Source organism: Anaerovorax odorimutans (genome assembly GCF_024459955.1).
Lineage (GTDB): Bacteria > Bacillota > Clostridia > Peptostreptococcales > Anaerovoracaceae > Hominibacterium > Hominibacterium odorimutans_A.
This window is the reverse complement of the sequence record NZ_JANFXK010000016.1, coordinates 1-56,489: the sequence shown is the minus strand read 5'-3', so window position 1 is coordinate 56,489 and position 56,489 is coordinate 1. Positions and strand designations below refer to the sequence as shown.

General features: G+C 47.4%; 62 protein-coding genes (1 of these 62 running past the window's edge). 55 read left to right on the top strand and 7 right to left on the bottom strand.

What is annotated here, in order from left to right:
• From NE619_RS13600 to NE619_RS13455, 30 genes are all read left to right on the top strand, one after another.
• Positions 1-1,636 carry the final stretch of an RHS repeat-associated core domain-containing protein gene (locus NE619_RS13600; RefSeq protein ID WP_256132978.1) on the top strand. 7,721 nt of this gene lie to the left of the window's left edge, so only the last 1,636 of its 9,357 coding nucleotides appear in the window; its start codon lies beyond the left edge, outside the window; its stop codon occupies positions 1,634-1,636.
• 2 nt (positions 1,637-1,638) lie between these two features.
• Positions 1,639-2,181: a hypothetical protein gene (locus NE619_RS13595; RefSeq protein ID WP_256132977.1), complete on the top strand. Its 543-nt coding sequence runs from the start codon at positions 1,639-1,641 to the stop codon at positions 2,179-2,181.
• 82 nt (positions 2,182-2,263) lie between these two features.
• Positions 2,264-2,806 carry a hypothetical protein gene (locus tag NE619_RS13590; protein ID WP_256132976.1) on the top strand — a complete coding sequence of 181 codons (543 nt, stop codon included), beginning with the start codon at positions 2,264-2,266 and terminating at the stop codon, positions 2,804-2,806.
• A gap of 375 nt (positions 2,807-3,181) precedes the next feature.
• Entirely contained in the window at positions 3,182-4,024 is an 843-nt protein-coding gene (locus tag NE619_RS13585; protein WP_256132975.1) for a DUF7674 family protein, read from the top strand.
• Positions 4,025-4,039: 15 nt separating this feature from the next.
• Positions 4,040-4,588 carry a hypothetical protein gene (locus NE619_RS13580; RefSeq protein WP_256132974.1) on the top strand — a complete coding sequence of 183 codons (549 nt, stop codon included), beginning with the start codon at positions 4,040-4,042 and terminating at the stop codon, positions 4,586-4,588.
• A 166-nt stretch (positions 4,589-4,754) separates the two neighbouring features.
• Positions 4,755-5,018, top strand: coding sequence for a hypothetical protein (locus tag NE619_RS13575; RefSeq protein WP_256132973.1), 264 nt, complete (start codon positions 4,755-4,757; stop codon positions 5,016-5,018).
• Positions 5,019-5,020: 2 nt separating this feature from the next.
• Entirely contained in the window at positions 5,021-5,563 is a 543-nt protein-coding gene (locus NE619_RS13570; protein ID WP_256132972.1) for a hypothetical protein, read from the top strand.
• Positions 5,564-5,626: 63 nt separating this feature from the next.
• Entirely contained in the window at positions 5,627-6,067 is a 441-nt protein-coding gene (locus NE619_RS13565) for a hypothetical protein (RefSeq protein ID WP_256132971.1), read from the top strand.
• Positions 6,068-6,096: 29 nt separating this feature from the next.
• Complete coding sequence (locus NE619_RS13560; protein WP_256132970.1) at positions 6,097-6,537, top strand: hypothetical protein; 441 nt, start codon at positions 6,097-6,099, stop codon at positions 6,535-6,537.
• 29 nt (positions 6,538-6,566) lie between these two features.
• Positions 6,567-7,007: a hypothetical protein gene (locus tag NE619_RS13555; RefSeq protein ID WP_256132968.1), complete on the top strand. Its 441-nt coding sequence runs from the start codon at positions 6,567-6,569 to the stop codon at positions 7,005-7,007.
• 145 nt (positions 7,008-7,152) lie between these two features.
• The gene (locus tag NE619_RS13550; RefSeq protein ID WP_256132967.1) at positions 7,153-7,695 is read left to right on the top strand and encodes a hypothetical protein; all 543 of its coding nucleotides are present in this window, start codon (positions 7,153-7,155) and stop codon (positions 7,693-7,695) included.
• Between the two features lie 81 nt (positions 7,696-7,776).
• The gene (locus NE619_RS13545; RefSeq protein WP_256132966.1) at positions 7,777-8,319 is read left to right on the top strand and encodes a hypothetical protein; all 543 of its coding nucleotides are present in this window, start codon (positions 7,777-7,779) and stop codon (positions 8,317-8,319) included.
• Positions 8,316-8,555, top strand: a complete 240-nt coding sequence (locus NE619_RS13540; protein ID WP_256132965.1) for a DUF4926 domain-containing protein — start codon at positions 8,316-8,318, stop codon at positions 8,553-8,555. Before NE619_RS13545 ends, NE619_RS13540 begins: the two co-directional genes overlap by 4 nt.
• A 122-nt stretch (positions 8,556-8,677) precedes the next feature.
• Positions 8,678-9,079 carry a DUF4279 domain-containing protein gene (locus tag NE619_RS13535; protein ID WP_256132964.1) on the top strand — a complete coding sequence of 134 codons (402 nt, stop codon included), beginning with the start codon at positions 8,678-8,680 and terminating at the stop codon, positions 9,077-9,079.
• Positions 9,080-9,104: 25 nt separating this feature from the next.
• Complete coding sequence (locus NE619_RS13530) at positions 9,105-9,506, top strand: DUF4279 domain-containing protein (RefSeq protein ID WP_256132963.1); 402 nt, start codon at positions 9,105-9,107, stop codon at positions 9,504-9,506.
• Between the two features lie 81 nt (positions 9,507-9,587).
• Positions 9,588-10,100, top strand: a complete 513-nt coding sequence (locus NE619_RS13525; RefSeq protein ID WP_256132962.1) for a hypothetical protein — start codon at positions 9,588-9,590, stop codon at positions 10,098-10,100.
• A 187-nt stretch (positions 10,101-10,287) separates the two neighbouring features.
• Positions 10,288-11,049 carry a hypothetical protein gene (locus tag NE619_RS13520; protein WP_256132961.1) on the top strand — a complete coding sequence of 254 codons (762 nt, stop codon included), beginning with the start codon at positions 10,288-10,290 and terminating at the stop codon, positions 11,047-11,049.
• A gap of 770 nt (positions 11,050-11,819) precedes the next feature.
• Positions 11,820-12,101: a DUF503 domain-containing protein gene (locus tag NE619_RS13515; protein WP_256132960.1), complete on the top strand. Its 282-nt coding sequence runs from the start codon at positions 11,820-11,822 to the stop codon at positions 12,099-12,101.
• A gap of 548 nt (positions 12,102-12,649) precedes the next feature.
• Positions 12,650-13,504, top strand: a complete 855-nt coding sequence (locus tag NE619_RS13510; RefSeq protein ID WP_256132959.1) for an NAD(P)H-hydrate dehydratase — start codon at positions 12,650-12,652, stop codon at positions 13,502-13,504.
• 27 nt (positions 13,505-13,531) lie between these two features.
• Positions 13,532-13,894, top strand: a complete 363-nt coding sequence (locus tag NE619_RS13505; RefSeq protein ID WP_227755377.1) for a type II toxin-antitoxin system PemK/MazF family toxin — start codon at positions 13,532-13,534, stop codon at positions 13,892-13,894.
• 85 nt (positions 13,895-13,979) lie between these two features.
• Complete coding sequence (locus NE619_RS13500; RefSeq protein WP_256132958.1) at positions 13,980-14,798, top strand: transketolase; 819 nt, start codon at positions 13,980-13,982, stop codon at positions 14,796-14,798.
• The gene (locus NE619_RS13495; RefSeq protein WP_256132957.1) at positions 14,798-15,724 is read left to right on the top strand and encodes a transketolase family protein; all 927 of its coding nucleotides are present in this window, start codon (positions 14,798-14,800) and stop codon (positions 15,722-15,724) included. Before NE619_RS13500 ends, NE619_RS13495 begins: the two co-directional genes overlap by 1 nt.
• A gap of 24 nt (positions 15,725-15,748) precedes the next feature.
• Positions 15,749-16,327, top strand: a complete 579-nt coding sequence (locus NE619_RS13490; RefSeq protein ID WP_256132956.1) for a hypothetical protein — start codon at positions 15,749-15,751, stop codon at positions 16,325-16,327.
• Positions 16,328-16,484: 157 nt separating this feature from the next.
• A complete protein-coding gene (locus NE619_RS13485; protein WP_256132955.1) occupies positions 16,485-16,964 on the top strand; it encodes a protease complex subunit PrcB family protein in 480 nt (159 codons plus the stop codon).
• Between the two features lie 421 nt (positions 16,965-17,385).
• Positions 17,386-18,120 carry a hypothetical protein gene (locus tag NE619_RS13480; protein WP_256132954.1) on the top strand — a complete coding sequence of 245 codons (735 nt, stop codon included), beginning with the start codon at positions 17,386-17,388 and terminating at the stop codon, positions 18,118-18,120.
• Positions 18,121-18,283: 163 nt separating this feature from the next.
• A complete protein-coding gene (gene ftsE, locus NE619_RS13475) occupies positions 18,284-19,045 on the top strand; it encodes a cell division ATP-binding protein FtsE (RefSeq protein WP_256132953.1) in 762 nt (253 codons plus the stop codon).
• Between the two features lie 2 nt (positions 19,046-19,047).
• Entirely contained in the window at positions 19,048-19,941 is an 894-nt protein-coding gene (gene ftsX / locus NE619_RS13470) for a permease-like cell division protein FtsX (RefSeq protein WP_256132952.1), read from the top strand.
• An 11-nt stretch (positions 19,942-19,952) separates the two neighbouring features.
• Positions 19,953-21,161 (top strand): murein hydrolase activator EnvC family protein, encoded by a 1,209-nt coding sequence (locus tag NE619_RS13465; RefSeq protein ID WP_256132951.1) that lies wholly within the window; start codon positions 19,953-19,955, stop codon positions 21,159-21,161.
• A 30-nt stretch (positions 21,162-21,191) separates the two neighbouring features.
• A complete protein-coding gene (gene recJ, locus NE619_RS13460; RefSeq protein ID WP_256132950.1) occupies positions 21,192-22,829 on the top strand; it encodes a single-stranded-DNA-specific exonuclease RecJ in 1,638 nt (545 codons plus the stop codon).
• Positions 22,830-23,217: 388 nt separating this feature from the next.
• A complete protein-coding gene (locus tag NE619_RS13455) occupies positions 23,218-24,402 on the top strand; it encodes a S41 family peptidase (protein WP_256132949.1) in 1,185 nt (394 codons plus the stop codon).
• Between the two features lie 846 nt (positions 24,403-25,248).
• On the opposite strand, the gene NE619_RS13450 is transcribed toward NE619_RS13455, so the two are convergent.
• The gene (locus tag NE619_RS13450; protein WP_256132948.1) at positions 25,249-26,193 is read right to left on the bottom strand and encodes a calcium/sodium antiporter; all 945 of its coding nucleotides are present in this window, start codon (positions 26,191-26,193) and stop codon (positions 25,249-25,251) included.
• Positions 26,194-26,389: 196 nt separating this feature from the next.
• Between NE619_RS13450 and NE619_RS13445 the strand changes: the two genes are divergently transcribed.
• The 13 genes from NE619_RS13445 to NE619_RS13385 all read left to right on the top strand — a co-directional run bounded on the left by NE619_RS13445 (position 26,390) and on the right by NE619_RS13385 (position 35,917).
• The gene (locus NE619_RS13445; RefSeq protein ID WP_256132947.1) at positions 26,390-26,689 is read left to right on the top strand and encodes a YerC/YecD family TrpR-related protein; all 300 of its coding nucleotides are present in this window, start codon (positions 26,390-26,392) and stop codon (positions 26,687-26,689) included.
• A gap of 70 nt (positions 26,690-26,759) precedes the next feature.
• On the top strand, positions 26,760-27,296 hold the full coding sequence (locus NE619_RS13440) for a 4'-phosphopantetheinyl transferase family protein (RefSeq protein WP_256132946.1): 537 nt from the start codon (positions 26,760-26,762) through the stop codon (positions 27,294-27,296).
• Positions 27,275-28,195, top strand: a complete 921-nt coding sequence (locus NE619_RS13435) for a DMT family transporter (RefSeq protein ID WP_256132945.1) — start codon at positions 27,275-27,277, stop codon at positions 28,193-28,195. Before NE619_RS13440 ends, NE619_RS13435 begins: the two co-directional genes overlap by 22 nt.
• Complete coding sequence (locus NE619_RS13430) at positions 28,185-29,012, top strand: MBL fold metallo-hydrolase (RefSeq protein WP_256132944.1); 828 nt, start codon at positions 28,185-28,187, stop codon at positions 29,010-29,012. Before NE619_RS13435 ends, NE619_RS13430 begins: the two co-directional genes overlap by 11 nt.
• Positions 29,002-29,454 carry a regulatory protein RecX gene (locus NE619_RS13425; protein WP_256132943.1) on the top strand — a complete coding sequence of 151 codons (453 nt, stop codon included), beginning with the start codon at positions 29,002-29,004 and terminating at the stop codon, positions 29,452-29,454. The genes NE619_RS13430 and NE619_RS13425 overlap by 11 nt, the downstream gene beginning before the upstream one ends.
• Positions 29,447-30,127 carry a tRNA threonylcarbamoyladenosine dehydratase gene (locus NE619_RS13420; protein ID WP_256132942.1) on the top strand — a complete coding sequence of 227 codons (681 nt, stop codon included), beginning with the start codon at positions 29,447-29,449 and terminating at the stop codon, positions 30,125-30,127. The genes NE619_RS13425 and NE619_RS13420 overlap by 8 nt, the downstream gene beginning before the upstream one ends.
• Positions 30,121-30,465, top strand: a complete 345-nt coding sequence (locus NE619_RS13415; protein ID WP_256132941.1) for a Smr/MutS family protein — start codon at positions 30,121-30,123, stop codon at positions 30,463-30,465. The genes NE619_RS13420 and NE619_RS13415 overlap by 7 nt, the downstream gene beginning before the upstream one ends.
• A gap of 304 nt (positions 30,466-30,769) precedes the next feature.
• A complete protein-coding gene (locus NE619_RS13410; RefSeq protein WP_256132940.1) occupies positions 30,770-31,279 on the top strand; it encodes an O-acetyl-ADP-ribose deacetylase in 510 nt (169 codons plus the stop codon).
• 15 nt (positions 31,280-31,294) lie between these two features.
• Positions 31,295-31,774 (top strand): hypothetical protein, encoded by a 480-nt coding sequence (locus tag NE619_RS13405; RefSeq protein ID WP_256132939.1) that lies wholly within the window; start codon positions 31,295-31,297, stop codon positions 31,772-31,774.
• On the top strand, positions 31,749-32,753 hold the full coding sequence (locus tag NE619_RS13400) for a helix-turn-helix transcriptional regulator (protein WP_256132938.1): 1,005 nt from the start codon (positions 31,749-31,751) through the stop codon (positions 32,751-32,753). Before NE619_RS13405 ends, NE619_RS13400 begins: the two co-directional genes overlap by 26 nt.
• A 4-nt stretch (positions 32,754-32,757) precedes the next feature.
• On the top strand, positions 32,758-34,023 hold the full coding sequence (locus tag NE619_RS13395; protein ID WP_256132937.1) for a DNA recombination protein RmuC: 1,266 nt from the start codon (positions 32,758-32,760) through the stop codon (positions 34,021-34,023).
• Between the two features lie 14 nt (positions 34,024-34,037).
• The gene (locus NE619_RS13390) at positions 34,038-34,739 is read left to right on the top strand and encodes a metallophosphoesterase (RefSeq protein ID WP_256132936.1); all 702 of its coding nucleotides are present in this window, start codon (positions 34,038-34,040) and stop codon (positions 34,737-34,739) included.
• Between the two features lie 5 nt (positions 34,740-34,744).
• The gene (locus NE619_RS13385; RefSeq protein ID WP_256132935.1) at positions 34,745-35,917 is read left to right on the top strand and encodes a phosphopentomutase; all 1,173 of its coding nucleotides are present in this window, start codon (positions 34,745-34,747) and stop codon (positions 35,915-35,917) included.
• An 84-nt stretch (positions 35,918-36,001) separates the two neighbouring features.
• Here the strand turns inward: NE619_RS13385 and NE619_RS13380 are convergent, their stop codons facing one another.
• Positions 36,002-36,535 (bottom strand): methylated-DNA--[protein]-cysteine S-methyltransferase, encoded by a 534-nt coding sequence (locus NE619_RS13380; protein WP_256132934.1) that lies wholly within the window; start codon positions 36,533-36,535, stop codon positions 36,002-36,004.
• A 164-nt stretch (positions 36,536-36,699) separates the two neighbouring features.
• On the opposite strand from NE619_RS13380, the gene NE619_RS13375 reads away from it, so the two are divergent.
• The 9 genes from NE619_RS13375 (at position 36,700) to NE619_RS13335 (ending at position 46,131) form a co-directional block, all read left to right on the top strand.
• A complete protein-coding gene (locus NE619_RS13375; RefSeq protein ID WP_256132933.1) occupies positions 36,700-38,007 on the top strand; it encodes a pyrimidine-nucleoside phosphorylase in 1,308 nt (435 codons plus the stop codon).
• A gap of 12 nt (positions 38,008-38,019) precedes the next feature.
• Positions 38,020-38,661, top strand: a complete 642-nt coding sequence (locus NE619_RS13370) for a nucleotidyltransferase domain-containing protein (RefSeq protein WP_256132931.1) — start codon at positions 38,020-38,022, stop codon at positions 38,659-38,661.
• A 24-nt stretch (positions 38,662-38,685) separates the two neighbouring features.
• Positions 38,686-39,051 (top strand): DUF6054 family protein, encoded by a 366-nt coding sequence (locus tag NE619_RS13365; RefSeq protein WP_256132930.1) that lies wholly within the window; start codon positions 38,686-38,688, stop codon positions 39,049-39,051.
• Between the two features lie 142 nt (positions 39,052-39,193).
• Positions 39,194-40,237 (top strand): helix-turn-helix transcriptional regulator, encoded by a 1,044-nt coding sequence (locus tag NE619_RS13360; RefSeq protein WP_256132929.1) that lies wholly within the window; start codon positions 39,194-39,196, stop codon positions 40,235-40,237.
• A 67-nt stretch (positions 40,238-40,304) separates the two neighbouring features.
• Positions 40,305-40,991, top strand: a complete 687-nt coding sequence (locus NE619_RS13355) for a response regulator transcription factor (RefSeq protein WP_256132928.1) — start codon at positions 40,305-40,307, stop codon at positions 40,989-40,991.
• On the top strand, positions 40,978-41,967 hold the full coding sequence (locus NE619_RS13350) for a sensor histidine kinase (RefSeq protein ID WP_256132927.1): 990 nt from the start codon (positions 40,978-40,980) through the stop codon (positions 41,965-41,967). Before NE619_RS13355 ends, NE619_RS13350 begins: the two co-directional genes overlap by 14 nt.
• Before the next feature lie 83 nt (positions 41,968-42,050).
• The gene (locus NE619_RS13345) at positions 42,051-42,740 is read left to right on the top strand and encodes an ABC transporter ATP-binding protein (RefSeq protein ID WP_256132926.1); all 690 of its coding nucleotides are present in this window, start codon (positions 42,051-42,053) and stop codon (positions 42,738-42,740) included.
• Positions 42,737-45,331, top strand: coding sequence for an ABC transporter permease (locus tag NE619_RS13340; protein ID WP_256132925.1), 2,595 nt, complete (start codon positions 42,737-42,739; stop codon positions 45,329-45,331). Before NE619_RS13345 ends, NE619_RS13340 begins: the two co-directional genes overlap by 4 nt.
• A 95-nt stretch (positions 45,332-45,426) precedes the next feature.
• Positions 45,427-46,131, top strand: a complete 705-nt coding sequence (locus tag NE619_RS13335) for a YjjG family noncanonical pyrimidine nucleotidase (RefSeq protein WP_256132924.1) — start codon at positions 45,427-45,429, stop codon at positions 46,129-46,131.
• Positions 46,132-46,243: 112 nt separating this feature from the next.
• Here the strand turns inward: NE619_RS13335 and NE619_RS13330 are convergent, their stop codons facing one another.
• Together NE619_RS13330 and NE619_RS13325 are read right to left on the bottom strand one after the other, a co-directional pair.
• Positions 46,244-47,596, bottom strand: coding sequence for a radical SAM protein (locus NE619_RS13330; RefSeq protein ID WP_330640760.1), 1,353 nt, complete (start codon positions 47,594-47,596; stop codon positions 46,244-46,246).
• Positions 47,597-47,615: 19 nt separating this feature from the next.
• Positions 47,616-48,500, bottom strand: a complete 885-nt coding sequence (locus NE619_RS13325; protein ID WP_256132923.1) for a patatin-like phospholipase family protein — start codon at positions 48,498-48,500, stop codon at positions 47,616-47,618.
• Positions 48,501-48,659: 159 nt separating this feature from the next.
• Here NE619_RS13325 and NE619_RS13320 point away from each other — a divergent pair, with 159 nt between their 5' ends.
• Positions 48,660-49,250 (top strand): TetR/AcrR family transcriptional regulator, encoded by a 591-nt coding sequence (locus tag NE619_RS13320; RefSeq protein ID WP_256132922.1) that lies wholly within the window; start codon positions 48,660-48,662, stop codon positions 49,248-49,250.
• 363 nt (positions 49,251-49,613) lie between these two features.
• Here NE619_RS13320 and NE619_RS13315 read toward each other — a convergent pair whose 3' ends face one another.
• From NE619_RS13315 to NE619_RS13305, 3 genes are all read right to left on the bottom strand, one after another.
• Positions 49,614-50,366, bottom strand: a complete 753-nt coding sequence (locus NE619_RS13315) for an EFR1 family ferrodoxin (protein ID WP_256132921.1) — start codon at positions 50,364-50,366, stop codon at positions 49,614-49,616.
• Positions 50,367-51,233: 867 nt separating this feature from the next.
• Entirely contained in the window at positions 51,234-51,986 is a 753-nt protein-coding gene (locus NE619_RS13310) for an EFR1 family ferrodoxin (RefSeq protein WP_256132920.1), read from the bottom strand.
• Positions 51,987-52,011: 25 nt separating this feature from the next.
• Complete coding sequence (locus NE619_RS13305; protein ID WP_256132919.1) at positions 52,012-52,590, bottom strand: TetR/AcrR family transcriptional regulator; 579 nt, start codon at positions 52,588-52,590, stop codon at positions 52,012-52,014.
• A 198-nt stretch (positions 52,591-52,788) separates the two neighbouring features.
• Between NE619_RS13305 and NE619_RS13300 the strand changes: the two genes are divergently transcribed.
• Together NE619_RS13300 and NE619_RS13295 are read left to right on the top strand one after the other, a co-directional pair.
• Positions 52,789-54,156, top strand: coding sequence for an aldehyde dehydrogenase (locus tag NE619_RS13300; protein WP_256132918.1), 1,368 nt, complete (start codon positions 52,789-52,791; stop codon positions 54,154-54,156).
• Between the two features lie 133 nt (positions 54,157-54,289).
• Positions 54,290-56,404 carry an NAD(P)/FAD-dependent oxidoreductase gene (locus tag NE619_RS13295; protein WP_256132917.1) on the top strand — a complete coding sequence of 705 codons (2,115 nt, stop codon included), beginning with the start codon at positions 54,290-54,292 and terminating at the stop codon, positions 56,402-56,404.
• Positions 56,405-56,489 lie beyond the last annotated feature (85 nt).

The following is a 56,489-nucleotide window of genomic DNA, read 5'->3' as shown; positions in this document are numbered from 1 at the left end:
TCAGACCCTGATGGAATATGGCAAAGACGGAAAGGTGAAAGCGGCTTATACCTACGGAAACGAGCGGCTTACAGCCGACTTTACCGGAGAAGGCGCCGCTTATAGCGGAGAGCAGGCGGGACTTTCCACCTATCTGTATGATGGAAAGGGGAATGTGGCCCAGAATATGGATTCCGGGGCCGGAACCATCACTCGCAGCCTGAGATATGATGTCTTTGGCGAGATTACGGAAGGCGCTGAGGAGAACGATGTGCTCTACGGCTACAATGGCGAAGAACATATTCAGAATGTGAACCTGCAATACCTGCGTGACCGTTACTATGACCCGCAGACCGGCAGTTTTGTCAGTCAGGACGACTATCTGGGAGAAACCGATGATCCGATCACCCAGAACCGCTATGCCTATGGGGATAACGATCCGGTCAACAACTATGACCCCAGCGGAAACTGGTCGCTGAAAAAGCTTTTCAATAAAGGCAAGCGCAAAGCGAAACAGGTCGGGAGCGCAATCAAACGAGGCGCCGGAAATGCAGTAAATACGCTTAGAAGCGGATATACCAGCGTAAAGAAAAAAATCAGCTCCTATAACCGCAGATCCTCCAGCAAACCGCCAACGCCGCCAAAACCACCGGCAAGGACGTTCAAGGGCAGAAGCAAAAGCACTGTACCGAGCTATCGCAGCTATAACCGTAAGCTCACCAAGAGTTATCACGAGTATAAAAAAGACACCAAGAACGGCAAGAAATTCAAAAAGCCGAAGACTAGCAGCTCGGACGGCAGCGGGTCGAAAGGCGATAAGTCGAAAAAGGACAAAGGCAAAAAGGCGTCAGGTAAGAAGAAGTCGTATGGTTGCGGAGGAAGTGGTAAAAAAGGAGGCGCGGCAGCCAGCACTAAGGGATTTTTGACGGGATTTGTCAACTATCTAAAGACCAAGGGAAAGAACTGGTATAAGAATGCCGATGCCCGAGCCTACAAAGCCTTTAAAACAGGGGGCGTGGATAATTGGGCCGACTATCTGACCTTTGGAATCGTGGGCGCAGGGAAGAACTACTTCAAGAACAATGCAGCCAGATGGAAGGCGTTCAAGAAGAAACCAACCGTGTACAATGCGCTGAACTGGCTGAGTTTCGGAACGCTGGATCTGGGCAGAACCTATTTGACGTCCAAACCGGGAAGCTACGCCTGGTGGGATTCGTTCTTTGGCATCGCCGGGATTATAATCGGGGCCAAGTATGTTAAGGGGAAAGGCGGAAAGGTCAGAATCCGCTCACATAAGGCAAAGACTACAGTAAAAGTAAGTAAAAATAAACTGAAACATATTATTAATGAACATAAGCCAGGCAAATATGCGCAGACTCTAGCACACAAACCACGGCAAATGGTGGAAGACGAGCTAAACGGCGGAAACCATGGCAAATCCTTTTTTCCTCCAAAATGGTCGAACGAGACAATAGAAAAGGCTGTAAATTATGGTTACAAGAAGGCTATAAAAAAGGGCAAAGTAAATGGAGACTATAATTTTAAATATAAGGGGGAAATTATTACAATTCATTTCCGCAAAGGAGAAATTCAAACTGCTTATGGGCATTATCGATATACTTATGAAGATTTATTAAAGATGCAAGGAGGAAAATAAATATGGTCAAAATACAGTACAGATTATTTGAAGATATAGATTTATTAAAAACTGCAACTACAGAGGAATTCGAAAGAGAGTTGAATTCTTTTTGGGGATTTTTCGAATTGCGAATTAATGACGAGCCTATTGGGTTTTATCATTCCAATGAAATTGAAGAGTGGGAGACGGGTGGAGAGGTTATAAGTTTCTGGTTTTACATTTTAATGGACACCATTAAAGCGTTAAGGTGTTCAGATGTGGTAACAATGCACATTGTTGGTGGAATGTCTTTTTTAGAATTTCGAAGAAAAGGAGAAACGCTAAAAGTAAAACGTGCAGTGTCAGAGAAAATTTTCGAAAATGGGCCAGAAGTTAAACTGAAGGAGATAGAAGTAAAAGAAGAGGAGATTGTGTTTGATAACGAACATATAAGGTTTGCGGAGCTTGAAGAAGAGGTAAGAAAAAAATGCGGCATGTTCATTGAGGAAGTACGAAATCTGAACGAAGAGTTGGTGTACTCCAGCTGCGTACAGGGGTTGATTGATGAATTGGAAACCCTATGATCGCAGAAGTTGGAATTCTGCCGGAACCATGCTAAAAAGGGAAACCGATTAAGATGAATATGTTGCGGGAGGGGCAGTAGATATGGTCAGGATACAGTACAGACTGTTTGAAGATATGGATTTGTTAAAAACTGCAACCACAGAAGAATTTGAAAGAGAGTTGGATTCCTTTTGGGGATTTTTCGAATTGCAGATTAATGACAAAGTGATCGGCTTTTATCATCCCAATGAAATTGAAGAGTGGGAGACCGGTGGAGAAATCATAAATTTATGGTTTGAAAGTTTAATGGATACCATTAAACTGTTGAAATGTTCTGATGTGGTTACGATGACCATTGTTGGCGGAATGACGTTTTTAGAGTTTCGAAGAAAAGGAGAGAGGCATGAAATAAAACGTGGAGCTTCAGAGGAGGTTTTTAAAACCGGCCCTGTAGTCCAACAGCGGGAATTAAAGATAGGAAGAGAAGATGTTATATTCGATAATGAATATATCGAATTGGCGGAACTTGAAGAAGAGGTAAGAAAAAAATGCGGCATGTTTATTGAGGAAGTGCGAAACTTGAACGAAGAGTTAATATACGCTAGTTCCGTACAGGGTTTGATCGACGAATTGGAAACCCTGTAATTGCGGAAGTTGTACTTCTACTGGAGCGAGGTTAAAAGGGAACTCGATTAAAGTGAATATGCCGCAGGGAGGGCAGTAGATATGGTAAGGTAACCTACCTACACAGGTGATGTACATGTAGCATTAGCTGGTGCCACATTATTACCAATGGGACAAATTGCGAGAGCTGGGCAGTACTCTATTAAAATTGGGAAAGCTGGAGCTAAGGTAAAGAAAGGTGCCAAAGCTTCAAAGGTTAAGAAGGCTGGAGCGGTTACTAAGAAACATATGTTCCCTAGAAAAGGAAAGGATATTAAAAAAAGTGTTTGGCGTATCTGAGAATCAATTGCATAGAAAAATAAAACCAGAGATTATTAAATAATAGGAGGACAAGCAATGTCATATGATTTAAATATTCTGGTTTTGCGGCAGCAAGAACCAATTAAGGTCAACGGTGGTAAGATTGATATAGTCAATGAAAGACAACCCGATTGTTCTTTACGATATATGGACAGCTGGGATTATGTGAAAATGCAGGAAGGGATTTGGTATCAATTGGGAACGGACGATGATGGATTTTGGAGTGCTATGGGAATCATAGATGCAAATTTTTCGCAGGCTGTTTCATTAGAAAAACAAAAGGGAGTTGCTTTCCGTCACAAAGAATTAGAGCTATATCCGGTTATTGTAAACGATGAATATAAAACGGACGTGGAAGCTCTTTTATATAAGTTTGTGGAGGCGTCGCCCATAAAAATGGTTCTCTTTTTAGCCCGACTTCAAGGCCCGGAGGACGATCTTATCTACGGAACCGTTAAAACAGAGGAATTCACGAAAATGCTGGAAGCGGGGGAAGTCTATTTTAACACCGCTTATATAATCAAAAAGAATTGCAAAGCATATAATTCGCTGCTACTCAAAACTTTCCCGGAATTAATTAAAGCTTTTCATAAAGAGCCTTTAATTGACTGCGGATTGGAAACAGGCCCTTATATTGTTTACGGATGCCTCTTGGAACCCTTCATTGAGAGAAACATTCAATTGGGAAAAACAGAACGAGTTAAAAAAATTTTCGACTTTATAGAAAATCTTTTGAATTCCAATGACCAATACATAGAGGAGGCCATAGAACTCGGTGTATTGAATGATATGAAGGCCGCCTCTTTTAATGTGGAACTATGCAAGCCTTTTATGGGAAAGAAAACAAAACAACTGATGGGATATGCTGATATTGAATAAATTTGGAGACTGATAATGACAAGATATCGTATAACGAGATATGATCCTAAAAATAGGAACGAAAAAGGGTACTATGCTGTTGATACTTGGGTTTCCTATTGTGATATTGGGAAATATTACGAGGGAAAAGCATTGGAGGTGCAAGAGTATCTGTCAATAGAAAAAAGTTATGTCGATGCAATTTTAGATATTCTATTAAACATGAATGTAGAAGCTTTGGAAATAGTTGAGTTAGATTCATGTTTTACAATTGAAGAATTATATAAAGAGCTAAAAGAGTGGGGAATTTTGTTAACGAGTAAAGAGAAAAAACTTTTAAAGGATGTAGTTGGGAAAAAAGAAATTAGCTTGGATGAAACTCGAACAATTATACCACTTATCTTGCGGGAATGCTTATGGTGTAAATTAATATCCCGGCAGCCTGAATGTATTCTGGAATTCGGATATGATTTGTATACATATATTACCTGTAGCAGAATAGATAAGCCCTTAGTGAAAAAAGCGAAAAAAAGAGGGATTTATATAGAAGCTATGAAGGGCGAATATTGGATACCGCTAGGATGAAACCCTGGTGACAAAATTAGAAAATCATAAATTATAGCGGATATAGACCTTGAAAGCGTAGGTGATTGGGCCGACTATCTGACCTTTGGAATCGTGGGCGCAGGGGAGAATATGTTACTTCAAGAACAATGCGGCCAGATGGAAGGCGTTCAAGAAGAAATCAACCGTGTACAATGCGCTGAACTGGCTGAGTTTCGGAAGGCTGGATCTGGGCAGAACCTATTTGACGTCTAAACCGGGAAGCTACGCCCGGTGGGATTCGTTCTTTGGCATTGCCGGAATTATAATCGGGGCCAAGTATGTTAAGGGGAAAGGCGGGAAATTCAGAGCCGGTTCATATAAAGCAAAGTCGGCGATAAAGGTACGGACTGCCTACGGAAAGTATCGATATACTTATGAGGCACTATTAGAAATGCAAAGAGGAAAATAGATATGGTCAGGATACGGTATAGATTATTTGAAGATATGGATTGGTTGAGGACGACAACCACAAAAGAGTTTGAAAGGGAGATTGGCTCCTTTTGGGGATTCTTCGAATTGAAGATCAATAACAAGCGAATTGGAATTTATCATGACAACGAAATTGAAGAATGGGAGATGGGCAGAGAAATCATAAATATGTGGTTTATCACTTTAATGGATGCCATTAAAGCGTTGAGATGTTCCAATATAGTCACAATGCATATCATAGACGGGATTGGTTTTTTAGAGTTTCGAAGGGAAGGAGAAAGCCTTAGAATAAAATATGGAGCTTCTGAAGAAATGCGTGAAACCGGCTCAGCGGTTCGCCAGTGGGAAGTAAAGGCAGAAGCCGAGGATATTTTGTTTGATAACGAATATATAGGACTTGCGGAACTTGAAGAAGAGGTAAGAAAAAAATGCGGCATGTTTATTGAGGAGGTACGAAGCCTGAACGAAGAGTTGGTATACTCCAGCTGCGTACAGGGTTTGATCGACAAATTGGAAACCCTATGATCACAGAAGTTGAACTTCTAAGAAATTTGGATTTTAGAATAGCTACAGAAGAAAGGAAGCACGATGAACCCTAAAATCGACATAACGGCCCCCATCATACCATGGGAGGGCTTAGGCGGAGTCAAACTGTACAGCCACATACGAGAACTGAAAGAACTGGTGGAGAGTGAAAATACCAAGGCATTTATTCCTTTTGGATCTTCTTTGAGATATGAAATAGATGAAACAATCTCTTTGCACTTTAACATATACAATGGAAAATTATATAAAATTAGAGCGCTGGAAAAGTACAAAGGAAAATTGTTTGACCAGATTTACATAGGGCAAACTATCGAAGAAACCTTAAAATTAGAGCCAAGTTTCCGATATGATGATTTTGAAGAGGTATATGAGAGTAAAAAAGGCGTTTTTATAGAAACGGATCCGATTACCGATAGCGTGTTATGGATATCTGTATTTGTCAGGGAACTGTATTCAGATGAATTTGACGAGGGTTTGTGGTAGGAGAGAATGCTCACAGGGAAGGAGAACATATGGATCGGAAAATCGACATAACGGCCCCCATCATACCGTGGGAGGGCTTAGGAGGAATCAAGCTGTACAGCCACATACGAGAACTGAAAGAACTGGTGGAAAGTGAAAATACCAAGGCATCTATCCCTTTTGGCCTTTTCTTAAGATATGATATAGATGAAAAAATTTCGCTGCATTTCAACATATACAACGGGAAGTTATATAAAATTACAGCCCTGGAAAAATACAGAGGAAAACTATTTGATCAAATTTATATAGGACAAAGTATCAAAGAAACCTTAGAACTGGAGCCTAGTTTGATATATGATGATTTTGAAGAGGTGTACGAAAGTAAGAAAGGCGTTTTTATAGAAACGGATCCAATTACCGATAACGTGTTATGGATATCCGTATTTATCAGGGAACTGTACTCAGATGGGTTTGGCGAGGGCTTGTGGTAGGGGAGAATGCTCACAGGGAAGGAGAACATATGGAACGGAAAATCGACACAACAGCCCCCATCATACCGTGGGAGGGCTTAGGAGGGATCAAACTGTACAGCCATATACGTCAATGGATGGATTATGTGGAGGACGAAGAAAACCTGGCTTCCGTAGAATTCGGGACACTTTTGCGCTATGAAACAAAGGATAAAATTTGCCTGCACTTTGATCTGTGCAACGGAAAACTGTATAAGATCAGCGCATTGAAAAAATACAGAGGAAGACTATTTCGAAAAATCCATACCGGCCAGCGGATAGGGACCGTGCTAAGGCTGGAGCCGAGCTTCATCTATGATGAGGAAAAAAAGCTTTACAAAAGTGACAAGGGAGTGCTGCTTGAGGCGGATCCCCTTACAAAAAAGGTCGTGCGGATTTCAATTTATGTCAAAGAAATGGATTCCGATGAATTTAAAGACGGAACCTGGTAGAGTATAGAGCATGAAGATGGGAGATAGGCCGCCGGACCTTGTTTGGATCCTTGAAGTAAGGGTGGTTAAGGAAATGGATTTGTATCAAAATGTAGAAATGCATTGGTAAGAAAGAAGAAAGCAAAATATCCGGAGGAAAATAGACATGGTCAAAATACGATACAGGTTATTTGAAGACATGGATTTGTTAAAAACTGCAACCACGGAAGAATTTGAAAGAGAGCTGGATTCCTTTTGGGGATTTTTCGAATTGCGAATCAATGACGAGCCTATTGGGTTTTATCATTCCAATGAAATTGAGGAGTGGGAGACGGGTGGAGAGATTATAAATTTATGGTTTAGAATTTTGATGGATACCATTAAAGCATTGCGATGTTCCGAGGTGGTCACAATGCATATTGTTGGTGGAATATCGTTTTTAGAATTTCGAAGAACGGGAGAAACTCTAAAAGTAAAACGTGGAGTGTCAGAGAAGGTTCTTAAAACTGGGCCAGAAGTTAAGCAAAAGGAGATAAAAGTAAAAGCCGAGAATATTTTGTTTGATAACGAATACATAGGATTAGCAGAGTTTGAAGAAGAAGTAAGAAAAAAATGCGGCATGTTTATTGAGGAAGTGCGAAGCTTGAATGAAGAGTTGGTATATGCCAGGTCTATACAGCGCTTGATCGATGAATTGGAAAGCTTGTGATCATAAAAGCTGAAATTCTGCTGGAACGAAGTTAAAAGGGAAGTCGATTAAGGTAAATATCCTGCAGGGAGGGCAGTAGATATGGTCAGGATACAGTACAGACTATTTGAAGATATGGATTGGTTGAGGACGACAACCACAGAAGAGTTTGAAAGGGAGATAGACTCTTTTTGGGGATTTTTCGAATTGAAGATCAATAACAAGCGAATTGGAATTTATCATGACAACGAAATTGAAGAATGGGAGATGGGCAGAGAAATCATAGATATGTGGTTTATCACTTTAATGGATGCCATTAAAGCGTTGAGATGTTCCAATATAGTCACAATGCATATCATAGACGGGATCGGTTTTTTAGAGTTTCGAAGGGAAGGAGAAAGCCTTAGAATAAAATATGGAGCTTCTGAGGAAATGCGTGAAACCGGCTCAGCAGTTCGCCAGTGGGAAGTAAAGGCAGAAGCCGAGGATATTGTGTTTGACAACGAATATATAGGGCTTGCGGAATTTGAAGAAGAGGTAAGGAAAAAATGCGGTATGTTTATTGAGGAAGTACGAAGTCTGAACGAAGAGTTGGTGTACTCCAGTTGCGTACAGGGTTTGATCGCCGGATTGGAAACCCTATGATAGCAGAAATGGGGATTTATAAGGAGAGTATGATGCTGAGAGAGTTTGATATCATAATGGCTAAAAAAGATATAAATTCTAATATCAAAAGAGGGTGCAGAGGAGTTGTTTTAATAGTATATGAAAGGCCAGCGTTGGCGTATGAAGTGGAATTTATGGATGATAATAATGACACGATAGATGTTACGACAGTAGAACCTTCCGATATTAAATTATGTTGGAGGCAAGGTCAATAGATAGGCGGCATCGAGTGTATTTCAACATATTCTTCTTTACGGCAACTAGAGAAGAACGATTTGTTTTTAGGAAAAAAGGAAAAGGCGCAGGAATTTCTACAGGAGAATTCATTAAATAAAATATGGAAAAGACAACTGTCCGCATTGACCTAAGAATTATGGGGGATGAATACGATCCTCAGAAGGTTACTCAAAAATTGAATATTCAACCAACAGATACTTGGCGTATGGGTGATTACATTAGAAAAACGAATTTGAAATTCAATTATACAGGATGGTTATATAGCACGGGAGAAGAAGAGACTTTGCACATAAATACACAGCTCAGAAAAATTGAAAGTTTGTTTTTACCCAAAACAGATATGCTGTGCGAACTGAAGGAACGGTATCTTTTGGATTTTAGCTTTGATATTGTAATAAGCATTTGTAATCATAAAATCCCTGTTATATATTTTGAAAGCCCGTTTACGCAGCTTGTTGCCAAACTAGATGCCAGAATTGATTTTGATATATATGTAAACTGAGATAAATAGCCGAGGAGCGCATCAAATGAACATGAAAAATTCAACCATCCAAATTGACTTCAAAATCACAGGGGACGATTTTAGTATTGAAAAGATTAGCGAAAAGTTGGAACTTGAGCCAATATATACTTGTACCATGGATAAACAGCAGGTGGGCAAAAGGCGAGGGAATACGGTCTGGATATATGGAACAGGTAGTGAGGTCACGATCGATACAAGCATTCAGATTAAAAAAATTGAAAGAATACTTCTTCCCAAAGTAGCTGTACTGTGCGAATTAAAAGAGCGTTATAATTTGTATTTTACCTTTGATATTATAATTGGCATAGGCCATGATGCAGTGCCAGCAGTATATTTTGAAAGTCCCTTTACACAGCTTGTCGCCAAACTGGATGCGAAAATTGACCTGAACACATCGTTTATATGAACTATTGAAGCATTTCAAGTTGCTCGTCAGACGAAATGCTATAATATGCCCGGCGAATTAGAATCTCGATAGGAGAAAATCATGGATTATAAAATTGCTATTACGCTTCAGCAAGAATGTATAAATATATTACAAGAGATGAAACATTCAAAAATTGAAGGGGTATATACAGATCAATTTGCTGATAACATCTTAGGCGTTATCTTGCGTGGGAAAAATTGCATGTATAAAATCAGCAATAGAATCGTTGATTATTATGGGGATGAATATCCAAGCATATTCATCGAAAAATCCGAATGTGATACTTCAAAACATAAATGTTACGATATCGGGGAGCAGCAGGTAGAGTCGATTGAACTTATTAACGATAAAATTTATTGGAAATATGAATCGGATACTTGGAATGTCCAACTGGATATTGCTCTAAAAATCATATTTAAAAACAAAGAATTACTGATAGAGGTAGTGGATTCTTTGGCAGGCTTTATGAAAGTAAGCACAGGAAAAGTCCTATCGCCAACAGACATCCATGAATATTGGGATATGAAAACAACGAAAATAGACAGATTTGAACGTACAGCGCATGTTCTGTAAAAAATGCCGATCCTGGAGAACAATGATGACAAAATACCGTATAACGAGATATGATTCTAAAAATAGGAACTAAGAAGGATTCCATACAATTGATACCTGGATTTCTTACTGTGACATTGGAAAATGCCATGGGGGAACGTAAGGATAAAACGAGAAAAGAGGGATATCAATGCAAAAGCTGCGGGAAGTGAAGCTTGACAAAAACGATGTTTATTTTATCAAAATGGAAGAGGACTATATTCTCATCAATGATAATTACAGGGGGCTTATAAGATTTGATTTGAAATTGAACCTCATGGATAATATAGCTTTGGAAGAGGATGTTTTCATTTATTCAGGGTTTGTTTGTAAGCATCAGGCAGTTCTATACTGTGCAGAAAATGAGTGCATCATTTATGTGGACTTAAAAAAGAGAATACAAAAGAAGGTGTGCCTACCAGAAGAATTTAACGATCATTTTTGTGAGGATTTGCAATGGGATCAGGAAAGCGTTGATCTGATTTCGAGCAGAGAGCGATGGTATCGGATTTATTATTTTGAAAACCGAATTGAACGTCTGTCTGATCTGGAATCCAGATGTCCTTGCTATAAGCGGATTTTGGAGTCTATGGACCGGGGTGAGATGGATTTTGCCGCCAATTGGAAAGAAGGATATGGCTATAAGGAAAATCCGGATCAATTTGTAATTTCCTCGGTATTCAGCGATCGAACTGAAACCTTGCGGAAAGAAGCGTATCAGATATATGAGAAAGAGGGCCTATTGGCCGGAATAGGCGAAAAACAAATAGAAATCGTTTATGAAGGGCAGAAATATTTGATTAGAGCAAAACATGGATACTATTTTTCGGGGTTTGACAGCGCTTCATGTGGAGGCACAAGAAGGATAGTAGTAATGCAATCGGACAAAAAGAACTGTATGCGAAATTGGATCACGCTATATGGGATTTGATTTTGAAACAGATCCTTTATTAAAAACTGTCATATAGAGGCAAAAGTGACGCACGATTTTGATAGTTTCAGATTGGTCCGAAAAAATCCGGATTAGTTGCCATTTGGATGCGGGTTTGCCCAGATGGTTCCTGGAAACCGGGGAGTCGCACCCTTTTTTAACAATGTGCATATTCCTCAACAACTGGCTTATTTCAGCTTTGTTGTTGAAGTGTTTCCAAGGTTTGCAGCCTCTGATTCTGTACAAAACGGTATTTTGATCGAGTTTTGGTGCTTTCAGGCGCTGCATCCTTGAAAAAAGGTCAACAAAAATCTGGTTTTTCGCTACGTTGTTGAGGAAAATAGCAATTTGTCTTTTGAGCAGGTTTTCATATGAGCCGGTTTCTGCAGGGTAGCCCGCCGGACTCTTGCAATATCATAAAAGGACAATCATTATTGATCGTGGAAACAAAATTTTTATATGGAATAAAATTACATATAGCGATTTATGTTCCAAATGCGCGATTTTGATATGAGTGGCCACATAAAATAATCGTTAGTTTAAAAAAAACAGATATAGTTGTTATGAACAAATCATTAATTTGCGGAAAACGCCTTGAATTCCACTGTGGCATATGAAATTCATGATTTTCAGCGAGAATTTATGTGGCCATTCTAATAAAGATGACTTGTTTGGAACATAAATGGGCATTTACAGCTTATTTGTGCCCCCCGCTTCAATTGAAAAATATCGTATGCTTCCCAGCCCAAAACAACACAGGAGGTGCCCCAATGAACATTTTATATCTGACAGTCAGGCTTCATGCTCCCTGGGTTCATTCACTAAAGGAAAAGCGGATGATCGTCGAGAGCCTGACCGCAAGACTGCGAAACAAGTTCAATGTTTCGGTGGCAGAGGCCGCGGACCAGGATATCCATCAGACAATCATCATTGGAATTGCCGCCCTGGCGGCACATCAGGCCCAGGCGGACAGTATGGTGGAAAAAATCATCCATTTTATAGAAGACGCGGCGGATGCGGACATTCAGTCGATCGATTGTGAAATGCGGTAACTTTTCGAAAAAATGATGGAAAGTTACGCAAAGTTGTGGGTTTGCGGCTATTTGAAACCGTAAAAAATGACAATTTGTGCTTCCGACCGTTTTGAGGGCCGTCAAAACGTTGAAAAATGCGTAACTTTTGTCTGGAATCGGCCCATAGTTACCGGGCCGGCCTTCCAGGTTGCTTGCGGGGTTGTTGCCAAGCGGATTTTTCAAGCTATTTCCGGAGCTGGTACCGGAGTCACTTCATGGCCGGCTTCCTGAGCTGTTTCCCGAGCTGAAATCGGGCCAGCCTTCATGGTCGTTACCGGATCTATTTCCAGGCATGTTTTCAAATCTGCCCGAAGCTCCGTTTCTTATAAGAAAGCTTCTCTTTTTTCCCCAGACATCTTGCGCCGCTACTTCATTGTGATATAATTACGTAATATGGGGTTTTCCTCGTCTTTTCGAGAAAAAACGAGCTGCGGCCCCTAGAGGTGGTTGCGGGCGGAATGAAAAAGACAATCGAAAACAGTAAAGAATCCCCGCAATATCCGAATTCGTGCCAATAGGAAAATTTTATGGAGAAAACAGGTTTAATAAATTTAGAATATGTAAATACTGTAATTAAGGAACGTCCGAGGGACATACATAAAGGTGACTGCGGAAAGGTTCTTGTGATTGCAGGCTCTGTCGGCATGGCGGGCGCGGCCGTGCTCTGCGCACGGGGAGCATTGCGTTCAGGAGCGGGACTGGTACGGATATCCGCCCCAGGAGAACTTTATCCCATTCTGCAGGTGGGCGTACCCGAAGCCACTTGTGTCCCGAGAGAGCTTTCCCTACCGGATCTAATGGCCTGCGATGCCATTGCAGTAGGTCCGGGGTTAGGAGATGATGGGCAGAGCGCGAAGCTGATCCGTACAATATTAAAGAAATACGAAAAGACAGTCGTCCTGGATGCCGATGGGATCAACGCGGTCAGCAGGGAAGGGCTTCTGGATGAGCTGCGGGAAACCGGAGCAAAGGTGATCATGACGCCGCATCCGGGAGAAGCCGCAAGGCTCCTGAATTACTGCGGGATCGACATCTCAGAGCTGGACAGGCCTGCGACGGCCCAAACACTGGCCGAGAAGACGGGTGCGATCTGCGTGCTCAAGGGCAGCGGGACTCTGGTGGCAACAGAGGACGGCGAATCATATACTAATACTACAGGAAACCCGGGAATGGCCACCGGCGGCAGTGGAGACGTGCTGACAGGCATTATCGCAGCGCTGGCCGGGCAAAAGCTTTCTCCGGTTGACTGTGCGAAAGCGGGAGTATTCATCCATGGGATGGCAGGCGATCTTTGCGCTAAGTCCCTTGGAGAAACGGGAATGACATCCCTGGATCTGGCCAATATGGTCGCTCTGGCTTTCAAACAAATCGTAGGAAAGTAAAATTTGAATAGATAAGGAGTGAAGGACTTGCTGGTAAAGAAAGGCGATCTTTATTTTGCAGATTTAAGTCCGGTAATCGGCTCCGAGCAGGGCGGCGTAAGGCCCGTCCTGGTGGTTCAGAACGATGTAGGAAACAAATACAGCCCGACGATCATCGTGGCTGCAGTTACCTCACAGAAAAATAAAGCCAATCTGCCGACCCACGTGGAAATCGCAGCGGACGGCAATGGTCTCAGTAAGAATTCAGTAGTACTTTTAGAACAGCTCAGAACAATTGATAAAAAAAGGTTGAAGGAACGAATTGGCACACTTGACCATGATCGTTTACCGGATGTAGATGAAGCATTAGGCGTAAGCTTGGGAATTGCGAATCCCAATACGTTTGAATAGTTTTTAATAGCAGGAGGCGGAGCGGCCCGGTGCCGCTCTGTCCAAACGCTTTTAATAGATAGAAATAAACACAGGAGGAAAAAGAATGGATTACACACAGTTTGAAAAAACAGCGGCAAATATCCGTACCGGAATCGTCAAGGCAATACATAACGCGGGCTCCGGACATCCGGGAGGTTCCCTCTCCGCGGCGGATATCGTGACGGCGCTGTATTTTAAGGAAATGAACATTGACCCCAAAAACCCCAAAATGGAAGGAAGGGACAAGTTTATTTTATCCAAGGGACACGCCGGTCCGGTGCAGTACGCGGCCCTTGCGGAACGGGGCTATTTCCCGAAGGAAGACATCCTGCAGTTGAGAAAGCTGGGCTCCAAATTCCAGGGACACCCGGATATGAAAAAGGTGCCTGGAATCGAAATGTCTACGGGATCTCTGGGACAGGGATTTTCCGCTGCCGGCGGTATGGCTATGGCGGCCAAGGTGGATAAAAGCCCGGCAAGAGTTTACGTTCTCTTAGGCGACGGCGAGATCCAGGAGGGTCTTGTATGGGAAGCGGCCATGTCCGCGGCTCACAATAAGCTGGACAACCTCACTGCCATTCTGGACTGGAATGGTCTGCAGATCGACGGCAGAAATGAAGATGTAATGACTGTTGCTCCTGTTGATGAAAAGTTCCGCGCTTTCGGCTGGAACGTGATAAATATTGATGGCCACGATTTTGAACAGATCTTCGACGCTTTCGCTCAGGCAAGAGCCTGCAAGGGAAAGCCGACCATGATTATCGCCAAAACAATAAAAGGAAAAGGAGTTTCCTTCATGGAAGGCGAATATGGATGGCATGGCAAGGCCCCAAGCGAAGAGCAGACAAAGCAGGCAGTAGAAGAACTGGGAGGTGAATGGTAATGGCTGATAAGATGGCGACAAGACAGGCCTACGGTAAAAAACTGGTAGAGCTTGGAGAAAAATATGACAACCTGGTTGTAATGGACGCGGACCTTTCCAAATCCACCATGACGGCTGAATTTGGAAGCACCTATCCGCAGCGTTTTTTCAACATGGGCATCGCGGAGCAGAATCTCTATGGAAGCGCTGCGGGACTGGCCCTTTCCGGCAAGATCGTATGCGCCAGCACCTTTGCTATGTTCGCTTCCGGCAGGGCTTTTGAGATTATCCGCAACTCCATTGGTTACACAAAAGCCAACGTGAAAATCTGCGCTACTCACGCAGGAATCACAGTGGGAGAAGACGGCGCCAGCCACCAGACTTTTGAAGATATCGCACTGATGCGGACCATTCCGGGAATGACCGTTATCAATCCGTCGGACGGCGTTTCCGCAGGTAAGCTGCTGGAGCAGGCCGTAGCCATGGACGGACCGTGCTATGTAAGGCTGGGGAGAGCGGCAGTGCCGGTATTTTACGATGAAAACGCGCAGATTACACTGGGCAAGGGCAATCAGGTCCGCGAAGGAAAAGATGTTTCCATCATTGCTACGGGAATCATGGTTAACGAAGCGGTTATGGCAGCGGAAGAGCTGGCAGCGGATGGCATCGACGCCCGTGTCATTGATATCCATACCATCAAACCGATCGATGAGGAGATCATCGTCAAGGCGGCCAGGGAGACCGGCAAAATCGTAACGGCAGAGGAACATTCCGTGATCGGCGGACTGGGAAGCGCCGTAGCGGAAGTGGTAGTGAAAAACGCGCCGGTAAAGATGGCTTTCGTGGGTCAGAAGGATACTTACGGAGAATCGGGAAAACCGGAGGAGCTGAAGAAGAAATACGGCATGACAGCTGCCGACATTGTGGCGGCGGTCAAAAGCCTGTAAGTGTGAAAGAGGAGAGATCGCTTTATGAAAAAATCGTTTTTGTGTCTTAGCCTGATCCTGATGATGTGCCTGTCCTTTGCGGCCTGCGGCACTTCCCAATCCAAGGAAAAAGCTGACGAAACCGCGGCGCTGGAGACTACTCAGGCACCGGTGAAGGAAAAGGTATTTAAAACCAGTGATGAAAGATTCCAGATTACAGCCAATGAAGACTGGTCCGACGCAAAGGACGTTCTGGATATCGAAGACGCCACCTTGTCAATCGCCAAAAATGCAGAGGGATACATAGCTCTCATCAGCGAAAACAAATACAATTTTTCTGAAAAACTTTCCGGCTACAACAAGATGGTCGTCAAGAATATGGGGAAAAACATCGACGAGGAAAAGACAAGCAAATCCCAGGAGATGAAGCTGGGCAGCTACAATGCTTATAAAACTATGATCGCAGGCAAGATAGACGATGTAGATCAGGTATACCAGATTTACTGCGCTGAGATCAACGACCGCTACGTTCAGCTGGTATGCTGGAGTCTGGAAGGCAACCAGAAAAAACTGACTGAAGAATTTGATAAAATCGCGCAGACTTTGTCGCCGGTAAAAGATTAGAAAAACAAGTAATAACAAGCTCTCTTTCCGAATAGTCTTAAATATGACATGTTCATTTAAACGACAGCGGTTCCGCCGCAGAGATGAAGATGAAGATGTCCAGGTATGCGAAGGCACAGCCGGCATATTGCAGATTAGACGGAAGGGAGTTTTTGTTTTGGGAGAGAAAGAAAAGGAAAAGAAAAAAAATTGGAAGCCGGGGAAGAAAGGTCTTATCATAATCGCAATTATTATTATTGCTTTGGTAGCCGCCCTGGTAGCGGTGAATTTGTTTAAAGGTGACAAAAAAGTGGAATTCAAAACATTGAGCGAAAACAAAATACCTCAGGACATATCCAGTCAGGTTATCCCGGAATACAGAACTCTGGAACGGGCACTGGCGTGTGTGGTGGAGGACAAAATCTATGTAGTCGTGACCAGAGGCGAAAAACCGACCTCAGGTTTTGAAGTAGATATTGACAAAATGAGCCTGGAAGAAAAGGACGGTAAAACCAATCTGGTGGTTTATGCGGATTTCAAAGATCCTGAAAAAGACAAGGCTCTGGCCCAGGTCATCACCTATCCGGTCAAGGTAGCCAGTACGGATCTTTCCAAGCTTCCCGATGAAATCGAGCTGCGGATACAGTACGAAGAATAAACGCTGGCCGCCGGATTGATAGGCCCGGAAGGAAGCCGCGGAGTGACAGCGGCGGCTGCCTGCGGAGACGGGTGTGGCGGGAACTGTTGCGGATAGGGTGTGGCGAAAACCGGGGTGAAGAAGCTGCGGCGGAGCGGTTCAACCAGAAATATCATTAAATCTTTTTTATAATAAGATTATTGATATTATACGCTTAAAATTTCATAATATTATTGAGAAAATATCAAAACGATCATTAATAGATGGCTGTTTTGATATTTTTTTGGTGCGATCGCTCTCCAAACGGAAGAAAATATCAAAATCCATAGAAATAAGTTTCCTTGACGACATATTACATTATTTGACAAATCACTTTGTATGATGTAAAATTTTTACATAAAACAATTCAAAAAGAAAAAGCGGCGCTGCCGAAGGGGGAACGATGAATAAACAATATCAGCAGGAGATTCAGGAAATTCAGGCCGAACTGAAACAGCTTCCGAAGGGATATCTGGTGAAACGGCGCAGTTTCTATTATTGCCACGATGATGGAAAAGACAGGGGCATTACCAAAGACCCTCAGATGATTGCGCAGCTGGCAAGAAAGGCGTATTTGAAGGAACGGCTAAAACGGCTGACAATCAACGCCAAAGCGGCCATGATGTTTGACAAACGATACCGGGAACTGTCATCGGCAGAAATTATAAGGGAGCTGTCAAATCCATACAAGGATCTGCCCCAAAGCTATTTTTTTCGGGATTTCGCCAATTCCTGGGGCAGAGAAGACTATGAAAAGAACGACTTTTGCCCGGAAGACCGCCATTACCTGACCAATGGAGGTGTGTTGGTAAGATCCAAATCGGAGATGCTGATAGCAAATGCTCTGGAACGAAAGCACATTTCTTATCGCTATGAAGCGGCTCTGAAATTAGGCGAATCCGTCTACTATCCGGATTTTACAGCAAAACGTCATCGGGGCGGTAAATTGATATTTTGGGAACATTTCGGACTTTTAGACAGGCCCGATTATGCTGTGAAAACTGCCGAAAAACTGAATACATATGCAAAACATCATATATTTCCCGGCAGGGACTTGATCTGTACATGTGAAGCGGATATTGAGGACAGTCGGAAAATAGATGCGATTATCGATTTGTACTTTACCGACGGGCGATAATGGTAAATATGCAAATATCGAGCAGGTTTTCACATAATTTTCACCTGCCGATGATAATATTGTAACGTTTTGAGGAATAATGCCGATAATTGTTTGAAAATAACGGTCGGTTATAGTAAACTATATATTAGGTCTATCAAAAGGAAAGGGGCACGGACGCAGAATGATTGTTTTTGAAAATGTGACAAAGCATTACAAATCCAACATAGGTCTTGATGATGTCAGTGTGAGAATCAACAAGGGGGAATTCGTATTTCTCGTGGGACCCAGCGGAGCGGGAAAATCTACATTTGTAAAGCTTATCTTAAAGGAAATAGATGCCAATAAAGGCAAGATCAAAGTCAGAGGGGAAGACGTAACGAAGTTTTCCAACAGACAGATACCGAAACTGAGAAGGAACGTCGGTATCGTTTTTCAGGATTTCAGACTTCTGCCGAAGAAGACCGTATACGAAAACGTGGCTTTTGCGATGGAAATCATCCATCAGAGTCCAAGGACGATCAAACGGCAGGTCCCTCAGGTACTCAGCCTTGTGGGAGTCGGTACCAAAGCACAGAAATATCCCAACGAACTGTCCGCAGGCGAACAGCAGAGAGTTGCCATCGCACGGGCAATCGTCAACAACCCCAAAATTCTCATCGCTGATGAGCCTACGGGAAATCTTGATCCGGAGACCGCATGGGAAATCATGCAGCTTTTGGAACTGATTAACATGCGGGGAACGACCATCCTCATGGTTACCCATGCCAAGGACATCGTAGACAGAATGAACAAGCGGGTTATCGCCATTGAAAAAGGCCGAATCGTAAGAGACGACATAGGAACGTACGGATTCGAAGAAGCGCTTGCGAAAATGGAAGTGACGATGGATACTTTGCAGCATCGGCGCCAATTTAATGAAAAACTGAAAAAGGGAGACTTGTAATAATGTTCAGACGTTTTTTCTATACAATCAAGCAGGCATTTCTGCAGGTTTTCAGAAACAGGGCGATGAGCGTGGCCTCGATCTTTGCCATTACAGCCATGCTGCTGATTCTGGGATTGTTCTTTGTAATTGTGATTAATATCAATACCGCGGCCACGATGATCCGCCAGGACTACGACTCCATCGAAGTCTTTCTCCTGGATACGACACCTAAAGAGCAGGCGGATACGATGATTACATCTCTCAAAGGGGAAGCCGGTGTGGAAGATGTGACTTACCGCACCAAGGAAGAGGCTATGACGGAGCTGAAGACCAGATGGGGCGACAGCGGCTATCTGCTGGATTCTCTGGCTTCCAACCCTCTGCCCAACTCCATCGTCATTAAAATCAACAGTCTGGAGGCTGCCGACGACATAGCGGCTAAGGCCGCGGCTCTGGACGGCATTGAAGATGTAAAATACTATAAAGAGACAGTGGACAAGCTGATGAGCGCCACCCGTTTCGTGCAATTGGCCGCGATCGTGATTATGATATTCCTGATTATCGTATCGGTGGTGGTGGTATCCAACACCATCAAGCTAACGGTATTCAACCGGGCAAGAGAAATCAGCATTATGAAATACGTGGGAGCGACCAACTGGTTCATACGGGGGCCGTTCCTGGCTGAGGGGATTATTATCGGTCTTTTTTCGGCAGGAATCTCGGTGGGGATTTCCGCCTTTGTATATGAAAAAGTTGTGGATTTGATAGGGAAGGACGTATTTGCTGTACTTTCCACACCAATGGTGCCGGTCGATTTTCTGACCTATAACCTGGTATGGATATTCGCCGCTCTCGGTGTCAGCATCGGTGCCTGCGGCAGCATCATTTCAATGAGAAAGTTCTTAGACGCTTAGGAGGTCGTTTCATGCGAAAAAAGATTACAGTATTTACCGCTCTGCTGCTTATTTTCACCTTGTTATTTGGTACAGGCACGGTTTACGGTGCCAGTCTCGGCGATATTAAGAAGGATATTCAGGAAAAGCAGAAGCAGCTGGAAAACGGAAAAAGCCAGGAACAGGAACTGTCCAAAGAAATTCAGGACTTAGAGGTGGAGATCAGTTCAGCTGAAAACCAGCTGGAAAATCTGCGGGAAAAAATTGCCGGCACGGAGGACAAAGTCGTGGCCGCGGAAGCGGATTTGAAGAAAGCGGAAGAAGATGTCCAGACGCAGAATGAAAATCTCAATGTGCGTCTCAGGACTATGTACAAAAACGGAAGCATCGGCTTTATGGACGTACTCATGGGTTCGGGCAGCATTTCGGAATTTATCAGCAATATCGATATGGTAAAGAAAGTGTATTCCAGCGATAAAGATGTGCTTGCCGATCTTGAGAAAGATTATAAAAAGGTAGAAGATAAGAAAAAAGAGCTGGAATCTCTGGAAGGCCAGCTGGAATCCCAGAAACAGGAACAGCTGAACAAGCAGGCGGAGCTGACGGCTAACCGCAGCGAAGTCTCCAAGAAAAAGGCCAACGTGGTTGCCAGCAACGAAGCTCTCGAAGATAATATTGCCGATCTGAACGCGGAAGCGGACCGCATTGCTGCCATTATCGAGCAGGACAGTAAGAAAAACGATAACAGCGGAGGGAGCAGTAACAGCGGCGGCAAGGACGGCGGAAGCAGCAACAGTGGAGGAAGCAGTGGCGGCGGAAGCGGCGGCAGCTCCTACAATGACGGACAATTCGGATGGCCTGTTCCGGGGCATACTAGAGTTTCTTCCAATTATGGTTGGAGAATCTGTCCGTTCCACGGTAGAGAAAAGCATACCGGAATCGATATTCCGGCACCTTACGGTACTTCCGTATTAGCGGCGGCCAAGGGTACGGTAATCTTTTCAGGCTATCTGGGAAGCTACGGCAATGCGGTAATTATCAGTCACGGAGGAGGTCTCTATACGCTTTACGGCCACAACAGCAGTCTGGTAGCTCATTCCGGCGCAAAGGTTAAAAAGGGACAGAAAATAGCAAGAGTTGGAAGCACGGGCAGCTCTACCGGAAACCACTGCCATTTTGAGGTTCGGAAGGGCGGCAGCAGTTACGGAAACGATGTAAATCCGTGGAACTATCTGAAATAAAGTCCCTATAAATTAGAGGAGTTAGAACTGATGAATTACATAGATCCGATTATTTTAGAACTGCTGAAAAAGCGAGGTATTTCCGATGATGCGGAAATAAAAGAGTTCTTATCGGATAAACCGCAAAAGACTTACGATCCATTCCTGCTCTCCGATCTGGAGGCGGGAGTGGATTTGCTATTACGGGCTATCCATGATAAAAAAAGAATTTGCGTTTATGGCGATTATGATGCTGACGGAATTACCTCCGTCAGTATTCTTATGGAGTTTTTAGGAACACTGACAGATCGGCTGCAATATTATATTCCTTCCCGTTTTGATGAAGGCTACGGCCTCAACGCCGAAGCAGTGAGAAAAATCAGGGCCGGCGGCAGCGATGTGCTGGTGACCGTAGACTGCGGAAGCGTTTCCTACGAAGAGGTGGAGCTGGCAAAGGAGCTGGGTATGGAGGTACTGGTAACCGATCATCACAGTATTACCGATGTGAGGGCCGATTGTCTGCTGATTAATCCCAAACGGCCGGATTGTCTTTATCCCTTTCGCGAACTGGCAGGCTGCGGGGTAGCTTTCAAGCTGATACAGGGAATTCAGAAAAAAGCCGATATCCCCAGGAAGGTCCTCAACAGGGCCCTTGATCTGGTGGCTCTGGGAACCATCGCAGACGTGGTCCCTCTTTTGGACGAAAACAGAACCCTGGTCAAACATGGTATGCATATTATCAGCAGTGGGCTGAGGCCCGGGCTTGCGGCCTTGATCGAGGGTATTTCTCTAAAAAGGGACAGTCTGCGATCTGATCAGATTGCCTTTGGCGTGGCGCCCCATCTCAATGCGGCGGGAAGAATGGGCGACGCCAAGATAGCTGCCAGTCTGATGCTGGAAAAGGATAAGGACGCTGTGGGCCGTCAGGTATCGCAGCTGATTGATTTTAACAAGCAGCGCAAAAAGACCCAGGAGGAGGCCTATCAGCTCTGTACACAGATTATCGACCAGCATCTGGCAGACCGGAATTTTCTGGTGGTTTACGCGGAAGACGTGCATGAAGGTATTGCGGGAATTGTTGCCGGCAAGCTGAAAGACAAATACGAAAGACCGACGATTCTGGTAACGCCATCGGGCGATCACCTGAAAGGAACCGGACGCAGCGTAAGCGGAGTCAATCTTTATGAGGTTCTCAAATCCCACGAGGATTTGTTTTTGCGCTTCGGAGGACATGAAGGAGCCTGCGGATTTTCCATGGAACAGGATAAACTGGATACCTTGGAAGACCTGCTGGAGCAGGATATGAAGCGGATGCTTCAAGAGGATCCAGAGCTTTTTTCAAGACAGATCAACGCAGATCTCCCTCTGGCTGTAGGAGATATTACGCTGGAGCTGGCCCAGGGACTGGAGCTTCTGGCCCCCTTCGGAAGCAAAAACCCAAAACCGTTTTTCCTTCTGGAAAACGTCAGAGCCGCTCGCTTGCAGCCCATGGGCGCGGACGGCAAGCACATTCGTTTCTTTGCCATATCCGAGGACGGCCAGTCGCTGGAATGCGTACTCTTTAACCGCGCAAAGGATTTCGAATCCGCGCTTTATGGCGAAAAAAGCATAAACCTGATTGGCTCTGTCGATTTTCAGGAATGGAGGGGAAATAAAAGGGTGCAGTTTAATGTGGAAAGTGTGGTATAATGTTCGCATTGATTTATACGGCGTTGCCGTAAGGATGCGAACATTGAAATCTGCTGCGACGTGGCTTGCGGGTTATAATAACCGCATTGATTTATACGGCGTTGCCGTAAAGGTGCGAACATTGAAATCCGCTGCGACGTGGCTTGCGGTAACTTTGGGGTGTTTTTTTGTGAAAGTTACGCAATTTGCAACGGTTTGGCGAGCCTTTTGGGGAAAAAGGCGCGGGATTTTGGAATTTGGCGGTGGGAGGGCTGCGCAATCCCACAAAATTGCGTAAACAAAGCCCGATTTTCTGAAAAAGTTACCAAAATCATGGGATCTCTTGCTGTCAGGCGGGAGAGTGGAATGAGTTTACTGATAGATAAAATTTGGGATGGAGGCAGTTGGAATGACAATTAAAAAACGAAATCTGGTGCTTTTGCTGATCGTTACTTTCCTGCTGGGCGCTACGATCGCCGCAGGATCGGTGCTGTTGGTTGAAAACGGCGCAATGGGCGGAACGGTAAAAGTGTCGAAGAAAAACTATGAATATTATGAAAGGCTGAGCAAACGCTATGGAAAGCTGGATCAGCTTTATGATGAGGTGACGGGCAGCTTTTATAAAAAGCCGGATGAAGAGAAGCTGGCGACCGGAATGTACAAAGGGCTGATTGCTGGTTTGGGCGATCCGTATTCCGCATATATGACAAAGGAAGAATATACCTCCTGGACAGACAGTACGATGGGAGAGTTTGACGGTGTTGGCATTACTTTCTCTACCAATAAATCCGGTGATTACGTGGTTGTCAATACAATTCCCGACACACCGGCGGAAAAGGCCGGTCTCAAGGCAGGAGACCTTCTTGTGGCTGTTGATGGCAAAACCTACGGCACAATGGACACTTTCAGTGCGGCGCTGAAGGGCAAAGCCGGGACAAAGGTAACTCTTACCTATGAACGGGATGGAAAAGAAAAAGACGTGATTATGAAGCGGGCGACGATTATCAATAAAACAGTAGACAGCAAGGTTTTAGAGGATCAGATCGGATACATTAAGATTTCCGCCTTTGAAGAGCATACGGCCGATGATTTCAAAAGCGCGCTGGAAGGTCTGCAGAAGAAGAAAGTAAAAGGTCTGGTGATCGATCTGAGGCAAAATGGGGGCGGCATTGTCGATGCCGGGCTCGATGTGGCTGATAAACTGCTGGGCGAGGGTACAGTGACTTACCTGCAGGATCAGCACGGTAAAAAGCAGTATCTGAAATCCGATGCGGAAAAGATCGACATTCCGTACGTGCTGCTGGTAGATGAAAATACGGCCAGCACTTCGGAGATAATCGCAGCGGCCGTAAAAGATGACGGAACAAACCCCATCGTGGGAACAACCACTTTTGGTAAAGGGATCGTGCAGAGTACAGGAGAGCTGAAAGACGGCAGTGCGCTTAAGCTGACAACCATGCAGTATTTCTCACCGAAGGGAAATGTAATCAACGGAAAAGGGGTCAAACCCAACTATGAAGTGAAAAACAGCAAAAAGGACAAGGACGATAAGCAGCTTGCCAAAGGTTTGGAGCTGCTGAAAGCAAAACAGTAGGAGAACTGCGATTGATACGACGTTGCCGGAACAATCCGGCCAGAGTCGTATCATTTGCCATCTGCGGTAACTTTTCGAAAAAAAGATGGAAAGTTACGCAAAGTTGTGGGTTTGCGGGTGCTTGAAACCGTGGAAAGTGAAAATTTGTGCTGCAAGTCATTTTGAAGGCCGCAGGAACGTTGAAAAATGCGTAACTTTCCGAAAAAAAACGGGGAAAGTTACCGGAGCGGTTCCGCGGCCTTTTTGAGCAATGCGTATATTGTTCAACAACGGATTCATTTTGACCTTGTTGTTGAAGTGTTTTCAAGGTTTGCGGTCTCTGCCCCTGTTCAAATTTGCATATTGATCGAGTTTCTGTGCCCGCATAGCCCTGTATCCTTGAAAAAAGCTCAACAAATCCCTGGTTTTTACCTGCGTGTTGATAAAAATCGCAATTCGCCTTTTGGGAGGTTTTCGTTTGAGGTTCTGCCAAGGAGATCAAGCAGACGGCATCGTATCATTTGTTATCTGCGGTAACTTTTCGGAAAAATGATGGAAAGTTACGCAAAGCTGTGGGTTTGCGGGTGCTTGAAACCGTGGAAAGTGAAGATTTGTGCTGCAAGCCGTTTTGAAGGCCGCAGGAACGTTGAAAAATGCGTAACTTTCCGAAAAAAACGGGAAAAGTTACCGGAGCGGCCCAGCGGCCTTTTGATGAAGGAAACAGGGGCCGCAACTCATATCTCTTGATCAGTTGAAACGGGGTTGCCGCAAGGTACAAGAATAATAAAAGGAGCTCGGCGGGAGCTCCTTTTTGAGTCTTTTGCTTTTCAGGGCTGCAAGCGGGTATGGCTGCACTGAGAAAAAGCTTTATCGCACAATTATGTAATAGCTGTAAGCCAGATAAGCGAGGATGAACAGGATTCCCCAGCCTCTGCGGATCTCCTTTTTCGCAATCGCAGGGGCCATGACCAGCAGACTGGCGGCGACCAGAATCCAGGCATCGTATATGGATACAGATTCAATCCGAATGGGATGCACCGTAACGGAAGCTCCCAGAACAAACAGGATATTGAACAGATTGGAACCGATCACGTTTCCCACGGCAATATCCGTTTCGCCCTTTCTGGCGGCAGCGATACTGGTCACCAGTTCGGGAAGGGACGTACCGATAGCCACGATCGTGAGGCCGATAAGCGTCTGACTGATGCCAAAGGACGCGGCAATGGCGCTGGCCTTATCCACAACCAGCTGACCGCCGAAGATGACGGCAGCAAGGCCAACCACAGCAAACACAATCCCCTTAGGCAGAGAGGGCTTTTTCCCGTGGTCTGCCGAATCAGGCGCAGGATGCTTGATTGCTTTTCGGATTGTAGAAATAATGAAAAAGGCAAAGATTGCCAAAAGAATCAAACCGTCCGGCCTGGAAAGATACAGGCTTTCTCCGGAACCCAGAGTCGTCAGCGCCAGGACAATGAACAGCAGAGCGGCGATAATGGAAAGCGGATATTCACTTTTGAGAATATGCGGCTGTACCGGGCACGGTTTGATCAGCGCGCAGGCCCCCAGAACCATGAGCAGGTTGAACAGATTGGAGCCGATCACGTTTCCCACGGCAATGCCATTCTGTCCGGTGGTTGCTGCGGTGATACTGACCGCGGCTTCCGGAGCGCTGGTCCCGAAAGCGACAATGGTAAGCCCAATTATAAAGGAAGGAATGCTGAAATACCTTGCGATATCCGAACTTCCGTCAACAAAAATATCCGCGCCTTTCACTAGTAGGACGAATCCAACAATCAATAAAATATAATCCAATTTTTTTCCCCTTTACTCTACATACTAAAGAGAATTATATGACAGCATACCGAAGATTGTCAAACCTAAATTTTCGCCGGGCCGCAAATGAAGTCCGGCGCTTTAGGACGTGAAAGTAAAAAGAGTTGACGGTGATTTTACAGGGTGCTATAATTGTACTGTAATGTGTTGAAGTAAAGGTGAAAGGAGCTATATCATGGCTTACGAATCAAAATTCAAGCGCGCCGACATCGATGAACTGTTCAAAGCAATACTGCTGCTGGAGGATGAGGAAGATTGCTATCGTTTTTTTGAAGATATATGTACGATAAACGAGATTCATGCTATCGCACAGAGACTGCAGGTAGCAAAGCTGCTTTCAGAGAAAAAGACTTACAGCGAGATTGAGGATCTGACAAAGGCATCCACAGCGACCATCAGCAGGATCAATAAATGTCTGGTTTATGGCGCTGAAGGCTACCAGAGAATCCTGGATCGAATGGACAAAGCTGATTAGCGGACGTAAAAAGATGAGAAAGAAATACGCACAGCGGAACTGTCAGGTTCCGCTGTTTTTGGAGTAAGAAATGTATGTATATATATATGAAGGCTATCAGGGAGGCCGGGGCGGCCGGCAGCGAACAGAAGCGCTGGTCCGGCGGGCGGCAAAGCTTTACGCTGCGGAAGAAAGGCTGAACCTGGGAGCGTTTTCTGACGAAATTCTGCGGGCGGAAAGGGGAAAGCCTTATTTTGAGGAAATTCCCATTGAATTTTCCGTCAGCCACACCGGCAGCCTGTGGGTATGCTCCATGGGCGCAGAAGCGATGGGCATTGACGTGCAGGAGATACGTGGCTGCCGCCGGGAAAAAATAGCGGATCGCTATTATACGGCTGATGAAAGGGAATACGTCCGGGCAAATGGGGAAGCGGGTTTTTTCCAAATCTGGACCAGAAAAGAGGCTTATGCCAAATATACGGGCGACGGCTTTACGGAAAGCCTGCGTGTTTTTTCCACCCTTGCGGGTAAGGACGTTGAATTTATTGACTTTGATATTGGTGCGGGGGTCAAGGGCTCCTGCTGTGTGAGAGAGAAGTGTGAATTATGGATCAGAAAAATACTGTAAAGGGCTACGGAGCAGCTATCCTGTTTTCCGTTTTAGTCGGTTTTTCTTTTTTGGGCGTAAAGACCTGTGTGCCCCTGGCGAGCAGCCTGCAGATTTTAATGCACCGCTATAATTTTGCCTTGCTGGCGCTGGTCATCCTTATGGTCCTGCGGGTAGCCAAGATCGATCTTCGGGGAAAACCGAAAAAGAATCTGCTGCTGACAGCGGGATTCTATGTTGGTTTCATGGTTCTGCAGGTGATAGGACTCTTTTTTGCCACCTCGATCGAAGGATCCATCATTTTCGCCATCATCCCCATCATCGCCAAAATCATCGCCTCTCTGTTTCTGGGAGAAAAATCCACGGTTTTGCAAAATATATTCGTGTGCCTGACCGTAGCCGCGCTGATCGTTATGATTATTATGGGCAGCACCAGCGTTACCTTCAATGTTGGCGGAGCCATACTGCTGATTCTTTCCAGCATATCCATGGCCATCAGCAATGTCTTCATGCGCTATGTGCGCGATCAGTACAAACCCATTGAAATTTCTGCCGCCATTATCATCGGAGGCTGCGTAATATTCAATCTGGCTTTCCTGGTGCAGGGACTTTTCAACGGCACGCTCCACACGTATTTTCAGCCGTTTTCCCATCCCGAATTCATCATCGCCACCGCTTACCTGGGGATAGGGTGCATCCTGCTTTCCGCACAGCTGATGAGTTATTCGCTGAGCAAAATGGAGGCGGTAAAGGCTACGATCTTCGGTAACGTTTCCACAGCCATTTCCATCATCGCCGGAGTAGTCGTGCTGGGGGAACCGCTGCTGCCATATCATATCATCTGTACGATTTTAATTATCGTTGGGGTCGTGGGACTGAGCGTTTCAGGAAAGAAAAAGGAGGAAACCGATGAGATTTAAATTTCTGATGGAAAATAAGACGGAAGGTTCCGGCTGCGTGGCGGAACATGGACTGTCCATATACATAGAAGCACAGGGAAGAAAGCTGCTGTTTGATACGGGAGCATCTCCTTTGTTTGCGGAAAACGCAAAAAAAATGGGCGTGGATCTTTCGCAGGTGGAGACATTGATTATCAGCCACGGCCACTACGACCATACGGGCGGAGTGCCTCAGTTCTGTGAGATCAACAAGATCGCTCCCATCTACATCCACCAGGGTGCTTTCTACGAGACCTACGGAAAGAAAAACGGCAAATGGGAGGAGCAAACCTCCGGCATCCGCTGGAGCGATCATGAAAGAAGCCAGATCGATCCCAGAATCGTCCGCACCGATCAGGTGACCTGGCTTTCCGAGGACATCGCCATATCGGGAACGATCCCAAAGATTCCGGGATTTGAACCGACCGAAACCTTTTACCGCCGATATGAAGACGGCAGCTGTGAGCCGGACCCGATGGATCACGAACAGATTCTGGTTATAAAAGAGCCGGAAGGGCTGTATGTTTTTTCCGGGTGCAGCCACAGAGGCGTGGTGCCTGCTATCCGCTACGCAAGGGAAATCTTTGACGGTGAGCGGATTGCCGTGCTGGTGGCAGGTATGCATCTTTACAGCGCGGGGAAAGATATGCGCAGGAAGGTTGTGGAGCAGGTTTTGAAGGAGGAGATGGATCTGGTAATGCCGGTACACTGTACGGGTATCGACGCTATCTGCGATCTCAAGGCGGCTTTGGGTGATAAATGCGTTGTGGCTACGGCAGGGAGCAGCTATGGATATTAAAGACGCGGCGCTGAAATATCTGGGGCCGAGAGCCAGAACCTGCAGAGAGGTTAGCGATCATCTGCGGGCAAAGGGCTTTGACGGGCCGGAGATCGAGGAAATCATCGAAGAACTGAAAGAGCTGCACTACCTGGATGATCAGGATTACTGCGCTCAGTATTTCGAGTATGCCTTCGGAAAGGGAAAAGGCTCTTACCGGGCCAAGAGAGAGTTGGAAGAAAAGGGCGTGGATCGGGAGACGATCGAAATCGCCTTTGAGGAATATGAGAGCGAAGAGACGGAGCTTGCGCGGGCGAAAAAGCAGGCCGCCAAAATCGCGGATGGCAGGCAGATCGACGAAAAGCTCCTGGCAAGAATGGGGAGGCGTCTGACTTCCCTGGGATATCGCTCGGATATCGTATATCAGGTATTGGGAACTTATATGAGGCAGCAGGATGAATGACCGGTTTACAAGGACAAAATTAATATTGGGCGAGGAAGGAATCGCCAAACTCCGCAGCAGCAGAGTCGCGGTCTTCGGTATCGGCGGCGTAGGGGGCTACGCGGTGGAGGCTCTGGTACGGGCCGGCATCGGCGCCATTGATCTGATTGATAAGGATGTGGTGGATGTGACCAATATCAATCGGCAGATCATCGCTACCATGAGTACTGTGGGCAGGGATAAAGTAGAAGTTATGAAAGAGCGGATTTCGGACATTGCTCCCGATATCCGGGTCAATGCGCATAAGCGCTTTTTTCTGCCGGAGACAGAGTTTGATTTTTCAGGATTCGACTATGTGGTGGACGCCATCGACACGGTGACTGCCAAGCTGGACCTGATTGTAAGAGCCAGGGCGGCCGGAGTGCCTGTTATCTCCTCCATGGGGACGGGCAACAAGCTGGACCCGACCCGGTTCGAAGTGACGACCATTGACAAAACCTCTGTGTGCCCATTGGCCAAGGTCATGCGAAGAGAACTTCGCCGCAGAGGAATTTCAGACCTGAAAGTGGTTTATTCCAGAGAAGAGCCTGCGAAACAGGCGGAAAGGGGCGTGCCGGCCAGCGTTTCCTTCGTTCCCCCGGCAGCGGGGCTGATCCTCGCAGGAGAAGTGGTAAAGGATTTGATAAAATGGTAATGGTAAAAGTAAAAGAAATCAATCTGGAACGTGGATTCCCCACGGTTCCCCAGGCAATGCGCAACCTGATTAACGATTTGTCAACCGCCCAGCGAAGCGGCTGCAAGGCGGCGGTCATCGTCCACGGCTACGGCTCCACCGGCACCGGCGGGGCGATTAAGGAAGCTGTAAAAAGCAAACTGAAAGAGCCGCTGCTGCGGGGCGTGGTAAAGGAAACGATCCCTGGCGAAGAGTGGTACTCCAGGAAAAAGGAGTTCCTCAACTATTGCCCGCAGCTGAAAGATTTCAGCCGCTACGTGGACGGAAACCGGGGAGTAACGGTCGCTCTGCTGCGGTAAAAACGCGGCCTTTCCCGCCGCGGAAAAAATTTTTTAAAAAATTTTAAAGAAATTTCTCATATGCACCGAAAAACGGACATAGACTTTGGTATAGTTTAACCATCAAGAGAAAGGGTACAAACTATATTAAGTAGAACAGACGGAGGTGCATACGATATGTTGTTATTTTTACCTTGGATTTTCATGCTGGTGGCTATTGCTCTGATCATTCTCCTGTGGGATGATTATTTGAAAGAAACACGTTATAATGAATACCGAAAAGAACGGGACCGAACCAGAGAGGAAATAGAAAGGATGATGGTAAATGAGCCTGAAGACTTTAAAAGGAGACATCACAAAACTGGACGCGGACGCTATCGTCAATGCTGCTAACCGTACGCTTCTTGGAGGAGGCGGCGTGGACGGAGCGATCCACAGAGCCGCGGGAAAAGAGCTGCTGGCGGAATGCAGGACCCTGGGCGGCTGTGAAACGGGACAAGCTAAAATCACCAAAGGATACAATCTGCCTGCCAGATACGTGATCCATACCGTGGGACCGGTGTGGCACGGAGGCGCGCAGGGCGAGCCAGAGCTTTTGAAAAACGCCTATAAGAACAGTCTGGCGATTGCCCGGGAAAAACAGCTGAGTTCCATCGCTTTTCCCGCTATATCCACAGGCGTATACGGCTATCCGAAGGAAGAAGCGGCAGAGATCGCAGTGGAGGCCTGCCTGGAATTTCTTGAAGAGTACGATATGGAGATCGTTTTGGTCGCTTTCAGCGATGGGGACAGGAACCGCTATGAGAAATTGATTGAGGACAGAGCAGGGAAATAGGAGCGGAGGAAAAGAATGTCTGACTACAGAACACTGATAGAGAGAATTGAACATTTTTACATAGACGCAGTGGAAGAATTTAAAGAGGCTGAGCAGCAGATTATCAACGATTCTCAGTTCCGCAGCATTATCCGCAAAAAGGATTATGACGGAAACATCGCCAAGCTGAAAGAGTGTAAGAGAACGGCGCAGGATATCAATGTGAATGACATCGAAATCGATGCGGACGATGAAGAATCCAGGGAGGTGGCAGAACGCTTCAACCGGGCGCTGGCCATGTTCAACGGCCTGTGCGACGCCTATGTGCAGCTGCAGGTCTTTCTCAAAAAGAAGTCGATGAAGGAACCGGCAAAGTTTTCAACTTATAAGGAAATCTTCGCCAAAGTACAGCAGTACAAAGAGGCTGCCAATGGAGCGCTTCACGACCTGGATATGGTGTACACGGACTATACGGAGGAGTACGTCCTGGATGACAGGGAAGATTCCGATGAATAAAGGACAGGTTAAAAAGCTCTATATCCTCTATATTCTGGAGATCCTGCGGAAATATTCGGATTCCGACCATCCTCTCATGCAGAAGGAGATCATAGAAATCATGGAGCGGGATTTCGGGGTTACCTGTGAAAGAAAGGCCGTATCCAGAAATTTGGGCGATCTGCAGGATATGGGATACGAAATCCGCCACACTAAGAAGGGATGGTTTCTTGCTGGCCGCCAGTTTGCCGACGGCGAACTGCGCCTGCTGGTGGACAGCGTGATGGCTTCACGGCATATCCCGGAAAAGCAGGCCGGAGAGCTGATCGAAAAGCTGATCAGCCAGTCCAGCATTCATTTTAAAAAACAGATGCGCCATGTTCATAATATCGAGAGGATGGAGCATGACCCGGGAAATGAACTTTTTTACACGATTGAGCAGATCAGCAGGGCCATTGAAGAAAAACGGAAAATTTCTTTTTTCTATAATAAATACGGGCCGGATAAAAAGCTGCATCATACCACCCAGAGCAAGCATCTGGTCAATGCCTATCAGATCGTCGTCGCCAACGGCCGCTACTATTTGATTGGCAATGTGGATAAATATAGCAATGTCACCCATTTCCGCGTTGAAAAGATCACTGACACGGAAATTCTAGACCTGGAGGTAAAGCCCCAGGAAGAGGTGGAAGAGCTGAAAAACGGATTGGATCTTCCGACGCATATGGCGGAACATCTGTACATGTTTTCCGGAAAATCCTCTCTCATCACCCTGAAGGTGGAGGAATGGGGAATCAACGATGCCATAGACTGGCTGGGAAAAGATATCGATATTTCCCGGGAAACAGACGGCTACCTGGTTCGGGTAAGAGCCAACGAGCAGGCCATTGCCTACTGGGCCATTCAATTCGGCGGCAGCGTGGAGGTCCTTTCTCCCGAAAGCCTGCGGCAGCAGGTGGCCGAGCGGGTGAAAGCAATCAACGATAAATACGAAAGGTAATTTTATGGAATATATCACATTGGCGGCGGCACTGGCAGCTGTCGTACTGATGATCTTTGTTCTGCTGAAAATCGGCGCCATGGGGCGTTCCGGCGCGCAGGCACAGCTGATTAAGGAAACGAAGCGCGATCTGGAACAGCAGATTCATGCTTCCAGGCAGGAAACTCTGCAGCTGGTTCAAAGCAGCGTCAAAGCTCTGGGAGAGATGATCTCCGTCAACCAGCGGGGATCGGCGGAATCGCAGGATAAACGGCTGGCGGAGATGAACCGTCAGTTTGCCAATATGACCATGCAGAACGAACAGAAGATGGAGCACATCAGGCAGACCATGGAGGCGAGGCTCAACGCCCTCACCGCTGACAACAACCGGCAGCTGGAACAGATGCGGGACACAGTGGATGAAAAACTGCAGAAGACTTTGGAGGCACGCATCAGCCAGTCCTTCAAGCTGGTGAGCGAAAGGCTGGAGCAGGTGTACAAAGGTCTGGGAGAGATGCAGACTTTGGCTTCCGGGGTGGGCGATCTGAAAAAAGTGCTTTCCAATGTGAAGACGCGGGGCATTCTGGGAGAGATCCAGCTGGGCGCGATTCTGGAGGAGATACTGGCCCCTGATCAATATGAAGAAAACGTTCGCACCAGGCCTTTGGGAACGGAACGGGTAGAGTTTGCCATCCGCCTTCCCGGTGAGGGCGACAGACCCGTATATCTTCCCATCGATGCCAAATTTCCCGCCGATGTCTATGCCAATCTGATGGACGCTTATGACGGAGGGGATCCGCTGATGGTCCAGGAAGCAGGAAAGCTTCTGGAGCGGGCGGTGAAAAAGTCGGCCAGGGATATTCATGACAAATATGTGGAACCGCCGGCAACGACGGATTTCGCGATTCTCTTCCTTCCCTTTGAGGGACTTTACGCGGAAGTGGTGCGCAGGGGACTTGTGGAGACCCTGCAGCGGGACTACAAGATCAACATTGCGGGACCCACCACCATGGCCGCTCTTCTCAACAGTCTGCAGATGGGCTTTAAGACCCTGGCGATTCAGAAACATTCCAGCCAGGTATGGGATGTTCTGGGAGCGGTGAAAACGGAATTCGATAAATTCGGAGATGTGCTGGCGGCCACGCAGAATCGAATCAACCAGGCCAATGCGGAGCTGGACAAATTGATTGGGACAAGAACACGAAGCATCCAGCGCAAGTTGCGCGGCGTCTCCAATCTGGCGGAGGAAGACAGCAAGAAGCTTTTGGATCTTACCGATGACATTGACTGAAGGAGCTATTCGACATGAGCATTTATGCTATCGGCGATCTGCACCTGTCCTTTGCTCCGGGCGTTGAAAAGCCCATGGACATATACGGCAGCGTGTGGACCGATCACGCAAGAAAACTGAAAAACAACTGGTTGGAATTGATCAGGCCGGAGGATACCATCATCCTGGCCGGCGATATTTCCTGGGGGCTCAAGCTTTCCGAAGCCATTCCCGATCTGGAGTGGATCGATGGGCTGCCGGGGAAAAAGGTCATTTTCAAGGGGAATCACGATCTCTGGTGGAGCGGGATCGGCAAACTCAACAGCCTTTACGATTCGATAAGATTTGTACAGAATACGTCTTACGAAGCGGAAGGCTATTTCCTGTGCGGCAGCCGGGGCTGGATATGCCCGGGAAACGACGATTTTACAGGGCAGGATGAGAAGATCTATAAAAGGGAGCTTCTGAGGCTGGATATGTCCCTTGAGGATGCCAGATCAAAAGGAGCAAAGGACAACATCATCGGCGTCCTTCATTATCCTCCGTCCGCGGGGCCTTCCGCGGGCTCGGGATTCACAGAGGCTTTCGCGCAGGCAGGCGTCCGTCAGGTGGTGTACGGCCATCTTCATGGCCAGGATGCCTTTAAAAACGGCCTGCAGGGAACATATAACGGGGTAGCGTACAGGCTGGTCTCTTTGGATTATCTCAATTGCAGGCCTGTGCTGATAAAGGAGTGATTAATATGAAACGAGCGGCAATTATCGTATTGGACAGTCTGGGCGTGGGAGAGCTTCCTGACGCGCAGCTTTATGGAGATAAAGGCGCGGACACCCTGGGGCATATTGCCCGGGAATATCCGCAGCTTTCCATACCGAATCTGCAGGCTTTGGGTTTTGGCAATGTGCCCGGCGCAGCCGGAGAAAGGTTCGCGGTCGACAAGCCTGCGGGAGCTTTCGGAAAGCTCCGGGAAAAATCCAAGGGCAAGGACACCATTACCGGCCATTGGGAAATAGCAGGGCTTTATACAGAGGTGCCCTTTAAAACCTATCCGGACGGATTTCCCGGGGAATTCATCGAAAAATTCGAGAAAGCTATCGGGCGGAAGGTGCTGGGAAATTATTCGGCCTCCGGAACCGTTATCATAGAAGATCTGGGGCCTGAACACGAAGACACGGGGCGTCCCATCGTCTATACTTCCGCAGACAGCGTTTTTCAAATCGCGGCCAATACGGACGTGATCCCGCTGGAAGAGCTGTATCACATCTGCGAGACGGCCAGGGAGATGCTGCAGGGCGACTGGTCCTGCGGTCGGGTTATCGCCCGCCCCTATGTTCTGGAGAATGGCAAGCGGACCAGAACAGCGGACCGAAAAGATTACGCGGTTTCGCCTCCGTCGGCCACCATGCTGGACCATACGGCGGCGCTGGGAAAGGAGACCTATGCCATCGGCAAGATCCGCGATATCTTTGACGGCAGAGGAATTACAAAATCCGTCCATACGGTGAGCAATATGGACGGAGTGGATAAGACCATCGAAGCTTTAAATATGGATTTTGAAGGACTGATCTTCACCAATCTGGTGGATTTTGATTCCAAGTACGGCCACAGAAGAGATCCGGAAGGGTATGGAAAGGCCATCGAAGAATTTGACCGCCGGCTTCCTGAGATTCTCGCCGCTATGAAGGACAGCGATGTACTCTTCCTCTGCGCGGACCACGGCAACGATCCGGTGCACAGCGGCTGGGACCATACGAGGGAACACGTTCCGGTGGTGATTGCCGGAAAGGAAGTCCGGGAAAACGTTGATCTGGGAATCCGGGATTCCTTTGCCGATATCGGAGCAACGGTCTGTGAGCTGCTGGGTGCGGAGAAAACTGCCATCGGCGAGAGCTTTTTGAGTGAAATCAAAAGGTGAGCCATGGTTCAACGAAAATCGTAAAAATATCAAAAGAGGCGCTTTGGGCAGGAAGCGCCTCTTGCTGTTAAAAGCTTATTCCGTTTACAGAGCAGTACCCTTTTTGGGAACAAAAAACTGCGACATATTAACGCCTTCCAGAGTAAGCAGCCTCAGCTTTTTATCAATACCGCCGGCATAGCCGGTGAGACTTCCGTTTGTACCGACAACACGATGGCAGGGGACGATAATGGAAATTTCATTATGCCCGACCGCGCCGCCCACAGCCTGGGCCGACATTTGGGGCAACCCTTTCTGCTTTGCGATTATTCTAGCGATTTCGCCGTAGGTGGTGGTTTCTCCATATGGGATCTGCTGCAGAATCTTCCAGACTGCCAGCCTGAAAGGTGAACCGATCATATGTAAAGGCGGTGTGAAATCAGGTTCTTCGCCTGAGAAATAGGTATCGAGCCAGGTTTTTGTCTGCTTGAAAACAGGAAGATCCGCCTCTTTGTGCTCGGGGTCAAGGCTTTTCGCATAAAATTTTTCACCTTCAAACCAAAGTCCCATAAGGCCGATATTGTCAGCTGCCAGGAGAATACCGCCGAAGGGTGACTGATAAGTGGTCGTGTACTGCATAAATTCAACACCTCCAGAAATTTACTGTCAATGGCATAATCTGCCTTGACCTGTTTTTATGTCCATATTATGATATTATCATAGTTTTGAGCTTTATAGTATCGCAATATGCTGAAAAAGTATGATATGATAGAAAAGAAAATTCAAACAGGGGGAAAGCGAAGATGAATATGAACGATATTATTATAAAAAAGCGGGACGGCGGCGTACTGTCCAAAGAAGAAATCCAATATTTCGTGACCGGATATACCAAGGGAGAGATCCCCGATTATCAGGCGTCGGCTTTATTGATGGCCATATATTTTAAGGGCATGGATAAAGAAGAGACCTACGCGCTGACAACGGCTATGCGGGATTCGGGAGATATTGTGGATCTTTCGGCAATTAAAGGCGTGAAAGTAGATAAGCACAGCACCGGCGGCGTGGGGGACAAGACCACTCTGATCGTAGGACCGATGGCTGCGGCCTGCGGCGTGCCCATTGCCAAAATGAGCGGCAGGGGCCTGGGTTTCACCGGCGGTACAGTGGACAAGATGGAATCCATACCGGGATTCAAAACGACTCTCGAAGAACAGGAATTCATGGATCTGGTGAATAAAAACGGTATTTCCGTTATCGGACAGACCGGCAGCATCGCACCGGCAGATAAAAAAATCTATGCTTTGCGGGATGTGACGGGGACAGTGGAAAACCTCAGCCTGATCACCTCCAGCGTCATGAGCAAAAAGCTGGCTTCCGGCAGCGATGCCATCGTATTGGATGTGAAGTGCGGCGACGGAGCCTTCATGGAAAATCTGGAAGAAGCGAGACAGCTGGGACAGCTGATGGTTGAGATCGGCAATTCCGACGGAAAACGGACCATAGCGGTAATCACAGATATGGACCAGCCGCTGGGCCGGGCCGTGGGAAACAGCCTGGAGGTTATCGAAGCCATCGAGACTCTGAAAGGCAACGGACCTGCGGATATAACCCGGCTTTCGGAGACCCTGGCGGGGATCATGGTATATGCAGGAGGAAAAGCGGATTCGCCGGAGCAGGGCCATGAGATGGCAAAGGAAAGTCTGAGAAACGGCTCGGCTTTGGAAAAGATGCGCCTCTTTATCCAGGGACAGGGCGGCGATCCGGCTATCCTGGAAGATACGACTCTTTTCCCGCAGCATACCTTTGCTGTGGAAGTCACCAGCCCCTCCGATGGATTCATTGAGAAAATCAGGGCCCGTCAGGTGGGAGTCGCCTCTCAGCACGCAGGAGCGGGCCGGGCGACAAAGGACGATGTCATTGATATGGCGGCCGGCATCTATTTAAACAAGAAAGTGGGCGACGCGGTGCTGGAAGGCGAGCTTTTGGCGACGGTTTATGGAAACGACGAAGCCAAGGCGGCCGCGGCAGCCAAAGATTTGGAAGCTGCTTATGAGATCAGCGATACAAAGACTGAGCCCAGACCGCTGATAAAAGAAATAATCGGACTGTAAGGGAGTGGAGCCATGGACATTAAAACGTGGATTGAACAATTTCAAAAGGTGGTGCTGGGAGAATTCGGAGAACGGATTTTGTTCATCGGACTGCAGGGCAGTCAGGCCCGGGGCGAAGCGGGACCGGACAGCGATATTGACGTAGTGGTTATTTTCGATACCTTATCCTTTGAAGACATAAAGAGGTATCGCCAAACCGTCGAGGGTCTGCCCCAGCGGGACAGACTGTGCGGCTTTATTTCGGGGAAAAAGGAGATTCAAAACTGGGAGCAGAGTGAACTGTTCCAGTTTTATTACGATACAATCAGCGTATACGGCAGCTTGGATACGCTGATTTCTTTCGATGAAAAGACCAGCGCCGCCCAGGCCGTTCACATGGGCGCCTGCGCCATTTATCACGGCTGCGTGCATAATTTCCTCCATGGAAAAGATCCTGCAGCGCTGGAGATGCTCTGCAAATCAGCGATCTTTGTCATGCAGGCGGAGCATTTTTGCCGGACTGGACAGCATATCAGAAAGCACGCCGAGCTGCTGCCGCTGCTGGGGGAATCCGAGCAAAAGGTTTTAGAACTGAAAAAGGACTGCGGGGCTAATTTCGAAGTCCTTTCGGAATTGCTGATGGACTGGTCGGCAAAGAGGATCGGCGATTACTGAGCGGATGCGGGAAAGGGTACGTTTATGGCAAAATATATTGTGCAAATTCAGGGGAATATTGATGAATTCACACGTTATCTGGAAAACGCGGTTCTGAAACACAGGGCCTTTTCATCGCTGAAACATCAGTTCAGGACAAAGATCAACAATGTCAGGTGCTGTGTCCAGGTATTTGAGGGATATACGCTGAAAGGTGGCAACTGGCTGACGATGAATGTCACCACTCTGGAATACGGAGGCATGCTTAAAGTCGCTGTCATGACTTCCGGCGGAAGCAACAATTTGCTGTTCAAAAACCTTTCTTTTGGTGTGGAGGGCGAAGAGCGGATGCTGAAACAGGCAAAAGCCATCATTATGGGATACAGGCCGATCCGACTGAGCAAAGGATGAAACCGCTCCGGGCAGGTAAGGAGTGGATTTAACTGTTGGTTAAGTTTTTTGAGAAAATCTTAATAGACGCTCAATAACCTTTCGATAACTCCAATGCTACAATGGAAATAAGCTGATGCACAGAAAGGGAAAGGAGTTTTCGATGAAGCTGCAGGAAATTATAAAAGCCAAAAGGCTGGAACAGAATCTGACACAGGAGCAGGTGGCCCATTGTCTGGGCGTTTCCGCTCCGGCGGTCAACAAATGGGAAAAAGGGGTTTCCTATCCGGATATTTCCCTGCTTTCACCACTGGCCCGGCTGTTGGGGACAGACCTGAATACGCTGCTGTCCTTTCAGGAGAATCTGACAGAAAAAGAAATCCAAGCCTTTACGGCAGAGCTGACCGAACAAGTGATGAAGGGTGATTATGAAGCCGGTTTCCGCAGGGCCATGGAAAAGATTGCCCAGTATCCTGCCTGTACGCCGCTGCTGTTTTACACGGCTGTTACGCTGGAAGGCGCTTTGATCTGTCTGCCGGATGAGGAAAGACAGCCTTATAAGAACGAACTGGAACAGTTGTATGCGCGGGCAGCTCAGGGTACAGATCCGCAGATAAGCTATCAGGCGAAACTGATGCTGGCCGGACGCTGCATGGAACGGAAGGAATATGAACAGGCGGAAGCACTGCTTTCCCAGCTGCCGGATATGTCTATGGACGCGGATTATATGCGCGCCGGCCTGTATGTTGAGCAGCAGGAGTTTTCCAGGGCTGCGGAAATTCTGGAACTGAAAATCGCAGGTTCTGCTCAGGAGCTGGAAACTGCGATTCTGATGATGGTTAAGATTGCGGCGGCAGAGGAAGATAAAGGACTGCTTTCACGATTGACGGCATTGTCTGAAAAAACGGCGGAGTTCTATGACCTATGGGATATTTTCCCGAGGCTGACAGAGTTTCAGACTGCGGCAATCTTAAAGGATATTCCCCGCTGCATGGATGCGCTGAAAAATCTGCTTTTAGCTATGAGGCGGCCCTGGGGAATCAGCCAATCACCGCTGTACAAACACATCAAAAATAATGAAAAGGGCTATGCTTATTCGGAGCAGATGATTTCCGGGTTTGTCGCCGGCCTGCGTACGGACCCGGATTTGGAATTCCTCAGGAAAGAGCCGGAATTTCAGGGGATTATCAAGGCTTTTCAGCTTTAGGATTTTAAGTAAATCATAATTGACTAAAGGGAACGAATGCCGGAAAAAGAAAGGATGGCAAAAATAGATGAAACGGATATTTCTGGTTGAAGATGATAAAGAAATCGCTAAAAATCTTGTGCTTCTGCTGCGGGGAGAAGGGTTTATCGTTGACCATGCGTCTACCCAGGCAGAGGCCATTGCCATGCTTGCCGGAGATAAATTTGACCTGGCGCTGGTGGATATTTCCCTGCCTGACGGGAATGGATTCGCAGTCTGTACGGAGATTCGACAGACACAGAATATACCGGTGATCTTTCTTACGGCTTCCGGCGATGAAGCGAGCGTCGTTACCGGGCTGAACATGGGAGCGGATGATTACGTCACCAAGCCCTTTCGCCCGCGTGAATTGATCGCACGCATTGGAACGGCCCTGCGAAAATCGGGACGCGGCCCATCCGTTTTTCAAATATGCGGGCTTCAGGTCGATACGGCCAGCGGCCTTGTGGAGAAGGATGGGAAAGAAGTTTTTCTTTCCCCATTGGAATACCGCCTGCTGCTTATTTTTATCAATAATCCCAAAGCCATTGTCACCAGGGACCGGCTTCTGGATGAACTGTGGGACGCGTCCGGTGAGTTTGTTAACAATAACACCCTGACGGTGTACATAAAACGGCTGCGGGAGAAGATTGAGGATGACCCTGCGAATCCGCAGATTATATTGACCGTTCGCGGAACGGGATACCGATTGGGAGGCAGCTATGTTTCGAAATAAAGAGGTTCGGCAATTTGCTGCGGTGTTCGTTGGAATAACCGCTGTTACGGCGGCAATCGGATTTTCCATCCGCCCGGCGGCGGGCATACTGATGCTTCTTTCGGCCGCTGCCTTTTGGGCGGCATTTTTTGTGTTTACAAAAGCGAGGTACAAACGTATTGCGCAGATTTCAGACCAAATCGATCTGGTGCTTCATAATACTGACCGCCTGTATATCGGCGGCGGGGAGGAAGGGGAGCTCTCTATCCTGCAAAGCGAGATAACAAAGATGGTATTGCGTATCCGGGAGCAAAATGACGCCTTGAAAAAGGAAAAAGGTCATCTTGCGGATTCGCTGGCCGATATCGCCCACCAGCTTCGTACTCCGCTGACATCGGTAAATCTGATTCTATCGCTTTTGGGAAACGAGCCTGATGAGAATAAACGAAAAGCTTTGCTGCGGGAGGCGGAGGAATTGCTTGCGCAGATGGACAGGCTGCTCAATTCTCTGCTAAAGCTGTCCCGTCTGGATGCCGGTATCGTGGTTTTTCAAAGTGAGCCGATTGATGTAAAACGTCTGATTCATACTGCTCTTCGCCCGTTTCTCATTTCCATGGAGCTGCACAATATTGATCTGCAGGTAAGGGTTCCCGAGGGGACGGCCATTGAAGGCGATTCGGACTGGCTTTCCGAGGCGATTGAAAATCTCATGAAGAACTGTATACAGAGTGTGGGCGATCATGGAAAAATCGAGATTGTTTGCGAGGATACACTGCTGTTTACGGAGATCATGCTCCATGACAGCGGACCGGGGTTCAAAAAAGAAGACTTGCCCCATCTGTTTGAACGCTTTTACCGAGGTAAAAATTCCACTGCCGCAGGGTACGGAATCGGGCTGGCGCTCTGCAGGACCATCATAATGCGGCAGGGCGGGACCATTGCCGCGAAGAATCATCCCCAGGGCGGGGCCATATTTGTCATACGTTTCCCAAAGTGACGGATCTCTCACTTGAAAGTCACGGAGCTGTAAGCTGAAAGTTCTATTATATGGGTAAACCACAGGAAAAGGAGGCTCACATAATGGAGTTTTTAAAAGTTGAAAATCTATGTAAAGTCTATGGGAAAGGCGACAGTCAGGTTACTGCGCTTGACCGCGTTTCCCTCACCATCCAAAGGGGAGAGTTTACCGCGATCATCGGTTCCTCAGGCTCGGGAAAATCCACTCTGCTGCACGTTATTGCCGGCGTGGATAAACCCACTGACGGAAAAGTATTTTTGGAGGGGCAGGACGTATATGCCCAAAGCAACGAAAAACTGGCTATTTTCCGCCGGCGGCAGGTAGGACTCATCTACCAGTTCCACAACCTCATTCCTACTCTGAACGTGGAGGAAAACATTACCCTGCCGATTCTTATGGATAAACGGAAGGTCAATAAAGAACGGCTCGATGACCTGCTGAATCTCCTTGGGCTGCAGGACCGCAAAACACATCTGCCCAACCAGCTTTCCGGCGGCCAGCAGCAGCGGGTGGCCATTGGCCGCGCTTTGATGAACGCGCCGGCCGTTATGCTGGCCGATGAACCGACCGGCAGCCTGGACAGCCGCAACGGGCAGGAGATTATCCGTTTGCTGAAAGAAAGCCACAGGAAATACCATCAAACCCTGATTATTGTCACCCATGATGAAAACATCGCTTTGCAGGCGGACCGCATTATCAGCATCTCAGACGGCAAAGTGGTGCGGGATGAGAGGCAGGTGGCGCGGGTATGAACATTTTCAATAAGGTTACTGTGCAAAGCTTGAAAAAGAGCCGTGCGCGGACGATTGTGACAATTATCGGCGTGGTTCTGTCCGCCGCTATGATTACAGCTGTTGTTACCTTCGGCGTTTCTCTGTTGAATTATATGGAAAAGGGCGCAGCTCAAAAATACGGCGATTGGCATGTTGGTTTTCTGGATGCGGACAAATCTTTCGTACAGGAGCAGACAGCCAGCCATGATGTGGAGAAAACCATAACCTTTGAAAATATAGGCTATGGGGAACGTAATGACAGTAAAGATAAAAACAAACCGTATTTCTTCATCGCCGGATTCAGCGATGAAACCTTTCATGAACTTCCCGTTACGCTTTTATCAGGCAGAATGCCGAAAAACAGCAGGGAAATTCTTGTTCCGGGAGGCACTGCGGCAAAAGACGGCGGGGAAATCGCCATAGGCAGTAAACTTTCCCTTTCCGTAGGGAACCGCATGAAGGGCGGTGAGAAGCTCAGCCAAACGGACCCGTATGATGCCAATGGCGAAATGCTGGTGACAGAGGGCAAGCGGACCTACAAGGTTGTCGGTATCTGCAAAACCCCGGATTTTGAAAGAGAATCCGCACCGGGGCATACGCTGATTACAAAATCGGATACTGGGGATAAAGCAAATGATTTCAGCTTGTTTGTTAAACTGAAAAATCCGCGTGACGTCCATTCCTACGCAAGCGACGCGGCCGGGAACCATGGCTGTATCTTTAATGATAATGTGCTGCGTTTCATGGGGATTTCCGAATCTGCGGGCGACAAGCTGTTCAATGCGCTGCTGTATTCGGTGGGAGTCATTGTAGTGGCCATTATTATGATCGGCTCCGTTTTTCTGATCTATAATGCATTCAATATTTCTCTGAATGAACGCATACAGCAGTTCGGAATTCTCGCTTCTGTGGGGGCCACAGCAAAGCAGCTGCGGAATTCCGTGCTTTTCGAAGGCCTTTGCATCGGCGTGATCGGCACCCCGATCGGCATCGCCGTGGGCATAGGAAGTATCGGGCTTGTGATTTCCGTTGTTTCCAAGAATTTTGGAGACATTCTCTACAGCGGCGTACCTTTGACCCTGAACGTGTCTCTTCTGGCGATCCTCAGCGCAGCCATAGTCAGTATGGTTACCATCTTGATTTCAGCCTATATTCCGGCAAAGAAGGCGGCCAATACACCGGTGATGGAGTGTATCCGCCAGAGCAATGAGATTAAGGTGGAATCCCGGGCCATGAAAATATCCAAGCTGACGCAGCGCCTTTGCGGACTGGAAGGAACCCTTGCCCTGAAGAACTTTAAAAGAAACAAAAAACGTTACCGCAGTATTGTGCTGTCGCTTGTTTTAAGCATTGTGCTGTTTGTATCCACCAGCGCCTTTGTATCCAATTTAAAACAGATGGCGGAACATACAAAAGCTGTCACAGACTATGACATCGGCCTTGGCACGCGGGATATGGAGGACAGTGAAATGCTCCGGCTTTATAGCAAACTGAAAACCGCCGAGGGCGTTTACAAAAGTTCGTATCAGTCGATTAAAGAGTATTCCTGTACGGTCCGGGCGGACCAGCTTTCCGATGCTTACTGGGAAGCCGCGGGAGAGCGTCCGTCGGATAGAACGGTAAACCTGCCCATGGAAATCCAATTTCTTGATGACAGCAGCTATCTGAAAATCGTCAAGAGTCTGGAGCTGCCGGCGGAAGAATATACCGGAAAAGAGGGCAAACTGGTTGCTGTCGCCAAAATGGAAGATGAGACTGGTCAGGCCGAGGGTGTTCATCAGCTTAAGGATATGTTCAAAACACCTTCTCAGAAGGTTACCCTGATCCCCCAGGCAGAGGGCAAAGCGAATACGGCAGCAGCGAAAAAAGAAACTCTTACCTGCGTCGAATTCGTGCCGCCAGATAGTCCGCCGATTCCCGGAAGCGTCGAGCAGAGGACCTACACGTTAGCGATAATAGCGCCTTATTCGCTCATGGAAAAAATGCTTCCCTCCGACGAAGCGGCAGATACCAGAGTTAAGGGCCTGACCTTTCAGTCAGAGAATCCTTCCCGGTCGGCGGCTGAAATGAAGACAATGATCGAACGTACAGGCGTCACAGCAGCATACACCTTTATGAATACATCTGAAATGTTAAATGAGAATCGAAACTATATTTTCATTGCCAATGTGTTTGCTTATACGTTTATCATTATGATTTCCCTGATTGCGGTCGCCAACGTGTTCAATACGATTTCGACCAATATCAAGCTGCGCCGCAGAGAGCTTGCCATGCTCCGCTCTGTGGGGATGGCCGATCGGGATTTCAATAAAATGATGCGCTTTGAGTGTGCCTTTTACGGCATCAGGGCACTGCTTTTCGGAATCCCTATCGCATTCATTGCTTCTTGGCTGATCTACAAGGGAATGTTCGTCGGAGGAGCCGACAGTATCAGCTTTTCACTTCCATGGGCCAGCATGGGAATCAGCGTGCTCAGCGTATTTCTGGTAATCTTTGTTACGATGATGTATGCTGTCAGCAAAATTAAAAAGGAAAACATCATTGATTCGCTTCGGGATGACATGACTTGATTTGCCAGCTGGCCTGCGCTTATGCTATACTTGTGCCAATAGGCAACGATTGGGATGTGCCTGAACAGGAACGCAATTGACCGGATGGAGGAAATATGTCAGAGATTACTACGTTGTTATGGGATGTTGACGGCACACTGCTGGATTTTGAAACATCCGAAGAAATCTGTATGAACCAGTGCCTGGAAAACTATGGGATATCCATTGACCGGCAGCAGTTTGAGTGGTATAAAGCCTGTAACCGCTCTTACTGGGAGCGCTTTGAGAGAAAAGAAATTCCCAAGGAGCGGGTGTATATCGGCAGGTTTGAAGACTTTTTCGCATACTTAGAAATTGACGGTATCGATTATCGGAGTTTCAACGACGATTATCAGAAGGAGCTGGGAAACAGCGCGGTTTTGCAGGACTATGCGCTGGAATTATGTCAAAGGCTGTCGGCAAAGTACCGGCAGTATGTGGTAACCAACGGAAGCAGTATTGCCCAGAACGGAAAACTGCGGGACAGCCAGCTCTACGGCTTGATGGACGGTATCTTTATTTCCGAGGAAATGGGAACGGAAAAGCCCAGCAAAGAGTTTTTCGATTTGTGCGCTCAGAAGATCCCGGACTATGACCCGCAGGCGACAATGATTATCGGGGATTCCCTTACCAGCGATATGGCGGGAGGCGGCAATGCCGGAATCCGCTGCTGCTGGTACAATCCCGCCGGACTTCCAGTCCCGGAAGGCATGAAGATCGACTATGTTATTTCCTCACTGCGGGAGTTAGAAACCATTCTTTTGGTGGAGGAGGGCGCATAGTGTCAAAGGACGGATGCGGAGAAGCAAAGCTGAATTTGGACTTCCGGGCTACAGCCAGATGAAAAAGGGAGCCTGTCATTTCATATGACAGCTCCCTTTTCGTATAAGAAGGCTATTTTCCTGCTTTCTCTGCCAATCTTTCGGCCCACAGCTTTTCAGCCGCAGGCGTCCATTTTTCTGCGTAAGGCGCGGTCTTGGCGCATAGCTCCCCGGCAGCTTCCGGAGCCTGGGGATCTGTGGAATGCGCTCCGGTCTCTTTGACGATGCGGGGCAAAATGTCGGGGTTCTCCAGCATTGGACAAGGCCGGAACATGTTGCCGTTAAATGGCTGCTCATCGTGATAAGCCATGAAGATCGGCGACTGCAGGGCTTCCAACAGAGTGCAGTCGTGGATATTGGCGTTGGAATAATGGATGAAGACACAGGGGTCTACGTCGCCATTGGCATTGATGTGCAGGTAACGGCGTCCGCCGGCAATGCAGCCTCCCACGAATTCCGCGTCGTTTTGGAAATCCATGGAGAAAATGGGCTTGGTCTGCCGGTACGAGCGAATCCGATCGTATACGGTTATACGCTGCTCCGGTGTCGGCAGCAGGTCCGGTGACGCGTCCTTGCCGACCGGCATGTAGTGGAAGAACCAGATAAAGAACGCGCCCATCTCGATCAGTTTGTCGAAGAAGGCTTCGCTGCTGATGTCATCGTAATTCTGGCTGGTATAGCAGGTGGAAATTCCAAAGGGTAGCTTATATTCTTTCAAAAGCTCCATGGCGTGCATAACCTTGTTGTAGACACCTGAACCTCTGCGGCTGTCGTTGGCTTCTTCGAATCCTTCCAGACTGATGGCGGGGACAAAGTTCTTTACCCGCAGCATTTCCTTGCAAAAGGCCTCGTCGATCAGAGTCGCGTTGGTGAAGGAGAGGAAGATGCAGTCATCGTGCTTTTCGCATAGGCGGATCAGATCGTCTTTGCGAACCAGAGGTTCTCCGCCGGTGTAGATGTAAACGTATGTACCCAGCTCCTTGCCCTGTGTAATGATGGAGTCGATATCCTCAAAAGACAGGTTGAGATTTTGGCCGTACTCGGCAGCCCAGCAGCCGGTGCAGTGGAGATTGCAGGCCGAAGTGGGGTCCAGCAGAATGGCCCAGGGGATGTTGCACCCGTATTTCTCCCGGTTTTCATCCTGAGTCGGCCAGCTGAGCAGATTGCCGTTGAGCATAAAGTTGCGGAAGAAGGTGACTCTGGTTTCGGGGTCCAGATCGTAGACCCGCATAATCAGCTGGTACCAGTTGTTTTTCTCGTCAATGGCCTTATGGATCGCGGCTCTCTGGGAAGCAAACTCGTCTTTTGGAAATACATGGTCAACAAATTCCATCAGCTTTGGTATATTGGTTTCAGGATCTTTTTCAAGGTAGTGGAGCACCTTGTTAAATCCAAAGGTTTTCATTCTTTCGTTAAAATTCATCATAGTTCTCTCTCCTTTGCTTTCATACTTGCCGGCCTTTTAAAAATTCCTGCAGCCTGGACCAGCAGTTTTTTGCAGTCTCATATCCGTGCAAATAATAAGATTGCAAAGTGTCATAATCCGTTTCGAAACGCCTTACTTCCGGAGCTTCCGGGCGGATGACAAATACCTGTTTTTCCTCCTCCAGCCGTTCCAGCAGGCGGATCTGCTCCCTGTATGCGGCGGGGCAGGAAATAATCGCGTCCAGCAGCCGGGGATGTTTTTTGTAGTTCTTTTCATATATCCGCCGCTGCATGGATGTCATCAGGGGACCCTTTTCGCGGTTTCTTGTCAAAATGACCACGTTTCGCTTAAAGCCCTGATGAATCGCCCTTTCGATCGGGATGATCCCGGACAGTTCGCCGCTCAGGTAACGATTCCCGTCAAGCTTTACCATCTGGGAGAACAGAGGAATTCCACTGGAAGCCTTAACCAGTGTATTGAGTCTTGCTCTGTCGCGATCTTCGTGAAAATATTCAACCCGGCCGCTGCGGCAGCAGGTGGCTCCGAACTCGCTGTAAGTCTCGGAGGCAAAGAAGGCCTCGTAATCGAAGGAACCTTCATCCTGAGGGTATTCGCAGAAAAGCTGCTCCGGGCTGAAAGACTTTTGGGTACGGATCAGAGGCGCGATTCCCTGTCGGGAAGCAGCGGAATCCTTTTTTGGGAGCATGCGGTTTTTTATGTAGCCCATCTGCCGGGAAAGGTATCCAAGAAGATTACATGCTCCGGCGGAAACACCCACCGCATAAGGAAAGCTGAGACCCTTTTTCAGGAAATAATCCAGTACGCCTGCCGTAAAAACGCCTCGCAGTGCATCGCCCTCCAGCACCAGTCCCGTTCCCTGGGCGCAAATGCCTGTTTTCTCCATGGTCTCTCATCTCCCTTCCGCCTTAGCGCGCACCAACGATGTCCCAATTGTTGATTTTTCTACGTATGGGTATTATAATGTGAAGTGATGATTTTTTCAATTGCCAGAATATACAGATGTGGGTACTATTCCACAAATTTATAAAAAGTGGGGTCGAAAATGACAGATCGCAGAGTACAAAAAACAAAAAAAGCCATTCGGGAGGCATACCTTTCGCTGATCCTGGAAAAGGAAACACCAAAGATAACCATAACGGAAATCGCCCAGAGAGCGGATATTGACAGAAAAACGTTCTATTTACACTATGATTCTATCGAAGATATTATTCATGAATTCGGACGGCAGGAGACGGAAGCGCTGATCCTGCATCTGGAACAAAACGATTTCTTTGACGATACTGCGGATATGGCGGCGCTCTTTCGGGCACTGAACGCATTGATAGAAGCCAATCTGGAGCTGTATCAACATATTGCCAGGACACCGTCCTATGCTTTTTTATGGGGACAGATTAAGGATATACTTAAGGTCAGCCTGACCGAAACCATGGGAGAGCGCCTGGACATTCCGAGGGCGCAGCTGGAAATCTGTGCGGAATTCTACGCTTCCGGAACCATTTCTACTTATTTGGCGTGGCTGCGGGGCGATCTTCCCATGTCGGACGACCAGCTGGCGGAGATCGTAGGCGACATCGCATATTATGGTCTTCATAAACTGATTTCACCGCCGAAAGCAGAAGGGGATGAAGGATAATCTGCTTTGCCGGAGGAGAGGCGGCCTATACGTGAAGGATGGGAACCGCACTCTCACTTAACGCCTACATATCAATAGATGTAAAGGAAAAGCTCATTCAGGTCGCGGCCCTTTTCCTTGGACGGGCACCCCGAATGTCAATGGATGTAAAGAGGTAAGCGTAATTTTGATATTTTTACAGGAATTTAGGGAACCGAAAGCGGCTAAATATCAATCCAGCGGATTCGATTGCGTTATTTTGACACTTTCACAAAGGTCTTAGCGAATTTTTTGCTGAAAGTATCATAGGGGCTTTAAGTAGTTGGATATTTTGACATTATCCACTAATTACCAATATCGATTTGGATAGGGTTATTCTTTTTCCTATTCTTCCATAATATCATAGCGGCGCTTGCCTTTAGAGATGGATTTATACTCGATCGCTTCAGTAGGGCAGCCGCAGATGCAGGCCATGCAGTGGGTGCAGTTGCCTTTCCATGCAGGTTTTCCATCGACCATGTCGATGTTGTTTAAGGGGCATCGACGGGTGCATTTGCCGCAGGAAATGCAGGCATCGGAAACGGTGAAGCCTTTGTCCTTGATGAAAAAACGGTAATAGAGTACATTCACTGGACCGCTGATTAAGCGGTCTGCCAGGGACACCGAAGCCTCGGTGAAAGGCTCGCCTTGTCTGATTTGGCTTGCAAGCTGGGAAAAAACAGGCTTTGCCCGGGCAATGATGGACTCGCATTCGCTTTCGCTGGGGGCAGAGGAAAGGGCAATATAATTTTCCGGCATATGTACAGAAGCAAGGCCCTGATAAACCATACCGGTTTTGTCACAGAGTTTTTTTGCGTAGGCTGCTGCGTTTCCGCCGGTGCTGCCGCCGCGGGTCAGAACAAAATAAGCGTTTTTGTTACCCTCAAATTCCATATCGCAAATCCATTTCTCCACCACCTTCGGCACGCGCCAGGCGTACACAGGCGCGACAAATACCAGCGGGCGCTGTGAGCGAAACGTCTTTTTTTCGCCATCTTTGAGATGTTGATTAATAGAAACAAGTTCATCGCCAAGCTGCTCTGCGATCTGCTTTGCCGCCAGCTGGCTGTTTCCTGTACCGCTGAAATAAAAAACCATATAAGTATCCCTCTTTCTCAATAATTTGTACTGCTTTCACCATTCTGTGCCTTGCGGCGCCGCCGGTACAAATGGTGAATATCGTATAGGATGCGAGCCAGGTCGAGCATCCTTCACGATTCTACACCTTACGGCAACGCCGTACAAATTGGGTAGAATCGTATACCTTGCGAGCTGCGGTAACCTTTCGCAAAAATCGTGCAAGGTTGTGGGTTTGCGGGAATTCGATTTCGCATTGTAACGCACTAAATCATTTCCGGATCGTTTATCCAAAAAAATAGGTAAGAGCGGATCTTTTTTCAACGTTTCTTACCCTTGCCGGTCAATCTTAAGTGGAAATTTCCAAAAAATAAATCCGTAAAACCCGCAAACCCACATATTTTATCCGCTTCGGCCTAACTCAAAGCAAAAAGCGCCAGGTCCTCTTCTTGACTGTTCCGGTTCGGTAAATATGGAATAAACTGTATTGATTCTGCGACCATCTTGCGAGTTTTGCCTGTTTGGTCGCGGGATTTTAAGCTCAAAACCGGATTTGGTCGCAAACTGCACAACCAACTCGATGCGGCTCGCAAATTACACGATCGGACCAATTTGTAAGTTTCAGCCTTTTTTTAGCAATGTACATATTTGTTCAACAACGGGTTCATTTCTGTTTGCTTGTTGAGGTATTTTCAAGGTTTGCGGGCTCTGTTCCTGTTCAAAACCGCATATTGACCGAGTTTTTGTGCGCTCAGGCCTTGTATCCTTGAAAAAAGGTCAACAAGAAGCTGATTTTTCGCTGCATGTTGATAAAAATAGCAATTTACCTTTTGGGCAGTGTTTCATATGAGCCGGTTCCTGCAGTGCAGCAGCTACATACGTTTCAGACTAATCTTCCATAATGTAATATCTTCGGTTTCCCTTGGATGCGGATTTGTATTCAATCGCTTCCGCAGGGCAGCCGCCGATACAGGCCATGCAGTGAGTGCAATTGCCGTTCCAGACGGGTTTCCCGTTCGACATATGGATGTTGTTTAACGGGCATCTCAGTGCGCACTTTCCACAGGAGGTGCAGGCGTCTGACGCGGAAAAGCCTTTGTCACGAACAAGGAGCGGATAGTACAGGGCATTGACCGGCCCGCTGATTATCTTATCCTTTAAAGAAATTCCGGCATTGGGGAACTGCTCTTCTTTTTGAATCAATGCGCCAAGGGTTGCGATCTGCTTTTCGGCTTTTTCCAAAATAGCCGCGCATTCCGCTTCATCCGGTGTATTGGACAACGCTACGTAATTGTTGGGCATGGCCACCGGTGCCAGTCCCAGAAAACGAAGCTTCTTCTGCTCACAGAGTTTTTTTGCATAAGCGGAGGCATTGCCGATGCTTCCGCCGCAGGTGAGGATAAAATAGGCATTTGGATTGCCCTCAAAGGTTGTGTCGCGAATCCACTGCTCCATCACCTTGGGCATCTGCCAGGCATAGGTAGGACCTACAAATACCAGAGGCTGCTCAGATAAAAAGCTCTTTTTTTCGCCGCCGGTTTTGAGGCATTGATTGATGGAAATAAGTTCATCGCCAAGCTGCGCCGCGATCTGTTTCGCCGCCAGCTGGCTGTTTCCGGTGCCGCTGAAATAGAAAATCATAGTAAATACACTCCTTTTTATTTTTTTATGGTATGTCGATTCCGCTGACCATTTGCTGCAGATATTCCTTTGCCTGCTCTTTGGAACACTCCTTTTTATCCAGGTATTTCCACTCCAAAATGATCAACACAACCTGACTGTACAGATTGGCGGCCATCTCCCAGGGCACCTTGAACCGGTGGGACTCCGGGTTGCTTTTAAAGGCTTCCGACATGCTGGATAGCAGGTAAAAGCGAATTTGATTGATGAGATATTGGTTGGGGTGGTTATTTTTCAGAACCTTTTCAACAGTCTCTTTGTTCCGATCTAAAAAATCAAAACAGTTTTCCATAAGCGCATTCATGCGTGCAGAACATGTTCCCTCATCCTGACAGCCGCTGTCCAGCTGCTTGCGTGCGGTCATGAAGCAGTATTCAAGAAGATCGTATTTGTCATCAAAGTAGTTATAAAAGGTAGCCCGGGGCAGCATGGCCCTCTCGCACAGCTCACCCACAGCGATTTCCTCAAAGGATTTTTCGGAGAGAAAGGACAGCATCGCCTGCTGGAGAGAAAGCAGGGTGCGGCTGGCTCCGATCGTCAGTTTTTTCGAAACGTCATATTTCATAGTTGGTATCTCCTTTGACAATTTTTCATTTTTGTCTAAATTTTTTCATACGTTTTATTCTGTCACTTGTCTTTCTGTAAAAACCATTATAAACTAAAATCAAATTTTAGACAAGTGTAAAAATCAAAACAAGCGAAAAAATAATTTGCAAGACTATAATTATATAATTAATCAAATGCAAAATTGTGAGGTGTCAGGATGAAATATGAGAGATTATTGGAACGGCAGCGGACTTTTTTCTGCTCCGGAAAATCAAAAGAATATTCCTATCGAATCAATGCGTTAAAGGCGCTCCGGGAAGCCCTCGTTTATTATGAGGAAGAAATCAATCAGGCGCTTTTGGAGGATCTGAATAAGTCGCCTTACGAAACTTTTATTACGGAATATGGCCTTGCGCTTCAACAGATCCGTCTTGCGGAGCGCAAGCTAAAGGGCTGGATGAAGCCTCTTCGAAAAAAGGTCGGAATTACCGGATTGCCTGGGAAAGCTTATGAGCTGGCGGAGCCTTATGGAGTCGCACTCATTATATCCCCCTGGAACTACCCGCTTTCTTTGGCCATCCAGCCGCTGATCGGCGCCATCGCAGCCGGGAATTGCTGTATAATGAAGCCCTCCGAGTTATCTCCGCACACTTCGAATATGCTTGCAAAAATTGTAGCCCGCGCTTTTTCGGAGGAATACGTGGCTGTCGTATTGGGAGGAAAAGAAGAGAGCGAACGGCTTTTGGAACAGCGGTTTGACTACATTTTCTTTACAGGAAGCACGGCAGTGGGCAGGTCTGTTATGGACAAAGCTGCGCGGCATCTTACCCCGGTTACCCTTGAGCTGGGAGGGAAAAGCCCCTGCATTATTACAGCCGATGCAAATGTACGGGAGGCAGCCAAAAACATTGCGTACGGCAAGGTGATGAACAGCGGGCAAATCTGTATTGCCCCTGACTATGTACTCGCAGATGAGACTGTAGCGGAACAGTTTTGCAGGGAATTTGCAGAGCAGTGCCAAAGGATGGTGCGAGATGCGCTCACAAATTCCAAGTATCCCCGTATCATCAGTCAAAAACATTTTAAACGCCTGCAAGGGCTTATGGAAGGTACGGTGATCAAAAGCGGCGGACGTTCCGATCCGGAAACGCTTAAGATAGAACCGACTGTTCTTGTGGATGTGAAGCCGGATTCACCGGTGATGCAGGAGGAGATTTTCGGGCCGCTGCTCCCAGTGCTTACCTTTCGAACCTTGGATGAAGCGGAGGACTTTGTGCAGGCGAGGGAAAAGCCACTAGCGCTTTATCTGTTTACCACAAGCAAAGAGACAGAGAGAAAAGTATTAAACAGTCTCTCTTTTGGCGGAGCATGCGTCAATGATACGATTTCCCATATTGCCTGTGAGGGACTTGCGTTTGGCGGAGTTGGCCAAAGCGGTATGGGTGCGTACCACGGCATACACAGTTTTGAGACTTTTAGCCATAGAAAGGGAATCTATAAAAAATCCGGCCTGTTCGAGTTGTCGATGCGATATCAGCCTTATGGAGATAAGGCAAGCAGGCTGCTTCGGTTCCTGATGAAGTGAGCGTGCCGTATATTTTGAATCAGAGAATGTCACAATAAATAATAGTAACTTTAGCCAGCAAAAGGCGTGTTATGGCCTGGTTATAAAAGAGATGATTAAGAAGAAAACTATATTTAACTATGAGGAGGAAAAAATGGAATATCCTAATTTATTTACATCAATGAATATTGGTTCGGTGGAGATTAAAAATCGGTTGGTCATGACCGCCATGTGCGTGGGACTTGCCGAGCATGACGGAGCGGTCAGCGAGGCTCTGGCCGCCTATTATGAAGAAAGGGCCGCCGGCGGAGCGGGACTGATCATTACGGAATGTTCCCGCATCAATGAGACGGATGCCGTCTCCCATTCCAGCATGCTGTCCATGTCCCACGACCGGTATATTAAGCCGCTGAGCAAAGCGGTGGAGCGGGTTCATGCCCACGGAGCAAAAATGTTCGTTCAGCTCTTTCACCCGGGGCGGCAGAATGTGGTTATTTTTCCGGCTCTGTGGCAATTTAATGAGCGGATGGCGCGGATTATTCCCCACTATTGGGATTTGTATTTCAAGGCCACCAGCAAGTTTGACGCTTCCGCCATGGACGACCCCAAAACTGTGAAGCGGATGAAGCGCTACATGAAACCCCTCCTGGCTCCCAGTGATGTTCCCTGCGGGCTTGGGGAAAATCCGATTCGCAACCAGAGTACCGTTCCACTGACCCTTTCACAGATCAAGACCCTGATCAATCAATTCGTCTCCGCTGCCAAGCGGGTAAAGAAGGCGGGGGCTGACGGAGTGGAGCTTCACGCTGCCCATGGCTATCTGATCCAACAGTTTTTAAGCCCTTATACTAATCGCCGTGAGGATGAATACGGTGGAACGCTTACAAACCGTATGCGCTTCCTGAAAGAAATCATCGATGGCATTCGCAGGGAATGCGGGGCGGATTTTCCCATCAGCGTGCGTTTATCGGTAGAAGAATTCTACGATATGATCGGTTATCCCGACCAGGGCATCACTCTGGACGAGGGCGTAGAGATGGCCAAGAGGCTGGAAGGATTCGGAATCGACGTACTCAATGTCAGCAGCGGCAACTATGATACGGCGCAGACCTCCTGTGAACCCATCAGCTTTACCCCTGGCTGGCGCAAGTATCTGGCAAAAGAGGTCAAGAAGCAGGTCAAAATTCCTGTCATCGCAGCCAACCTGATCCGCACGCCGGAGCAGGCGGAGGCGCAGCTGGCGGAGGGAACGCAGGATTTCATTGCCATGGGGCGTTCCTATTTGGCTGACCCTAAGTGGCCGAAAAAGGCTATGGAAGGACGAAGCGAGGACATCAACAGGTGCATCTGCTGTCTGCGCTGCATGGAATCTTTTCAGGAAAACATTATGAACGGTAAACCGGTGGAGTGCGCGGTCAATCCCCGTGCCTGCCGGGAAAGTAAAATTCCTTCCGCCGCGCCGAAGGACGGCCGGCAAAGGCAAGTGGTTGTCGTGGGTGCGGGACCGGCGGGCCTGACCGCAGCGGTAGAGCTGGCGGCGCGTGATTTCAAGGTGACCGTATTGGAGCGAGGCGATGCTCCCGGCGGGCAGCTCATCCTTGCGGCAGCGCCGCCCCTCAAAGAGAAGATCGACTGGCTGATCCAGTATCTGACCCGGCAGGCTCTGCGGCTGGGCGTGGATATTCAATACAATACCCAGGCTACCAGACAGCTGATCGACAGCTATCAACCCTATGCGGTGTTCCTCGCCACTGGTGGAGAGGCGGTGGCACCGAGAATTCCCGGCTCCGAATCAGAGGCAGTAACCACGGTTACGCCGATTCTAACGGGAGAAAGGGAGTACACTGGCAAAGAGGTCGCGGTTATAGGTTCCGGCATGACTGGCCTGGAAACGTCAGAGCTTTTAATGGAGCAGGGCAATACTGTCACCATCATTGAGATGGCGGATGAGATTGCTCCCGGCGCATATCCCGTCAACGCATCGGATGTGATTCAGCGACTGGAAAAAGGCGGCGTGCGGTTCCTGCCGGGCAGAAAGCTGGAGCGCATCGGAGAAGGCATGCTCTATCTTCGCCGCACGGATGAGGTGCAGGAGGAAATCCAGGCCGATTATACGGTGCTTGCCATCGGCGTACGCAGCAGCAATGGACTGGAAAAAGAATGTGCGGGGCATTTTGAGCGGCTTTATCCCATCGGCGACGCAGTAAAACCCGGACGCATTGGAAACGCCACTGGCAGCGCCTTTGAACTGGCTCGCGCCTTACAGTGAAAACAGGGTTGAGGAGGAATGTCTGTAGAGTGTCAATAACTTGAGAAAATGTCTCTTTTTGCGAAGGAAATTCACTTGAGAAAAT

What these genes read in the sequence shown, in the direction of transcription:
- NE619_RS13560 (WP_256132970.1), top strand. Translation starts at nt 6,097, where the DNA reads ATGGATCGGAAAATCGACATAACGGCCCCCATCATACCGTGGGAGGGC.
- NE619_RS13340 (WP_256132925.1), top strand. Translation starts at nt 42,737, where the DNA reads ATGAACATTTTCAATAAGGTTACTGTGCAAAGCTTGAAAAAGAGCCGT.
- NE619_RS13385 (WP_256132935.1), top strand. Translation starts at nt 34,745, where the DNA reads ATGAAACGAGCGGCAATTATCGTATTGGACAGTCTGGGCGTGGGAGAG.
- NE619_RS13325 (WP_256132923.1), bottom strand. Translation starts at nt 48,500, where the DNA reads ATGGAGAAAACAGGCATTTGCGCCCAGGGAACGGGACTGGTGCTGGAG.
- NE619_RS13445 (WP_256132947.1), top strand. Translation starts at nt 26,390, where the DNA reads ATGGCTTACGAATCAAAATTCAAGCGCGCCGACATCGATGAACTGTTC.
- NE619_RS13545 (WP_256132966.1), top strand. Translation starts at nt 7,777, where the DNA reads ATGGTCAGGATACAGTACAGACTATTTGAAGATATGGATTGGTTGAGG.
- NE619_RS13350 (WP_256132927.1), top strand. Translation starts at nt 40,978, where the DNA reads ATGTTTCGAAATAAAGAGGTTCGGCAATTTGCTGCGGTGTTCGTTGGA.
- NE619_RS13595 (WP_256132977.1), top strand. Translation starts at nt 1,639, where the DNA reads ATGGTCAAAATACAGTACAGATTATTTGAAGATATAGATTTATTAAAA.
- recJ (WP_256132950.1), top strand. Translation starts at nt 21,192, where the DNA reads ATGAATTACATAGATCCGATTATTTTAGAACTGCTGAAAAAGCGAGGT.
- NE619_RS13355 (WP_256132928.1), top strand. Translation starts at nt 40,305, where the DNA reads ATGAAACGGATATTTCTGGTTGAAGATGATAAAGAAATCGCTAAAAAT.
- NE619_RS13305 (WP_256132919.1), bottom strand. Translation starts at nt 52,590, where the DNA reads ATGAAATATGACGTTTCGAAAAAACTGACGATCGGAGCCAGCCGCACC.
- NE619_RS13420 (WP_256132942.1), top strand. Translation starts at nt 29,447, where the DNA reads ATGAATGACCGGTTTACAAGGACAAAATTAATATTGGGCGAGGAAGGA.
- NE619_RS13465 (WP_256132951.1), top strand. Translation starts at nt 19,953, where the DNA reads ATGCGAAAAAAGATTACAGTATTTACCGCTCTGCTGCTTATTTTCACC.
- NE619_RS13580 (WP_256132974.1), top strand. Translation starts at nt 4,040, where the DNA reads ATGACAAGATATCGTATAACGAGATATGATCCTAAAAATAGGAACGAA.
- NE619_RS13330 (WP_330640760.1), bottom strand. Translation starts at nt 47,596, where the DNA reads ATGATGAATTTTAACGAAAGAATGAAAACCTTTGGATTTAACAAGGTG.
- NE619_RS13345 (WP_256132926.1), top strand. Translation starts at nt 42,051, where the DNA reads ATGGAGTTTTTAAAAGTTGAAAATCTATGTAAAGTCTATGGGAAAGGC.
- NE619_RS13320 (WP_256132922.1), top strand. Translation starts at nt 48,660, where the DNA reads ATGACAGATCGCAGAGTACAAAAAACAAAAAAAGCCATTCGGGAGGCA.
- ftsE (WP_256132953.1), top strand. Translation starts at nt 18,284, where the DNA reads ATGATTGTTTTTGAAAATGTGACAAAGCATTACAAATCCAACATAGGT.
- NE619_RS13540 (WP_256132965.1), top strand. Translation starts at nt 8,316, where the DNA reads ATGATAGCAGAAATGGGGATTTATAAGGAGAGTATGATGCTGAGAGAG.
- NE619_RS13555 (WP_256132968.1), top strand. Translation starts at nt 6,567, where the DNA reads ATGGAACGGAAAATCGACACAACAGCCCCCATCATACCGTGGGAGGGC.
- ftsX (WP_256132952.1), top strand. Translation starts at nt 19,048, where the DNA reads ATGTTCAGACGTTTTTTCTATACAATCAAGCAGGCATTTCTGCAGGTT.
- NE619_RS13310 (WP_256132920.1), bottom strand. Translation starts at nt 51,986, where the DNA reads ATGATTTTCTATTTCAGCGGCACCGGAAACAGCCAGCTGGCGGCGAAA.
- NE619_RS13395 (WP_256132937.1), top strand. Translation starts at nt 32,758, where the DNA reads ATGGAATATATCACATTGGCGGCGGCACTGGCAGCTGTCGTACTGATG.
- NE619_RS13415 (WP_256132941.1), top strand. Translation starts at nt 30,121, where the DNA reads ATGGTAATGGTAAAAGTAAAAGAAATCAATCTGGAACGTGGATTCCCC.
- NE619_RS13480 (WP_256132954.1), top strand. Translation starts at nt 17,386, where the DNA reads ATGAATAAACAATATCAGCAGGAGATTCAGGAAATTCAGGCCGAACTG.
- NE619_RS13435 (WP_256132945.1), top strand. Translation starts at nt 27,275, where the DNA reads ATGGATCAGAAAAATACTGTAAAGGGCTACGGAGCAGCTATCCTGTTT.
- NE619_RS13500 (WP_256132958.1), top strand. Translation starts at nt 13,980, where the DNA reads ATGGATTACACACAGTTTGAAAAAACAGCGGCAAATATCCGTACCGGA.
- NE619_RS13425 (WP_256132943.1), top strand. Translation starts at nt 29,002, where the DNA reads ATGGATATTAAAGACGCGGCGCTGAAATATCTGGGGCCGAGAGCCAGA.
- NE619_RS13455 (WP_256132949.1), top strand. Translation starts at nt 23,218, where the DNA reads ATGACAATTAAAAAACGAAATCTGGTGCTTTTGCTGATCGTTACTTTC.
- NE619_RS13335 (WP_256132924.1), top strand. Translation starts at nt 45,427, where the DNA reads ATGTCAGAGATTACTACGTTGTTATGGGATGTTGACGGCACACTGCTG.
- NE619_RS13495 (WP_256132957.1), top strand. Translation starts at nt 14,798, where the DNA reads ATGGCTGATAAGATGGCGACAAGACAGGCCTACGGTAAAAAACTGGTA.
- NE619_RS13515 (WP_256132960.1), top strand. Translation starts at nt 11,820, where the DNA reads ATGAACATTTTATATCTGACAGTCAGGCTTCATGCTCCCTGGGTTCAT.
- NE619_RS13590 (WP_256132976.1), top strand. Translation starts at nt 2,264, where the DNA reads ATGGTCAGGATACAGTACAGACTGTTTGAAGATATGGATTTGTTAAAA.
- NE619_RS13510 (WP_256132959.1), top strand. Translation starts at nt 12,650, where the DNA reads ATGGAGAAAACAGGTTTAATAAATTTAGAATATGTAAATACTGTAATT.
- NE619_RS13550 (WP_256132967.1), top strand. Translation starts at nt 7,153, where the DNA reads ATGGTCAAAATACGATACAGGTTATTTGAAGACATGGATTTGTTAAAA.
- NE619_RS13410 (WP_256132940.1), top strand. Translation starts at nt 30,770, where the DNA reads ATGAGCCTGAAGACTTTAAAAGGAGACATCACAAAACTGGACGCGGAC.
- NE619_RS13570 (WP_256132972.1), top strand. Translation starts at nt 5,021, where the DNA reads ATGGTCAGGATACGGTATAGATTATTTGAAGATATGGATTGGTTGAGG.
- NE619_RS13295 (WP_256132917.1), top strand. Translation starts at nt 54,290, where the DNA reads ATGGAATATCCTAATTTATTTACATCAATGAATATTGGTTCGGTGGAG.
- NE619_RS13585 (WP_256132975.1), top strand. Translation starts at nt 3,182, where the DNA reads ATGTCATATGATTTAAATATTCTGGTTTTGCGGCAGCAAGAACCAATT.
- NE619_RS13400 (WP_256132938.1), top strand. Translation starts at nt 31,749, where the DNA reads ATGACAGGGAAGATTCCGATGAATAAAGGACAGGTTAAAAAGCTCTAT.
- NE619_RS13365 (WP_256132930.1), top strand. Translation starts at nt 38,686, where the DNA reads ATGGCAAAATATATTGTGCAAATTCAGGGGAATATTGATGAATTCACA.
- NE619_RS13535 (WP_256132964.1), top strand. Translation starts at nt 8,678, where the DNA reads ATGGAAAAGACAACTGTCCGCATTGACCTAAGAATTATGGGGGATGAA.
- NE619_RS13315 (WP_256132921.1), bottom strand. Translation starts at nt 50,366, where the DNA reads ATGGTTTTTTATTTCAGCGGTACAGGAAACAGCCAGCTGGCGGCAAAG.
- NE619_RS13430 (WP_256132944.1), top strand. Translation starts at nt 28,185, where the DNA reads ATGAGATTTAAATTTCTGATGGAAAATAAGACGGAAGGTTCCGGCTGC.
- NE619_RS13490 (WP_256132956.1), top strand. Translation starts at nt 15,749, where the DNA reads ATGAAAAAATCGTTTTTGTGTCTTAGCCTGATCCTGATGATGTGCCTG.
- NE619_RS13405 (WP_256132939.1), top strand. Translation starts at nt 31,295, where the DNA reads ATGTCTGACTACAGAACACTGATAGAGAGAATTGAACATTTTTACATA.
- NE619_RS13440 (WP_256132946.1), top strand. Translation starts at nt 26,760, where the DNA reads ATGTATGTATATATATATGAAGGCTATCAGGGAGGCCGGGGCGGCCGG.
- NE619_RS13360 (WP_256132929.1), top strand. Translation starts at nt 39,194, where the DNA reads ATGAAGCTGCAGGAAATTATAAAAGCCAAAAGGCTGGAACAGAATCTG.
- NE619_RS13370 (WP_256132931.1), top strand. Translation starts at nt 38,020, where the DNA reads ATGGACATTAAAACGTGGATTGAACAATTTCAAAAGGTGGTGCTGGGA.
- NE619_RS13375 (WP_256132933.1), top strand. Translation starts at nt 36,700, where the DNA reads ATGAATATGAACGATATTATTATAAAAAAGCGGGACGGCGGCGTACTG.
- NE619_RS13300 (WP_256132918.1), top strand. Translation starts at nt 52,789, where the DNA reads ATGAAATATGAGAGATTATTGGAACGGCAGCGGACTTTTTTCTGCTCC.
- NE619_RS13530 (WP_256132963.1), top strand. Translation starts at nt 9,105, where the DNA reads ATGAACATGAAAAATTCAACCATCCAAATTGACTTCAAAATCACAGGG.
- NE619_RS13525 (WP_256132962.1), top strand. Translation starts at nt 9,588, where the DNA reads ATGGATTATAAAATTGCTATTACGCTTCAGCAAGAATGTATAAATATA.
- NE619_RS13565 (WP_256132971.1), top strand. Translation starts at nt 5,627, where the DNA reads ATGAACCCTAAAATCGACATAACGGCCCCCATCATACCATGGGAGGGC.
- NE619_RS13390 (WP_256132936.1), top strand. Translation starts at nt 34,038, where the DNA reads ATGAGCATTTATGCTATCGGCGATCTGCACCTGTCCTTTGCTCCGGGC.
- NE619_RS13380 (WP_256132934.1), bottom strand. Translation starts at nt 36,535, where the DNA reads ATGCAGTACACGACCACTTATCAGTCACCCTTCGGCGGTATTCTCCTG.